The organism is Leptospira ellinghausenii (assembly GCF_003114815.1).
GTDB classification, from domain to species: Bacteria; Spirochaetota; Leptospiria; order Leptospirales; family Leptospiraceae; genus Leptospira_A; species Leptospira_A ellinghausenii.
Genome location: NZ_BFAZ01000002.1, coordinates 287,677 through 343,983 on the forward strand (window position 1 = coordinate 287,677; position 56,307 = coordinate 343,983).

A 56,307-nucleotide genomic window follows, 5' to 3' on the forward strand; every position below is an offset into this window, starting at 1 on the left:
AAAGTATGATGTCGTAAACAACAACATTATCAAAACCCAAGACATCATCACAGAATTACTTTTGTCACTCAATATGGAAGAGGGGAAAGAAGTAGCAAATAACCTTTTGTCTTTGTACATTTATCTCAAAAAAAGATTACTCGAAGCGAATATGCGTAAGGACAAAGCGATCATTGACGAATGCATAAAAATCTTAGGAGAATTAAAAGTTTCCTGGGAAGAGTTGGAGAAAAAGGAACCACAATCTCCACAACAAAATTTAGGCCAAAGAACAACTGGAATCTCAATTACTGGTTAAATTTTCTTTTTTCAAAACTTATGAAGCAAATATCTTACAAACACTTACTGCAAAAAAAAATCCAACTCCTTAATTCCCTGATCACGAATCTAAAACGAGAAGAAGAATTATTATCCTACAGAGATGCAGATACAGCAGTTAAGATTGAGTTTAAAAATGAAACTCTTGTTCGTAAATTGGAAGAGTTGGATGCAGAAATTTCGGAACACCAAGAATTAGATGTTCATACAGAAGAGGAAATTGCCCTTTCCGAAACCGTTTTTTCTAAATTAGATGAAGCACGAAGCCTTCAACAAAAAGTCCAAGAATTGCTTGTTTTCGAAATGAATGAAAGTAAAAAAGAATATTGGGAGTTCAGTATCAAACGAAGGTTAAAATCTCATTTGGTATTTTCCTCTGGTCTTTCATGGACAAAAAATTACTGTTAAATGATTCGTTACATTTTTTAGGATTAAGTTCTGGATTTACCGAGTCTGATTTAAAAGATTCTTATCACAAACTAGCAAAAAAATACCACCCTGATAGCGGTGAATTTACAAGTGATGTGATGTTTGTGGAGCTAAACAAACATTACGAAAACTTAAAAGAATTCCTACTCATCCACCCTGAAGAAACGAATGCAGAAACTAACATAAACAGTGAAGTCTCCCATCCTAAAAACACAAATCAAAGTACAAAAGAAACTTTGGAAAATAAACCCTCCAAAGATCCTATTTTCCAAGAATATAAATTAGCCAAAGAAAAGGAAACGGAAGTTATCCTTCGTTATTATGAAAAACGAAACCTACATCCCATTGAACTTTCAACTGCGTTAAATAAAGAACTAGTACAATTACAGAAAGAATTGGAACCAGTTTTGCAGGTGTATGCCAACATTCTAAAACAACATCCCTCAAGTTTATGGGCTAATGATGCCAAAAATTCCTTAGATCGGCTTCGTGTTTGGTGGTCAAAAGAATAAAAAAGCCGAAGTTTTACCTACGGCTTTTTCATTTCCATCTTACGATTCCCGTTTCAATTGCTTAAGAAACAAAAGAATCGGGAAGGTAAACCTTGTGATGAAATGTCTTATGGACTAGGTGTAGTTGCTTCTCCACCAAGAAGTCCAAGAGAAATTTCTGGGATCCAACTGATAAGGATGAGTCCAATGAGAAACATTCCTACAATTGGAGCAACAGATTGGATTACTTTTCCTAACGGTTGTTTGAAGATCCCTGATGCCACAAATAAATTCACACCAACTGGAGGAGTTAAATAACCGATTTCCAAATTGACAATCATAATGATACCAAAGTGAACTGGGTTGATTCCATAATTGACTGCCATTGGAGCAAGTAGTGGTGCAAGTACTAGAATCGCACTCATGATATCCATGAACATACCCACAATGAGGAGTAAAATGTTCACACCAATGAGAAAGGTGACAGGACTTGAAATGAGTTCTGACATTTTTGCCACTAGGTTCTGCGGGATTTCATTTTCGATCATGAACTTATTCAAACTCACCGCAAGGATTAGGATGAGAAATAAGATCCCGAGCATCTCAGCACTTTCTGCCATGATTTTCGGAATTTTCGGAAAACTTAATTCTTTGTGAATGAACACTTCTACAAGGATTGCATAAAATACGGCAATGGCTGCGGATTCAGTCGCTGTGAAAAATCCAGAATAAATTCCACCAAGGATCACAACTGGCATCATTAGAGCAAGAATCCCTTCTTTCCAAGCGATTCGAATTTCTGCCCAGTCCCATTTCCCACGACCAACATTGCCTGCACGGAAGACGGAATAAATCATGAGTAAACTCATGAGTAAAATTCCAGGGCCAATCCCTGCTATGAAAAGATCCGTCACTGATACTCCCACCATGATGGCATAAACAATCATCGGAATACTAGGTGGAATGATGATACCGAGTGTCCCTCCAGAGGCAAGTAATCCCATGGAAAACTGAGTTGGGTAACCTGCTTTGGTAAGAGATGGATACATGAGTCCACCAATCGCAATGAGGGTCACTGGGGACGATCCAGAAATCGCAGCAAAAATCCCACAGGAGAAAACACCTGCGATGGCAAGCCCTGCTGGAATGGGTGCTGTCATTGCTTGTGCAATTCGGATGAGTCGTCTGGCAATACTACCGTGAGTCATTAAATTTCCCGCAATGATGAAAAGTGGAATCGCAAGAAGGATTTCCTTATCACCTGCAAAAAATAAATCCCCAATGATACTATTGAGTTCATGAAAAGACTCAAGAGGCGGATCTGGTAAAAAGTAATAACAGTACACAGTGATCGCACCCATGAGTACAATCAATGGTTGCCTGAGTAATATTAAGGCAAGTAAGAGTATGAGTATTCCCCAAGAACCCATTAACGTTTCCCTCCTGAATTTGATTCGGAAAGTTCTTTTTCCGCAAGTTCCAAAGCCTCAGTGGCTTCATTGATGTCGGAAGGGATAAGTGAAGGAAAAATTCCATAACACAAATGTCTAAATCCCATAGAAAGGAAAATGTAAGGAAAAATCAATTGGACTTTCCATAAATGGATTTCTGTCACTGGATTGACTTCATCTAAACTGATACTTTCTAAAACATAAATGACTGATAAGTAAGCTAAGAATAAAAAGAAAATCGAAATCACCCATTGTTCGATGATTTTTACATAATGCAATACGGCTTTTGGTAATGCCTTGTCTGCAATTTCTGGGCGTAAGTGTGAGCCTTTGGCACTTGCCAATGCAGATCCGAACAAACCACCCCATAACATAAAATAAAGGGATAATTTTTGTGCCCAAATGATTCCACCAAGGCCCATCCACTCTAAGAAGCTGGAAGTTCCACTGTGAATGGATTCTGCAATGTAAATACTCCAATCACCAATGAGTCCTGCGACACCGGTATTTGGGTATGCTTCTGTGGCTTCTAATGTCCAACCTAACACTTTATCGATGACTTCCCTTTTGGAAACGTCAGCAATCATGAGAAGAGTGAGCAGAAGGAAACAAATTCCCCCTGCCCATTTCTCGCCGAAACTCAAAGTATTTAGAATTCGTTCGACGAATTTCATTTATCTATATCCTACCTTACTCTAACCACCACAAGCTGCTTTCGCTTTTTGGATTTTATCGTAAATTTGTTTCGATTGACCACCAATTTTTCCGACAACTTGTCCTGCGACTGCATTTCCAGCTGCTTTGAAACTTGCTAGTTCTGCACTAGAAGGTTCATAAACTTGTACGTCTGCTTTTTTCAAAGTAGCAATCATGTTCTTTTCGATGGATCGAACAGCTTGTCTTGCACCTGGAGCGAGTTTGTTTCCTTCACCCATCAGTGTCTTTTTTTGTTCGTCGTTGAGTGTATCCCAATACTTTTTTGAGTATAGAATCGCTGCAGGTTGGTAAATATGGCGAGTCAATGTAAAATACTTAATCGCTGTTTGCCATTCTGCTGCAAGAGTGAATAGAGGAGTGTTGTCGAATCCTTCTACCACACCAGTTTGTAACGATGGTAAAACTTCTGGGATTGCAATGGGAATTCCACTCACACCTAATTGTTTCCAATATGCAATGTGAACAGGAGATTCCTGGATTCTGATTTTGATCCCTTTTAGGTCTTCCGGTTTTTTCACGAGAGTGGATTTTGTTCCAATGGACCTGTATCCATTTTCTGCCCAAGTGACAAAAATAAGTCCTTTTGATTCAAAAAGTTTTCTAAAATCTTCTAACAGATGTTCGTCGAGAACGCAATCCGCTTGCGCATAAGAATTAAAGAGGTATGGAATTTCGAGTACGTTTAATTCTTTGACTGTGTTTGCAAGAGCTCCAGCTGTTAAACCTGCCCCTTGCAGTTTTCCACGAATCACTTGTTGGAGGATTTCATTTTCTCCACCCATTTGCCCACCAGGATAAATTTTAAATTTAATTTGTCCTTGAGATTCACTTTCGATTTTCTTTTTGATTTTAGCTAATTCGTTGGCCCAAGGTGATCCTTCGGGTGCAACTGTCGCTAGTTTAACGGTTGTTTGGGCAAAAAGACCCCCACTGATTGTGAGGGCCATAGTTACACAAACTAAATATTTTAACTGCTTTAAAAACATCTAGTTCTCCTAGTGATCGATTATAATTCGTCGAGTAATTTTTTAGCTTTTCGTTGTTCAACGATTTGATCAGGTTCAATTTCTGGTAAAGAAGCTGCTTTCCCTTTGATCACGTAATCTAATTGTTTTTTGAATTTCTCTTCGTTACCCTTTAAACGGCTTTCTGCGTAAAGCACGCGAACTGCAAAGTAATTAGGGTGTTTTGCAATCGCTTCTTCAAAGTATTTATCAGCTAATTTTTTATCACCTGTTGGTGAGAGAGCGTTACTTGCTGCATCATATCTGAGTGTTGCAGAATAAAAATATTCTTTACCCATTGCTTTTTCAATTTCTTTAACTCGGTTTACCATAGCAGTAAATTTAGATCGGTTGTTGAGAAGGGTAGTGAAACCAACCAACCTTGACCATTTTCCGAGAGATGCATATCTCCAATAGAGAGCATCAATGTCTTCTGGTCCAAGTACATCAAGAGACTTTTCGATTTCTAAACCTTCTTTTACTACTTTGTCTCTGAATTTTGGATTCATGGCAAGTGCTGCTTCACACCAAGTCACGGCAGCATCATAAAATGCGATTGATTCTTCTTTTACCTTTGCATCTTCATCTGCATCGCCAGTTAGTTTTAGCCATAAATGGCCATCACCCATCAAATAATTACCACGGCACAATAATACTTTTACATCCGCATATTGTGGGTTCTCAGTTGCAAATTTCTCTAAACTAACAAGTGCTTGTCTAAGGTCTTGTTCGTTATGACGGTTCTTCCAAAGTTTTTCTATGTCAGCTGGAAGTTTTGCTGGTGTGGTTGCTCGAGTCACATCCGAAGCCGTTATTTTCAATTGTCTTGATTTTCCGCATGCAACGACTGAAGCGAGTACCAGAGTTGCGAGCGCGATTTTTGACCAATGTTTCGTTTGGTTCATTTTTTCATCATCCTCCAAAAATGTTTGGGATTTCTCCCTTTCTATTTGTATCACGAACGGGACAATTTGGGGCAAAAATTTAGAAAAATTCTAAAAAAAGCACAAAGAAATCCCATGATTCCGGAAAAAAATACACGCATTTGACTTAAATGCAAGAAAGTTTTATTTTATGGGACAATAAGCGCGTTAGATGGGAGAGAAACTCGGTAGGAACTTGTGCTATTTTGTAGGTTTACGGCAAGTCCAAGAGTTCTCATCGAAATATACGATCCAGGGGATAATGTGGCAAAAATGCGGCAAGAAACCCCTGCTGTATTTGCCTTGGTGGTCGGATCGACCTCAAAGGTGTATTCAATCGGTTGGACAATCGTTGCTTGGGCTAAAATGCAGTCGGTTCCCAGGTTTGTATCGGTTGGATTTTGGGCTAAACTTTCTGTCGCAGCTTGGTACAACCGATACCCTTGGAAGATGAACTCGGGGTTTTGGGCTCTCACTTTGATGGTAAAGTTGGAATTCCCATTATTTGTAATGGAAATGAGAGTGGGTGGTGCTTGGACAGAAGCAGTTGTGGAATAATTGGTGCAATTCCAGACCCAAACTAAGGTTAGAATCAGGGAAAAAGCAAACATCGCCTGTTTTAGGTTCATTTGTCTCCTTTTCCCTCTTGGCGTTTCCTCCGCCACCAGTAGAAAAATAGAATGCCAATGAGGATTGCAACCAATGCTAAAATGATGGTTTGGCCCCCGCGAACCCAACTCATGAGTTCATCAAAATTATGAGCAAAATAATACCCGAGGTAAACCCAAATCGGTACAGAGATGAGTGCAGCAAATCCATCCGTTAAGAGGAATAAGAAAAAACTAATTTGTTTGGAGGTTCCAGCGGTAAAAAATATAGGCATTCTAAGTCCAGGCATAAACCTTCCCACAAATACAACCCAACGACCATATTTTTTAAATTGTTCTCTGACTTTATCAAATCGTTCTGGATGGAGGACTGTCCTTAAAACAGGTAGGGTCAGAGCCCTTTCTCCATAATGGCTTCCCAACCAAAAAACAAAACTATCACCTATGAGAACCCCAGCCATACCCACAAAAAACATAATATGAACATTGGCATAACCAAGCCCCGATATCACACCACCCGCCGTAAGTGAAATGTCTTCTGGAACTGGAAGACCGAATCCGCAAAGGATGAGAATTCCAAAAACGGCAAAATAACCGTATTGCATAAAAATCGTAACTAGGGTTTGTAGAAAGTCCATGAGGGATTTATACTGATTTTATGGTTTCGCCGAAAAAGGAAAGAGATTTATGAAGAAAGGGAGAAATGAACTCCTTCTTGAAGAAGAAAAAATCCTTGCACCCTATGCCGTGAAAAGTCGTCATTCCGGCACTCGCGCGTATGTGGAACCGGAACATCCGTATCGATTGCCTTTCCAAAGAGATAAGGATCGGATCATCCATTCACATGCGTTCAAACGCTTAGAATACAAAACACAAGTCTTTGTATACTCAGAGGGAGATCATTTTCGAAATCGATTGACTCATACCTTAGAAGTAGCAGGGATTTCAAAAACGATTTCCAAGGTCCTCGGGCTCAATGAAGATTTAAGTGAGTCCATCGCACTTGCCCATGACTTGGGTCATTCTCCTTTTGGGCATGCAGGCCAAGATGCTCTCGCAGAACTCATGAAAGAAAAAGGTGGTTTTGAACATAATAAACAATCACTTAGGGTCGTACAAAAGTTGGAGAGGAGGTATCCTGAATTTCCAGGTCTCAATTTATGCGAAGAAACTTTACTAGGCATTATGAAACATGGTGGTGGGTACGAACCAACTAACTTACTTGTGGTGAGGCGGGAAAAAGGTCCCTCTTTAGAAGCAATGATTGTCGATTCTTCAGATGAAATTACCTATTCTGCACATGACTTAGAAGATGGATTAGAAAGTGGTTTATTACAATTGGAAGAAGTGAAAACACTTTCCATTTGGAAACGAATCCAAGACAGTCTGCCTAAAACTGAAAAAAAATCCGGGTCTGAAATCCATTCCATATCTAGGTCGATTGGGCGAGTTTTACTGAATCTAATGGTTTCTGATTTGATTGAAACCATTCACCAAACATTGATTCAATATGATGTAAATACGAGAGAATCCATTTCTGAATTATACTCAAAAAAAATCAAAATCGTACAATTTTCAGAAGAGTTTCAAAAAGAATTCGTCGAACTCAAACATTTTTTATTCCAAAATTTGTATAGGCATTCTGAAGTTTCTAGGATGAGTGAAAGGGGTAAGGAAATCATTTATTTACTTTTTAAACATTTTGAATCACATCCTGATTCCATCCCTGAATCCTACCGAAACAGAGAAGCGGAAGATGGCAGGATGAGAATTATCTGCGATTATATCGCTGGTATGACAGATCGTTATGCTATTGAAAAATTAAAACGAGAAGGGATCTTTTGGTTTCCTTATTGAAAATATTTTTTTCTAGCGTAAAACATTTAAAACGAAACCATTGAGGTAGATATGTATAGTCTGTATTCCCATCCGAATTCCACTTATAGCAAACGAGTTCATATTTATATGAAGTATCGAAAATTGGAATATGAAACCATCCACGTGGCTCTTGACAAATTGGAAAATCGGAAAAAACCATTTCTCCAAATCAATCCTTATGGAAAGGTTCCTGTTTTAAAAGATGGTGAGTTTTTACTTTCTGAATCCTCGGCTATTATACGTTACTTAGAAGAGAAACATCAGTTTTCGAATCCACTTTTCCCTCTTGGTTTACATAAAAGAGCCCTGCTAAACCAGATGGTAAACCAATGTGAATCCGAATATTGTTTTCCAAATAGCGTTGTTTACTTCTCTAAAAAATTTGTCCCGGAAGAAAAATGGGAACCAAAACGGATGAAGGATTCTTCCAAACGGATTGGAAGGCATTTGGAGATCATTGATTCCATCCTTTCCAAAGACCAATATTTGTTTTCGAATGAATTTGGACTTTTGGAAATCCTTTATGCTCCTTTTATTGAACACAACCAAATGATGGATACAAATACTCCTGATTCGGTAGAAAATTGGATCAAACGAGTGATGGAAGAACCAGCTGTGAAAGCGATACTTGGTATGTAACCTGTGTTATTTGGGGCTCATTAAGCAGAAAGGAAGTAACCTTGTAATTTGTTTGAGAGATCTCGCCATTGATTGGCCCATTCGGTAGAACCTTTGGGGCCTACTGTGTTTGTCACAGCTAAGTAGGCGGTGACAGGGATTTTGAATTCGTTTGCTACTTTTGTAAGTCCAAACAACTCTAGGTTTTCAAACGAAAGTGTTTTCCAATTTTCCTCAGGTGGAGAATCCATTGTATGGAGTGTGATACAGGTGGGGGCATTACAAATGCCACTGGCAAACATGGGATCTCGTAGGAGAGGAAAGGTTTCTGGTGTGTTCGGAAGTTGTTTGGCAAAACCTAAACTTGCTCCGAGTTCCCACGAACAAACAGAGTTTGGAGAAACAATTGTATTTGGTTTGGTTTCAGACCACGGGTAAACACCACAGGATCCTAAGAACACAATCTTTCGAATCTGTGGGTTTAGGTTTAAGTAAGCAAACAATTGGACAGCCTGTTCTAAATTTCCAATTCCCATCACCTTTACATTTGGAAATTGGGGATGGTTTTTTAATAGATTTACCTCTCCCTCAAAGGCTCCAGTAACAAGTGTTTGTTCTGGATTAAATGGTAACAAGGCCCAAGGTTTCCGAATAACCAAACATTAAATTCAGGTTTTGTAATGCTTGTCCTGCAGCTCCTTTGACTAAATTATCAAGTGCCGTTACAAGTACTAACGTATTCCCTTTTGTGGTGAATCCAATGTCTAAGAAGTTTGTGTTTTGCACCTTTCTGATTTCAATTTCTTCTGGAGTTTCGTAAAAACGAATGAAGGTTTCTTTTTCTGCTACCGATTGGATTTTTTCTTTTACTTCTTTGGGATCAACTGGGTTTTCGAATGTGATATAAATTGTTGCCAATATTCCTCGGTAAACAGGGAGTAGGTGAGGAGTGAAATGGATTTTTTTAGGATCTGATCCAACAAAAGAATATTCTTCCATTTCTGGTTCATGTTGGTGGCTTAATACTTTATAGGCTCTGAAATTTTCATAAACATGAGTGTATGCATATTTAATTTCTTCAGTCCTTCCTCCAGCACCACTCACACCAGACTTTGCGTCAACAATGACAGGACCTTGGATTTTTTTTCTAAGATTTCCTAAAATCGCAATGGGAAGTATGGCTGAAGTAGCGAAACAACCTGGGTTGGAAATAAAGTTGGCATTTTTAATTTTCTCACGGAATAATTCGGGAAGTCCAAATACAACCTTGTCCATCCATTCAAACTTTGTGTGTTTGAATTTGTATGCTGATTCAAATTGGTTTTGGTCGTGGAGTCGAAATGTTCCCGATAAGTCGATAACCTTCTTTCCTTGCATTAAAAACTCAGGTGCCTTTTCTAAAGAAACTTCATTGGGAGTTGCAAGGACAATATGAGCATCCTCAGGAATGGTTGCCTCATGTTTTTGGAACCTTAAGTCAGGTAAGTGGGAAAGGTCTGGAAACACCTCACGGATGTGTTTCCCATCCACTTGGTTGGAAGTAATATGAACGACTTGGAAATGTGGGTGGTGAGCTAGTAATCCAACCAACTCTTTGCCTGTAAGCCCACCTGCACCTATGATTGCAATTTTTGTTTGTTTCATATATGGGAACCTAATCCAAGATTTTAGGACAATCCTCATGTGTCAAACGGCTCTGCAAGAGAAATGCTTGATTTTATTTAATCAATCTTTCCAATGATCAGACCAAAAACTTATGGTCACCTCATCCAACTTACTTGCGCAGTTTGCGAGCCAAATGAAGTCAAAGAGTCTTTTGATTTTGATTTCAATACGAATGGTGATCGCCTGGCTTGGTGTGTTTGCCTCCTTTTTGAATTTTGGAAAACCTCCATTTCCAATCACAATCGCATTTACATTTTATTTTTTTAGCAGTTCCTATCTAGGGAAAAAATTCATACAAAAAGATTTGTCCAATAAAATTTCCAATTCACTTGTAATGTTCTTTTTGCTTGTGGATTACTTAGTTTTGCTTTTAGGTTTTTATGTTTCGATATCAATGCATCCTCAGGGTTTAAAGGCATTACCCATCCAAAACTCAATATTTTTTACATTGTTTTTCATCTACCAACTCTACATCGCTTTTTTTTTACACAGAACCTTTTCTGCCGTGATGGGTGGAGTTGTGATAGTAGGTTACCTTGGGGGAATGTACATAGCAAATTTAGGAGGAGCTGAAATTGATTTTGGTTACCAACTCACTCCACAAGGACCCAATCGAATCATTTTCCTTTTAGAGATACTCAAAGTTGTTTTACTTCTTGCGAAAACAATATGTATTGTAAAACTCGTTTCCTTTTTGTTAGATATATTAGAAAATAATAACCAAAGATTATCAGAAGAATTAAACGAAAGAGAAACCAGTTTGATACAGAATGATAGGCTTGTCACTCTTGGGTCTCTTGCATCTAATGTTGCTCACGAAATCAAAAATCCACTTGCTGGGATCAAATCTATGGTTTCTTATTTGTTGAGCGAAGAACAAAATTATCTAACAAACAAAGATCCTCTATGGTATGAAAAGGAAAAACAAATTCGTTGGAAATACCGAACAAAAAAAGAAAAAAGGGAGGAATTGGATTTAATCCTCGAACTCTTTGCTTTTCTGGAACGCCATGATCGATTTTATTTTGCAGATCGTTGTATTGAACTTGGTATTGATTACAAAAGTTTTGAAGGGATTTCTGTAGATGACAAATCCACATGGGATTTTATCTTTTTATGGTTAAAATATAAAACGATGGAAAATGCGAGTTTACTGATTTCAAACGCAATTGATCGGACGGAAAAAGTAATCTCAACTTTCCAACAATTTTCAAAACCATTTGCAGACAAAGAAAAATCAATTGTTAGAATTGGGAGTGGAATTCGTGACATTCTCATTTTATACAACCAGTATTGGGAAATCAACCGGTCACTTGTCACAGAAATTGATGACCAACTTTCTACGTACGTAAATGAAACATCGCTAAAATTAGTTTGGTCCCATTTGATTTTTAATGCCATTCAAGCCACAGAACCAAAAACGGGGGAAATTAAAGTGAAAGTATCCTCTGATAATTCGGAAAGGATTGAAATCAAAATCATCGATAATGGGATCGGAATTCCAATCGACTTACAAAAACATATCTTCCAACCATTTTTTACAACCAAGGAGAAGGGGGAAGGCATTGGACTTGGTTTATATATTTGTAAAACAATTATTACGGAACAAAATGGAACCATATCATTTGTGTCCCATCCAGGGAAAACGGAATTCATTGTGAACTTACCAATCTTCAAATCGAATTAAATACCTAAGGAAATGCCGATGAATCAGATCAAATGGAAAGTGTTAGTTTTTCTTCTCTTCTCAATTCCTATTTACTATTGCCAAAAAGAAACTATCAATTATGAATCATTGGCAATTCAAATTACGAACAAAGCAAAATCCAATTTACAAAAAAAACTTTCGGCTGCTATGTCTGAAGGAGGGACTACATCTGCCATTCCTTTTTGCCAACAAAATGCTTTGGGTTTCACCGCTAAAATGGGACAGGCAAACAATGTAACCTTAAAACGTGTGACGGATAAACCTCGTAATGAGAATAACCTTCTTTCCCCCGAAGAGATGATGGTGTTTCAGGAAATCCAAAAGCAGAAATCAAGTGAAGGTGTATTTCCAAATCGAGTTTTTTCGTCTGATGATAATGTGACAGTGTATGTTCCCATTCCATTTATGGGACACTGTGTTCCCTGCCATGGAAAAAAAGAAGAAATGACAACCGAAACCAAAACGACCCTAAACAAACTTTACCCAAAAGATTTGGCAACCAATTACCAAATAGGTGATCTGCGTGGACTCTTTATTGTCATTTTTAAGAAATGAAGTTCTATAGATAAATTATGATCAATCCAGTCAAATTCATCGCAAACAAACCCGAGTTATGTGAATTTGTATTTGAGAAAGCTTCGTTCGGATATTTAGTATGGGATACAAGTGTAGGCATTGTGTACCCAAGTCCAGTGGCAACAAAATCCATGGGGCTCACCATCGACCAACCATTCCCGGAAGAATGTATTTTAACCCACTCTGGTAGTAAGATACAATCCGAAAAAACAACTACCGATTCCATTTTAGGTAGAATTTGTTTTGATCCCAGTAATAGTGCTGGTTTTCCATTTCGATTCCATACAAAAGAATTCAATGAATTGGGTAGAAAATTTATCTTACTGGCCTTGGATTCTTTTTCAGAAGGAAAAGAAAAAGTATTACCTCCCATTTTGCAATCCTTAGAAATTTCTAGAGATTTATTTATATCTTCCTTTCGGTATTCGAATATTGGAATGGATATCTCAAATCCGCACGGAGAGATGATTGAAGTGAATCCTATTTTTTGCGAATGGCTTGGTTACCAAGCGGAGGAGTTAAAAGAAAAAACTTTATCGGAATTCACACATCCCGATGATCTTGAATTGGAATTAGCATACTTAGAAAAATTAAATAGAGGGCTCATACCAAGTTTCCAAATTAAAAAACGTTACCTAACGAAAGACAACCAAACCATTTGGGCAATACTTAATAAATCCATCATTCGTGATCATTTAGGAAATCCTATCTATTATTTGGCACAAATTTTAAACATCACAGATTCTATCCAATCCGAAATGGAACTTCGATCCATCTCACGTTTGTTAGACCAGATGGCAAATTTAGCAAAAATTGGAGGTTGGGATTTAGATTTAAAAACTAACCAAGCCAATTGGACCAATGTAACAAAACGAATCCACGAAGTCAGTGATGACTATATACCAAGTGTTGAAACAGGATTACAATTTTATCATAGCGAAGAAAGTCGAAATAAAATCACAAATGCTGTACAAGAACTTTTGGAAACAGGTAAAGAATATGATTTAGAGTTGGAAATGGTGACGGCTAAAGGTAACCAAACATGGGTTAGAACCATTGGTCGAGCAGAATATGAAGATAACCGAGTTGTAAAAATCTATGGTATCATCCAAGACATCAACGAAAGAAAAAAATGGGAAATGGCTCTGGCATCACAAGCAGCAATTCTATGGTCATTTGTCGAACACGCTCCTGCAGCCGTTGCAATGCTCGACCAAGAGATGCGTTATGTTGCTCTCAGCCAAAGATGGATTGATGATTATAAAATCCCTTTCTCAAAAGAAGAGATCATTGGTAAATGCCATTATGAAATTTTTCCCAATATTGGAGAAGAATGGAAAAATATCCATTCTCGCGGTTTAAAAGGTGAGATTTTAAAAAGGGATGAAGATATTTGGCGGCCACCTGGTTGGGAAAAAGACCAAGTGATCCAATGGGAAATTCGGCCTTGGAGTTTACTTTCGGGTGGAATTGGTGGTATTTTGATGTTCACAAGAGATATTACTGAATCCTATGAAACCAAACTTGAGTTAAAACATGCAAAGGAATTGGCTGAAAATGCTTACAACGCCAAATCTGAATTTTTGGCGAATATGAGCCATGAGATTCGCACGCCTCTGAATGGAATTATAGGTTATTCGGATTTACTTGCAGAAACTTTGGTTGATACTTCATTCAATGAATACGCACAAATCGTAAAACAATCAGCACATACTCTTTTGAATATCGTAAATGATATATTAGATTTTTCAAAGGCTGAAGCAGGGAAATTACAATTAGCTGAAGAGGCCAATGACTTAAAAAAGTTAGTTTTAGAAGCGATCAAAATTATGGATATCCAAGCAATTATAAAAGGTTTGGATATCCGATTGTTTATTGATGAAAATATTCCGCAAACTTTAATGTTTGATTCCAATCGATTGCGGCAGGTTCTTTTGAATTTAATTGGAAATGCAATTAAATTTACCGAAAAAGGTTTTATCGAATGTAGGCTTGTACATTTGGATACAAGTGAAGAAAATGAAGTTAAAATTAGAATTTCTGTAAAAGATACAGGGATTGGAATCGCAAAAGAAAACCAAAAGAAAATTTTTGATTCGTTTACACAAGAAGATTTTTCCACAACACGAAAGTTTGGTGGGACTGGTCTTGGTCTTGCAATTTGTAGGCAACTTTTAAGTTTGATGAAATCAAATTTAAAGTTGAAAAGTGAAGTCGGAGAAGGTAGTGAATTTTATTTTGAGATCCCTTTTCGTATTCCAGAACATGATCCAATTTTACAAACTGAATCGATTGTAACAACAATTGAATCGAAAGGATTTTCAGATTCCAATACAAAGGAACGTACCATAAAAATTTTGGTGGTAGAAGATAATGCAGTGAATATGGGTTTGATGAAAAATTTCATCAAACGGATCATAGACGATGCTGTAATTCTCGAAGCAGAAAATGGAGAGGAAGCAATCAATGTCTTTCAAAAAGAATCTCCCAATTTGATCCTAATGGACATCCAAATGCCGATTAAAAATGGTTATGATGCTACAATCGAAATTCGGAAAATGCATAAGGGGAAAGAAATACCTATCATTGCCGTAACAGCGGGAATCATTGCCGGTGAAAAAGAAAAATGTTTTGAAGTGGGAATGAATGATTATTTGAGTAAACCAATTCATAAGGAAAATTTAAAACAAATGCTTTTCAAATGGTTAGATCACAAAAACTCAAGTATCAAATCGAAATAATCCACCTAAGCGGATCATGATTGATTCTGAAACAGCACTAGGTCTGCTAGACTGGTTCCCTGGGTCCCGTAGTTCTCCTGTTTGCGAAATGGGATCATAACTACCGATATGAGCAGAGACACCTGAATAACGATCTATATCTTTGTAGTAGGTGCGAAATACATCAGTTTGTAAGAAAAAACGAATCCTTTCTTCTGGATCATAATTCATTCGAAATCCATAATTCAAATTTTCCCGGATGGAACCCATAATTTTGGGATTAGAGGTCCATTGAAACTGATCGGATCGACTTGTTGGTAGGGAATTAAAATCAGCACCCACAAGCATTTCTGTATTTGTAATTTTAGAAATACCCGCATGGAGACCAAAACAAAACTGTTTTGTGAAATCATAATTCAAACTGAGAAATCCACTGACTTCTTTGGGTGATTCAAATTTTCTTTTGGTATTTGATTTGGCATCATTGGCAACTCCACCTGATAAAAAGCCAAGGTTACTGTCCGAAAAGGTTTCACCATACGTGGTGGATTGGAACGGTGCAATTCCACCTGATGTAATCGATGTTATGTTAGTCCCGTAAGTGATTTCACCTCGAGATTCAAATTTCCCTTGTTTCCAAACAAATCCAAAGGATACTCCTCCGGAATCAAGTGTAGTTCTTTGGTTAGAATTCTGATTGGCGATGGTTTTGGTGAGAGAAGGGTTCGGATCAAATGTTTGGTCTGGATAAAGTGGCAAACCATCTCTTGACGAATCTGTTTTGGGATCACTTACTTTCAGTTTGGTGCCAATCGCAGATGTAGTGAAAAGTAAATTGGTGGAGGGAATCCAATCCAATCGAACCGTTATGGTTGGCATTGTATTCCTTTCAATATTGGTTTTTACATTTGGATCATTATGAAAACCTGTTGTCCCAATGGCAGAACCTAACTTGAATTCACCAAATTTGTACCAAAGTCCAATTTGTTCTCTTTGCCAACCAATATTACCAGAGGCTGACATAAACGCACTTGCATTAAATGATTGAGGGAAAACTCCTGCAAACATATCCCATGTTCTCCCTAAAAAAAATTGTAAGTTGGAACTGGGATTGTATTGGAAATACATTTGTCTGACCCTAGGTTTTGTTTCTGCACCAACACTGCTTTTAGATACATCCACAAAATCGGCTTCAAAGATTGCTTTTGCTTTTGCGCCATAACTAATCTCCGTGCCGAGTAAAGAACTGGTAGGGTAAATCCCCGAACGTGGCTCATTGTCTCTTGCTTGCACTTGTCTTTTGGCAACTGTGGGACCAACTAAATTATCGAAACCAAATGATAAAACAGAATGATTGGCATAGGCAAAATCTGTTTTTAACATCCCAGTCAATCGGAAACTGATTTCACCTGGCGCTGTTTGTTGGCCTTGTGTCGTTTCCAATGTTTTTGCGGGATACAGAGAGGTTGGATCCTTAGAAACGGTCTCTTCCTTTTCTTTTGTTTCCGCAATGATACTTGATTGCGTTGTTATGATCAATCCCAAGAAAAGAATATAAAAAAGAGACTTCATGTTTTATTTTTTCCTTGTGGCTTTGAATGCTAAAATGTTAGAACACTTTAAACTAGAAGCTTTGTTTTAGCAAGAAAACATTCTAAAAATATTGGGAAAGGATTCACAATTTATGAAATTCAAATGGGAACCAAATTCACTTCGTACAAAACTCATTAGTTTTACCATCCTTTCCGTCACTCTTGCTTGTGGTCTGACTGGTTTACTGAGTTATTATGTTGGGAGAAGTACGATCATTTCTAAATTAGAAAGTTTTGATATGGTGAAGATTTTAGAATCCAAATCCGCAACCATAGATTCTATTTTGGAACGTGCTAAAGAAACTGCTGTGATCATTGTATCCGATCAGAATACCATTCGTTGGGCCAAAGCGGGAGAACCAACTGGTGATGCATCAGAACAAGTGTTTAAGAATTTATCATCCTATAAAGAAAAATTAAGTTACATAACGTATTTGGGAATCATAAATCCCAAGACAAAAAATTATTGGAATGAATCTGCTAAAAAAATTGATACATTAAGTGATAAAGACCCTGATGATAGTTGGTTTTTTGATCTCGTACAATCCAAAAAAGATTTAGTGATCAATATGGATTACACAGCAGAATACAAATCATATGCTATTTTTGTAAATGGTGTAACCATTGAAAATGGAAATCCTGTTCTCATCAGTTCTCTTGGCATTGATGTATCGGTTGCTTCCAAACAATTCACAAAACAAGACCAATTTGGAGGAGAAAGTTGGCTCGTGGATGGAAAGGGCATCATCCAACTTGCACTTGATAATCAACTTTTAGACAAAGATGTAAGCCAGGCATTCCCCGAAGAAGTTGTATCCGAATTAAAAGCTACAAAGGAACCTATCCTTATTTTTGCAGGGAAAGATTCAAAAGGCAAACATTGTTTGTATGGTAGTTTCCAATTACATTCTGTTCCTTGGCGAGTGATCTACCGTGTTCCTGTTTCTTCCATGACAAAGTCATTGGATTCCATCGCACTTTTAACTTCTTTAAGTATCTTGTTTTCGGTGATTGTTGTATCCATTGGTATGGGATATGTGTTAACAAAAGTGACACATGCGATTCGCGAAGCTTCTATGTTGATGAATCGAATTTCTCAGAATGAATTGTCTTTCGAAGTTCCTAAAATCCAATTAGAACGAAAAGATGAAATTGGAGGAATGGCAAAAAGTTTAGAAAAAATGCGCCATAACTTAATTTCGATTGTACAAAAAATCCAAGGTTTATCAGAATCCATTACTGGTAAAAGTTCCCATTTATCTTCTTTAGCTTCTGATTCTTCTGCTACTATCGAAGAAATTGCTTCCTCGGTCCAAGAACTTTCTGCAAGTGCGGAAAATGTATCAGCTTCTGCCGAAGAAATTTCTTCTCAATCCAATTCTATGATTGAAACCCTCAGTTTATTAGGAAACGAAATGGAATTGGTTTCGAAAGGCGCAGAAAAAATTGAAGGGAAAGCAAGCGAATTGGAATCTTTTGTTGGGAAATCATTAATCGATGCCAAATCCTTATTTGAAACCATCAATATTAAAATTCAAAGTGCAGTAAAAGATGCGGAAGCGATAAAAGAGATTCGTGAGTTGGCAAGTATGATTGCTGAGATTGGTGACCAGACAAATTTACTTTCTCTCAATGCTGCCATTGAAGCAGCAAGAGCAGGGGAACACGGACGGGGATTTGCGGTGGTTGCTACTGAAGTTTCGAATTTAGCAGGTAAATCACAAGACACCGTCAAAAAGATTGTGGAATTAAATCACAAACTAGAAAAAGCAATGATGGAAATGGTAGATTCAGTGAAAGAATTATTGAATATGATCACAGGGAAAGTGATTCCTGATTACGAAACCGTTGTTGCTTCTGGAAAGGAATACAAAACTCAATCGGAAGAGATTAATGCATTAGCAAAACGAACATTTATGTTGGCAAAAGAAATCAGTGGTAGTATTAGCGAAGTACACCATGCAATTATTTCTGTTTCGGAAGCGATGAACCAAAACGCATTGGCATTAGGGGAAATCAGTTCTGGAACCAATCAAATGAGTGAAGTTTCGATGCAAACAGCAGATAGTTCTGCTGAGTTAAACCAGACTGCAATTGATATGAAAGACATCGCTTACCAATTTAAAATCGATTCAAATTCGTAAGGAACAATTTAGAATGTATTAGACCTAAATTGTGAAAGACGATTTATTTTAAATTAAATTCATTATTTGTGCTTAAATACGTTTTATAGTATTCAATGGATTGGGTGAGCACTAGGTCTAAGTCCGTAGGGTTTTCTTCAGCAAACAAACCTTTATTTGTTTGGTTCACCCCCATTTTTTCATCCAGTTTGGTTTGGATGTTTTTAGGAATGTATGGATTTTTGGCATTGGTAGGTTTGATCCAGTTCCAAAATTTTGTTTCGTGTGGGGTACTCGATTCTTTGTTTGGATCCTCAATGATGATATCAGGTAAAATTCCAAATCCCTGTATCTCTTCTCCTGAAGGTAACACCATCCTTGAATTCGTAATCGCATAAAAGTATCCAGTTTTTTTACCAACTTCGTAAAACAATTGAAAAGTGCCTTGTCCAAAGGTCCGTGAACCTAAAATGATTGCCTTTTTATTTTCTCGTAAACTTCCAGCTACTAATTCTCCTCCCGCAGTTGTTTTGGGACCAACTAAAATTCCTATTGGACCATCCCAAAGGATCGGATCCCCTTTAAGAGAAGGATAAATATTGGCTTCATACCTGTTGCGAATGCTAAATAAGTTTTGAGAAGATGTAAATAATGAGAGAAATTTTCGAAGTTCGATGAGATTTGATTGTTCACTTTCTCTAAGGTCAATGAGTAGAGCACCAATTGTATTCTGATTGTTCTTTTTTTCGCTTAATTCATGTTCAATGATTTTCTTTGTCGCACTGGCAATCGTGAATTGGTCATTAAATTGGAGGAAATTTTTGATTTTGATATAAAGAACATCAGGGTATCCAGTGATGATTCGATGTGAAATATTATTTAGTACATTAAATGATGTATCAGTTTTAATTTCTTTGGCATCGTAAACCCTGGTGTGTGGATCAATCTCCTCCGTATAACCTAACATTGCCAAAAAGATTATTTTTTCAAGGGTTTCATTTGGATTTTGCATTCGAATGGGATCATTTTTGGCTATAGAATGAACTTTATCTAAATGTGTTTCTAAATCATGGATGTCCAAGTTTAAGGAAATAAAATGTTGGTGTAATTCGATTCGTTTTTTGAAATCCCAATCTTGTGATTCTTTTTTGTAAGAGGGATTTTTTTTAATGAGTATAATATTCGGATCCTCTGTAGGCAGGATGGTTCCTTGTGGGATGATTTCAGGATTTTTTAGATTCAATTCATAAAAACTTTTGGGAGTAAAATCAATGGAAACAAATTCGTAAACCTTTCGGATAGCTCCCGCAATTGAGGCATTGGATTTTAGTTTATCGTTGGTTAGGTGTAGTATGGCGATATCATTTTTTAATTTGATAAAATGTTCTAAATTAATTTTTCCCGTATAGAGGTAGGGGTATTTGGTTTCCTTTTTGTAAGTTTCAATGGAATCAATCTTTGGGCCAGAAAGGTTTGTGGTTTTTGTTTGACCAGGTTTGCAAGTAAAAAGAGAAAAAATAAGGAGAATTAGAAAAACAGGAAAATGAAACAAAATCTTCATGGATAATGGTTTAGCAGTTCCTAGGTGAATGGAAAAGCAAATGAATTTCTTTGGAAATTCTACTTTTTTTCCATTTGCATAAATTTCCTAGAGAAATGGATTGAATTCTTTCCGATCAAATTCCAAATCTTGTAAATACATTGGTAAAAATGGAAACTCATTCCTCCTTTTACCTTTGAATATAACACTACAGATTTAGAGGTTTTTGTGAGATTTTTTGTTTCATCCCTTTTATTTTTTTCATTATTTTTTAGTTTGGTCGCTCAGTCTACCAAAGGAAAGGAAACAGAATTAGCCTCTAAATCTGTCACCTTACATTACAAAGTCGAAAAGAATTTACTCAAAAAACTTTTGGTAGAATTAGGTTATAAGATAATCAGTGATGAAGATAAACTTTTGATTGTTTCCTACCAAGATTATAAGGTAGGACTTGTTTCAGGTAACGACTCATCCATTCAATTTTATTCTTCGTTTAACACAGATAAAAAAAAATAAAATCGAATTAGCCAATAAATGGAATCAGAAAATGCGGTATTCAAGAAGTTATATGGATGCTGATGGCCGTCTCATTTTGGAGAGTGATTTTGATTATTCTGGTGGTGTGAGTGAAGAAGGGATCAAAGAATTTTTACAAAAATTCCAAATCTTAAACTCTCAGTTTAGTACGTTACTGATTTTAGCGGAATAAACAGTAATTCTAAAACGATACGGAAATGGGAAACATTTTCCCATTTTGATTTCTCTCGCTTTCCATCCCTTATTTATCATTTTTCTCTTTAACGTTAATTTTTGATTATTCCTGTCTAAGAGATACATTTGCAGATTCTGATTTCAGTTTTAATGAAAATGCATTCTCTAATGTGCGAACATCATTGGTAATTAATCTATATCTAAGTTCTGTAGCTGACGCAGATTCTGGGGAAGTAATTGCAGTTGTAGATGGTATTGTATTACAGAATCGATTTGCTTTGAATTCAATGGTAGTAGTTGGATCTTTTGTTACGATTAAAAAGTATTCACGAATTTGATTGGGAGGTGGCAAATTATTCACAGATGATAAATTGATTAATTATTCTGTTCCCGTGCTAAGAGTAATCGGGTAATTAATTCCTTTTTCTAATGTTTGATTTACAGTCGGACATCGATTGGAAGTAGAGAAGAGATATTCAAATATTATATAATGAGTATATTTATCGTCATCAACATCTTTCTTAAGCGCTTCATCGACAAACCCACGACAATTTTCCATTAATAGAAAATATACAAATGTTAAAAAAAGATTTTTTTCATTTTGACCTCTACTCCTGACGGATGGAAATGGATGCATTGCCAGAAATTAATTTTAAATAAAAGGCATTCTGAAGTGTTCTTACATCATTCATTTCCAACCGATATCGCAATTCAGTTGAAGTCGCAGATTCAGGCGAAGTAACCGAGGGACCTCTCCGATTCACATCACATAATCTTAAAGTTGAGAACTCAATATTAGCTGAAGCATCTTTTGTCACCACTAGAAAGTAATCTCTACTTTGGTTTGGAGGAGGTAAGTTGTTTGTTGAGGAAATATTAAAGATAACAGTATTTGTATTGATTAGTGTGAATGGATAGTTGACACCTTTCTCTAAAGTTAGATCGACTGCAGGGCAATTTCCTGGAGCAGATAGCAGATAGAGGTAATAACCAAACGCTACATAGGGTTCAGTATTATTATCGCCGGTATCTAAAAGTCTACTTAGACCTGTGCAGGAATGTGTGTTTATTGTAAATAAAATCATGACTAAAATCTTTTTCATTTTGAAATCTCCTCTACTTTAAAGTTATTAATGGATCTCATTTTAAGTTATTAATCAACATTTGTTTGTTAGTTTTTTGTTTTGATAGATGTGTAATTTGTTTGCCATTGCGTTCGGTATGAACAAAAGACATTATATAGCGTTTTACTACTTTCATTGGTATTTTTTTAACGTATCGAGGAATTTGGTTCATAAATTATTGATTTAAAAATTAAACATAGTCGACATTTTTTTATTTGATGAATTTGAATGTTCATAGAATATTTGTTAGATGATACTGTGCATACAGTGGAAATATTGTAAACCAGAAAATCGAAAAAAATCTGTCGATGTTGTTTCGGATTCGAGAGGAAACGTGAAAAAAGGAACTATCTTACTATTATTGAATGAAAGTTTGTCTTTCTCCTGTACATCAATGGCAACAAATATTGGTTATATTGAGCCAGGGGTAATGAAGTCAGAGAAAAAAAAGGGAAGAATTTGAATTTTGTAATATCAAATATCCTGGATTATTGGATCGAGCAATTTCGGAATTAAAGATTAAAGCCAAAAGAACAATATTTCAAAATGTAAGTATGTCTACTTTTCAGGTTATTTAATTTTTAATTGTGTGAGGATCGAATATGAATAAGAAAATATTAGTATTTTTGATATGTTTTTTATACCTTTCTTGTGTTCATTGGGGAGACTATAAGCAAGTCAATTTAGAACCTCAAAAGATTACAGATCAGGATATTCTAGTTACAGGTAGGAGTTGTTCAATTTTATTTATACCACTTGTACCGAAGTTTGATGTTGCCATAAAAGCTGCTTTAGAAAAAGCTCAAGGGAAGCGGGGTTTAAAAAATCCGTTGATAAAGGATGAGTATTTTTTTATTTTTAGGTGTATGTCGGTAGAAGGATATGCTACTGACTCAATTTAAATTGGCAACTGCTGATAACATGAAATCCCTCTTAACAGTGAAAAAATAGTATTCGGAGGAAGTTCTCGCGAAGACATTGATGGAAACGAAATAGTCGATTACTGTTCAAAGAATATAGGAGAGGAATTTACATGTCACGTCCATTTAAAGTGTTAGGTATCCAACAAGTTGCCATTGGTGGAGAATCCAAAGAAAAATTATCGAAATTTTGGGTTGAAGTGATGGGACTTACAAAAGTTTCCGATTACAAAAGTGAAAAAGAGAATGTCGACGAGGACATCCTATCCATGGGAAATGGACCTTACAAGGTTGAAATTGATTTGATGCAACCGATTGATCCAAACAAAAGTCCGAAAGTGCACGATCCGAAACTCAACCACATTGGCCTTTGGATTGACAATTTAGAAGCCTGTGTGGAATACCTCACCAAACAAGGTGTAAGGTTCACACCGGGTGGAATTCGAAAAGGTGCAGCTGGTTATAACGTTTGTTTTATCCACCCGAAAGGAAACGAAGAGTTTCCACTTTGTAGTGAAGGGGTTCTTGTTGAATTAGTGCAAGCACCTGAGGATGTGATCAAAGCACTCGGTTAAACATTAGAATTTTTGCAAACGGTTGGTATCATAACCAATCGTTTGTGCATACAAAATATATTCAGTTTCGATTGATTGCGAAATTGTTTTCTCCCTGGAAAAGACCCACAAAAAATTTGATTCTGGGCCACCTATAAGGGCTGATTGGTATCCTTGGCGGTCAATTTTAAGAATCAAATAATCACCAAAAAAAATTGGGTATAAAAAACTAACCTTCAATTTTCCGAAATTTGGATCTGGTAATAGGGCAATCCCTTCAATCGTAGTTGGGCCATTTGAGGATATTCCTTGGTTTTTCACTCGGATATTTCCATCTTCCCGCAGTGAGTATTCTGCTGAGACATTGGTGAGTCCGGATTGGAATGGATTGTCAATGCGTTTGATCTCAATCCATGTTCCCAAAAATCGATTCCAATCTATATTTTTTTCTGCATAGGCATCAAATCGAGAGGGGGATAGGTAAGATCCTAAACTAACAGAAATTAGTGGGAGAGAGGGGTTTTCCAAATTAGAAGAGTTCTTTTCATTTGGAAAAAAAGACGGAGAACATTGGAAGAATGTTATGACTAAAGTATAGAAACACAATTGTTTCCATTTTTGATTGATTGGTAAAATCCCTTCCATCTCCATTTAGAGTGGAAGAGATATGGGCTTTGTTAAAAAAAATTATTGATTTAGTATTATTTTTTTATGCAAAAAACGCCAATGAAGGTAAGCAAAACAAGCTAAAATGGTTGTGATGAGAAACTGTGTTAGATGGACAACGGTTGCATACACAAGTCCTTCGCCTGGGTCCCTTCCTAAAATGATAAAACCTGAAATGATTGCCGCGTGAAATACTCCGATCCCAGAAGGAGCAGAGGGGATTGCCACTCCCATTCCCCCTAAAAACATAAAAAGTAAGGCTTCAGGAAACCGTATCGGCATACCGATGAGCATACCAGCTAAGTAATAAGAGATCGCATAACCAAAAATCCATGTTGGAAGTGAATAGGCCAAAGGTTTGATCAGTTTGTCACCTTGCAAAAATTCTGAAAACTCAACAAGGTGGTGGTCTAGTTTTGTTTCATAAAAGGATTGTTTCCCAATCAGAGAAAAACATTTGCATAAGAGTTTTTGTAGATTGATTAGGAAGTATTTGACTAAAATCAATCCAACTAACATAGCCAAGATAACGAGTACCGATATGAGTAATAGGCTAAGGTTTTTTGATTGGCCAAGTCCCATATAAAAAAGAGCACCCGCACCAATGACCACAACGGCCCCCAAATCCATCACTTTCTCTAAAAAAATTCGACTTAAGAGATGAGTGAGAGGTAAATCCGAATCACGTTTGTTCATAAGTAGTCTTACCAAATCCCCACCGCGAGCTGGTAATACCATATTCAATCCAACTCCAATGATTGCAGTAGTGAAGGATTGAGTGAAGGTGATTTTTTCTTCTAAAAGATGGAACCAACGAATCGAAAATGGAATGAAGGCCCAAAGGTTGGAAAGGATGAGGAGTGGGAAAATCCACCAATTGACTTTCCCTTCTAACCGTTTGAATTCACTGATATCAAAGTTTTTTTGTAAAAAATAAATGGCAATGCCCGAAACGATGATTCCAAAAATTAATTTTCTCATTTTGTAATTACCCCGGTGGCCATTGTAAATGCCTTCCACCTAATAGATGGAAGTGGAGGTGTCCAACCGTTTGGCCACCATAACTTCCACAGTTATTGACAAGACGGTATCCCTTTTCATGGATTCCATTTTTTTCGGCAAGTTTTGGAATCACTTGGAAGATTTCATTAGTCACCTTTGGATCCAATGATGCAATGTCATTCATACTATTGATATGAACTTTGGGAATGATGAGTAAATGAATCGGAGCTTGGGGAGTGATGTCGTGAAATACAAAGATAGAATCGGATTCATATTCTTTTTTGGCAGGGATTTCACCCTTAATGATTTTACAAAAAATACAGTTTTCCATCTTAATTTTTCTCCTTTGCGAATACTAGAGACGCTGCACCTAACGTACCCGATAAATTGCCACCAGGTCCTAATTGTAATCTATCATTTAACACAGGGAAGATGGTGGAGCGGATTTCTGTTTCCAATGCACTTCCAAAAATTTCATAAGACTTGGTAATACCACCCACAAAAACTACCGCTTCTGGATTGAGTAGATGGACTGCTCCGCGAACTGCGTGCGCAAGTGCCTTGGTTCCAAATTCTAAAATATCCTTTGCTACTAAGTCACCATTTTTGACCAAATTGAAAAAAACTTCTGCATTGGTGAGTTTCGTATTTGTTTTTTCAAAATATCGATTGAGTAAACCGATTGTGGAAAAATAACTTTCAACACAACCGTTCACTCCACATCCACATAAAGCTCCACCAATGACGGATGTGGTATGGCCAATTTCAATTCCATTGCCTAAATACCCTGAATACAATTTGCCCTTGGAAACAAATCCTCCACCAATTCCCGTACCTAAGGTTAGGATCAGTTGGGACTCACAATCTTTGTAATTACCAAAAATTGCTTCTCCTAATGCTGCACAGTTTGCATCATTTTCGTAGAATACGGGGAGAGAAAACTTAGCTTCTAAGGATGATTTGATGGGTAGGTTATTAAGGCCAATCATATTGGCACTTTTCAGTAAAACACCTGTTTCATTATTCAGTGGGCCAGGGGAACCAACACCGATTCCTATACTTTCTTTTGCCAAAGGTTCGATGGCTTCGTTTAAAACAGATAAAAAGGAATCATTGTCTAAGTGCTCAGGTGTTTTTTTGTGATTAGACTTCAGTTCTTCCCCTTTTTCATTAAAGAGGGAAACTCGGATACTCCCACCACCAATATCAACACCAATTGCCTGTTTCAAAACTTCACTCGCCCTTGATCACTTGTTCGAACCTTCCGTTTTTCATTTCATAAACGGTTTGGGCATCAAAAGCAAGTTTCATATCATGTGTGACAAGTATGATCGAATGATTTCGTTTATTGTATTCATTGAGTAATAATTGGACTAAATAACTATTTTCCGGATCCAAATCTCCAGATGGTTCGTCCGCAAAGAGGATCGCAGGATCGTTGATGAGAGAACGTGCAATGGCCGCCTTTTGGATTTGGCCACCTGACAAAGTCCTAGGCAATGAATTTTGGATGTCACCTAATTTTAGGTGTTCGATGAGGTAATCACATTTACGGATGTAATCATCATTCGAAAATTTTTTAGTAAACAAAGCAGGGAGTAGGATATTTTCTTTGATCGTTAAGTTTCCAACTAACTCTGAAAATTGAAACACAAGTCCCAAATCACGTGCTCTAATTTCCGCTAGTTCCTGTTTGGAAATTTGAGAGAGTTTGATTTGGTCGTACAAAATGTCCCCTTCCGTCGGAGACAACATTCCCGTTAACATAGAAAGTAGAGTGGTTTTTCCAGAACCAGATGGACCGATGATGGCCACATAATCTCCTTGGTTCACATCGAAACTGACCGAACTTACGGCTTCTTCGTTTCCAAACCGTTTGGTGAGATTGTGAACACGGAGTAACATTATTTTTGCCTCCGTATGGACTGGTAAGGATCAATGAAGGTACTGATGCCAACAGTGGGAAAGGAGACAAGGATTCCTAAAAAGAGAAAAAGCACCAAACAAGTGAAAATGGATTTAACTTCTGCAAAAAGACCAAAGTCGGGAGGTGGGGAAAGAAGTCCTAAATTCAGGATGACCGCCAGTAGGAAACTTGGTAAAAATAGGAAAAATAAGGACAAAGAATGGAGTAGGATACAGCCAAAACGATTGCCTCCGACAGCCATCATCACACCGATATCACCGAGGGAATGAAGGCAATGGAAGAAAAATAAAGTCATGAGTGCAAAGCTAGTAGCGTAAAAAAGAATCTGAGGAGACTTGTCAAAGGAAACGATACTAGTAAGAGACACTCCCGCATACAAATGGAAGTGGATCCTGACTGCTAGGACGAGGAAAGTAAAAACAAGAGTTCCTACAAGGCCATAGGCCAAGGAATAGAGACGATCTCTGACGAGAAGTCGAAGAGCAAACGAAATGTAGGTGAGTTGTATCACTTCCAGGACAGAATTGGCGTAAGACTCTTTTTTACCAACCAAAATAGGAAAATAGGAAGTATTCGAAATTGGCATTTTTTATCTTTGTAGGAGCCGCAGTGATTTTACTTGGGTTTCTTTTGACCTTTGTCATTGGACAGAGGCGAGATAGTTATGCAAAAGCCTTAAGCCTTGCCACTTTAGGGAATTTTCTAGATGCAAGGGCCCTTGTTAGGGAAAAACTAGAAGAAGACCACCAAAATCCCTACGGTCATTACGTGATGGCAAAAATTTATGCCATGGAGAATGACCCACTCAACGAAGCAAAACACCTCGAAATCATCAAAAAAAATAACCGTTACACCAAGGAAATTGATCCTGTCACGGTTTCCAACCGGATTGCTGAGATTTATTATAACAAAGATTTTTTTGAAGAAGCGTTTTTCCATTACCTAGACACACTCCAGGTGGACAGATCCAATCCGATCGCTTGTATTCGTTTAGGTTTTATGGCACTTGGACAAAAAGAATTCAAAATTGCTGAGCATTTTTTTGCAAGGATCCCCGAAGAGAAGGTCAACCTCACATCGTATTATATTGCCAAAGGTGTGATCTCTGGTGTGACCGGGGGTGGAAAAGAAAGAGAATACTTTGAAAAAGCGTATAAAATTGAAAAAACTCCAGTTTCAGGATTTTTATACGCTCTATCACTTTCGAGGGAAAACAAACACAAAGATGCAGTCAAAACTGCCATCGCCATCAGCGAACAAATTGAAGATGAATTTGTGAGATTCACATTATTCCAATTTCTGATGACTGAAGCCATTCTCATGCAAAATTTTCCAGAAGCTTTAAAGTATGGGAGGTTATGTCTGGAAATGGCAAAACTCAATGCTTGGCAAAGCGAAATTATAGAGTGTAGCATACATTTTGCGATGATCACAACATACATGGGTCGGTATGAAGATGGAGCTGAATACTTAATTGAAGCTGAAGCAGAACGAATGGATGATCCCGATGTGATTGCATTAGCAAATTTAAAATACCGATTAGAACGAGGAACAGGAACGGTTGAATCCTTAACTCATGAATATGACCTAACACGTGAATTGAATTTATTATCTGTGAATCTATTTCCTAACTCTCGTTATTTTGAGTTAAGTGGGATGCGTTCCTCCAAACCTTTTAATATCAAAGGGATGGTGGATGAAAATGGAAAAAAACTTACATCCAAATTGGATATGTTGGGTCTCGATAAATTTGAAAAATTCATTGGTTTGCCAGGAACCAATTTTAAAAACCAAGCCACTCGGATGGTGATGAGTCTTGGTTACCGAGTCACTAAAGAAATTGCAAACCCCGAAGCTGATGGAGTCAATTTACTTGCTTCTTCCAAAGAAGATGTGAACAAACGAGCTCTCTTCCGAGTTCGTAAGTGGAAGGATGCAAAGGTTTCCGATGTTTTTTTAAGAGAGATGACAAACCAAATGGAAGAGATGGGTGCAACCAAAGGGTATGTGATTGGGAATTTTGATGTGACAGAAGCTGGTAAAAAAATCATCGCAGCTAGTAATGGAGCACTTGAGATGTATTCGGGGGATATGTTTGAGGATCTTCTCAACAAGACAATGTAATGTGGTCACTTTTCCCCAAACAAATCTATTTATTGTATATAAACTTCTTACTCGTCATATTTTTTTCCTCTTGTATTAGTAAAAACACCTCTAGTAAAACACAAAATTCACAATCACGAAATATTGGAATCCTTAGCTGTCCTTTTCCTGTCAAACAAGGGATTGTGTATGGAAAAGGAATTTCTCAATTTGATACAACTCTGATATTATATATAACAAAACAATTGTTACTTGATTTGTGTGAGGGGCATTTTTCCCATCTTTTAGAGTTTGTTGATTCGAAAACAGGTTTATTTGTTGATGCCAAAGGGTATTGGTCCAAACAAGAAGTGGCTTTGGACTTAAAGGATCCAAATGGTTATTTTTCTTTGTATTATTTTGATCAGAAAAAACTAGACCTAAAAAAAGGAAACCAAGGGAATCTTACCATCCGAGATGTATTTTACCAAGCGGGCCTTGTGGTAATTGATGTTTACATCGGATCAAAAGAAGAGGTAGAACTCAAATTCCGTTTTGATTCAAATCCCAAACTAGAACGTTATTTGATCAACCCAAGTTTCATCAAAATAGGAAACAATTGGTACTTACATAGAATGTTTTGATCTATTTGGTCCCAGTGATCACTTGTTTTACGATATCGGATGCCGACAAACCAGGGTTTGTTTTTTTCGCATCGGTCACTTGTTTGGTTGCTGTTTTTTCATCAAAACCAAGTTGGATGAGGGCAAGCGTTGCTAAATCTGTTTCTCGGTCTACGATACTAAATTCAGGGGTTCCTTCATTTAAAAACATCTCAAATTTTTTTAGATTTTGTTTGATTTCGAATAAAATCTTTTCAGAAGTTTTCCCTTTTACTTTTGGAATTTTTTCCAAAGTTTTTTTGTCATCGGCTTTTGCGATTTGGTAAAGGTCATCTGCTTGGAAAAAAGATAATATTTTTAATGCGGTAAGTTCTCCAATCCCGTGTAAGGATTTAATGAGTTCAAATAATTCGCGGTCTTTTTTTGAGGAAAATCCAAATAACCTTTGTCCACGGTCTGTGATGGAATGGAAGGTATGTAAAAAAATTTCAGAAGAAATTTTATCCTTACATTCTAAGTGCAGAGGAAAAGGGATCATTACTTCATAACCCACACCAGACACTTCCACCACCAAACGATCAATTTCTAATTGGAGTAATTTTCCACGTAAACTTGCGATCATAAGCCTCTTCTCCTTTCCCATTGTATGGACGGAAGAATTATGACTACTCTTCTTTTTTCTGTCGAATCCGTTCAAGGTTTTAAATACAGAGAAAAGGTTGCTTGAAATTTGTTTAAAACATACTAAAACCTTTGTTGTGAAACGAATCCGAAAATCTAAAATTCCCTCTCTTGCGCAGTATTTGACATTGGCGGATTTGTTTAAAAACCTCCCTCATTCCGTATTACGCGAAATGATGGCACATACAGTTCGTGAATTTTTAAAAGGGGGAGAGATTCTCTTTTTGGAACATTCAGATGGAAACGATCTGTACATTTTGGCTGCAGGAAAACTTCGTTACGAAAAACGAAGTGCCGATGGCAGTATCCGAGATCTAGGTGAATTCAAACGTCTCGATATCATTGGAGAGTTGAGTTTATTTACGGGAGAAAAACGATCTGCCACAGTGAAGGCAGTGAGAGACTCTGAACTCATCCGAGTTCCAAGAGAAGTGGCATTGTCCATTCTTGTAAAATACCCCGAAAGTTTACTTCAAATTACGAAAATCATCGCAGAACGATTGGCTCAAGCCAAAACGGAAACGAAAGGATTTGTCCCACAGGCAAAAACCTTCACCTTACTTTCTTCCCTTCCCGAGAAGGTGATTTTGGATATGATTCATTATCTGGGAATCGTATTCCTTCGGTATGGAACTTTTTACGTTGTCGATGAATCTATGTTCAACGATCGAATGAAAGAATTGGAAAAATTAGAGGAAGCAGATAAAGAACCTTGGATCATTCGATTTTTCACTCAAATTGAAGCTGAATACGATTATATTTTTTATTTAGTGAAGGACGAAGGCAAATTAAGTCCTTATGTCGAACGGACACTGCGCCAGTCTGATACCTTTGTTTATATCAAAGATGCAAATGAGGACCCAAATTGTATCCAAATGGAATCACTCATCGATAAACGTAAGTTTAGTGATCGTAATCATGTTCTTGTCCTCCTGCAATCAAATCGAAACTTTGTTCGACCAGGTACAATCAAACACCTAGAAAAAAGGAGATTCCATCGTCATTTTCATGTCCATTTAGAACGAATGGACACCTGGGAAAGGTTGGGAAGGGGTTTACTTGGAAAATCCATAGGCCTGGCGTTAGGTGGTGGTGGTGCCAAAGGATTTGCCCATTTAGGTGTATTAAAAGCATTAGAAGAAAATTCGATTCCAATTGATATGGTTTCGGGTACAAGTGCTGGTTCCATTTTTGCTGCTCTCATTGCCATGGGTGAATCAAGTGAAGGGAGTAAAGTGAAAGCCAAGGAATTTTGGGTATCCAAAGATCTTTTAAATGAATATACAATTCCCATTTTATCTTTAACAACTGGGAAAAAATACACGGAAGCCATTCGGAATTTTTTTGGTGAGATCCAAATTGAAGATTTGTGGATCCCATATTTTTCAATCGCGACAAACCTTTCCCATTCCGAAATCCATGTACAAGAAGTAGGAAGTTTATGGAAAGCAATCCGTGTCAGTACTTCCATTCCCGGAATTGTACCTCCTTTTATAGATGATGGCATCGTTTATGTGGATGGGGGAGTTCTTGACAATGTTCCAGGGATCACTCTAAAGGAGAAAGGTGTGGGAAAAGTGATTTCGGTGGATGTATTTGGTGATATTTATCCTGACCAAGACCGCGAACTTTGTGAATACTTCGATGTGAACAAACCAGGTGTGATGACAAACCCAATCTTTCAAATGACTAATCTTATCAATTTCCAAGACATCTTAAAACCAAAATTTCCTCCCATAGGAGATATCATCATCCGTTCGATTTTAGCATCGAGCCGAGAACGAATCCGCCAAACAGAAAAAATCTCAGATTTGTTCTTACAAATCCCTACCAATAATTTTGGATTACTTGATTGGTTTGCGTATGAACGTTTGATTGAGCTTGGATATATTTCGTCATTTGAGAAAATCAAAATGAACCGAGAAAAATTTTTAAATCCTTCTTTACAATAAGTGTAGATTCCTTTACTCCTTGGTTCATGTTTTCAAAAGAGTATCATCTATCTATTTTTCTATTGGTTTTCCTTTTCCCATGTTTTTTACATTCACAAAATTTAGACACACTTTTAGAATCAGGTTATAACAAACAAGAGACCTTACTCATTCGAAGTGAAATTCGAAAAAAACTAGGCGACAGAGCAAACCATAAAGAAATCCAAAACATCATCCAATCCTTACGGGTGTGGGCTGTGTTTGAATCGATGTCCCCTTCGGAATTTGCATTGGAAGTAGAACGTTTTGTCATTCTACGTGACCACGGATATGAATGGGAGGAAACGGAAGAACTAATACCTTATCTGATCACAGCCAAACCTAACAAAAAAGAGATACCGTTTTTAGGTAAGTTTTATCGGGAGATGAAATTAAGCCAAGTGCCTGAAGATGAAATGTTAAATCTTTTTTTATCTGCAAAAAACAAATCTTGGACGGGTGAAACATTGTTTGTGGTTGGTCGATTGTATGTTCTGTTGCGAAAACAAGAATCCAATCCAAATGTAATTCTCAAACAATTAGAAAAAAAAATGCCTAAAAATATCCTAACACTCAATTCAGAAAAACAAAAAAAACTGATGGTAGAGATGAAACCAGAATCAAAGAATTCTGATTTTGCCAAGCGTTGGAGTACGGTCATGGAAGATACAATCTCTGTTCTTTCAGGGAAAAACACGATTGATGATTTTAAAGTTTCAGATCGTAGAACCGAAATCATTTGGAATGAAGAAGGAGAATGGATCACAAAAGAAAGACCAAAATTGGATCCGAATCTCATTTTTATGGAAGAACAGGTTACTTCCCAACCTACACAAATAGAGAATTCCTCCAAACGTAAATTAGTGGATCCAGTTGGAAGGTTATGGATTGGAACTCCCTATTTGTATGGTGGTTATTCCAAACGTGGTGTTGATTGTTCTGGGTTGACAAAATCCATCCTAACCGATCCAAAAATCGGAATGAAGGAAAAGGCAATTCCTAGATCGGCAAAAGACCAATCGCAGATTGGAAAATTTGTCTCAAGGGAAAAACAGGAAATTGGAAATTTGGTTTTTTTCTCTGCGTCTCCCAATACCAAAAAGATCACACATGTGGGAATGGTATTAGAGAATGGAAATTTTATCCATGCGTCAACGAGCAGAGGTGTTGTCATCCAATCCCTAAATGAAAAATGGTGGAAGGAAAGATATGTAACTGGAAGAGATATCTTTCTTTAGTGGTAATTACTATGTCAAAAAAGAAAGCATTAGTTTTATCTGGAGGTGGTGCAAGAGGTGCCTACCAAGCAGGAGTATTACGATATTTAGAAGAAATCAATTGGAAACCAGATATAATCTGTGGAACGTCTGTTGGAGCGATCAATGCATGTGCCATTGGTTCTGGAATGGATTCAAAAAAATTATCCGAACTATGGTTAAAATTGAATCAAAAACATATTATGCGTTATTCGGTATGGAATATGTTGAAAGGTTTGTTCCGAAGAAAATACTATCCTTTGGTGGAAACCTACCCATTAAAAAAATTCATCCATGAACATTTAGACTTTAGTCACTTAAACGAGTCAAAAATAAAAGTCATCATTTCAGCCGTTAATATTTTAACATCGGAACTTAGATTTTTTGAAAATCCAACACTACAGATTGAACATTTACTTGCTTCTTCAGCCATTCCAATGATTTTTCCATGGCAAATGATTGATGGAGAACCTTATTGGGATGGGGGTGTGATGGCAAATACTCCGATTCTTCCCGCATTAACACATGAAGCTTCCGATATCGTAGTAGTATTACTTTCGCCTGTTGGAAGTTCGGCGATTATGGAAACCCCTGTGACAAAGGATGAGGCATTAGAAAGGTTATTTGAACTCTACCTACTTGGTTCCTATAAAAGTGTAGAACAAGGATTAGAATACCGAAAATCTGTGATGAATGGTCTCACTGCAATTGAGAATTTTCTCCTGAACCTCAGGACACAATTTACGAACGCTAAAATCTCAGTCATCGCCCCAAAACAAATGTTAGGTTTTGGTAGTATTCTCAATTTTAAGAAAGAACAAGCTGAAAAGCTCTTAGTGCAAGGTTATGATGACGCTAAAGATTTTTTCCAAACAAAATCCAAGAAAAAATGATCAATTCCTGGAACTCACCATAATGTAAATGGACTGAGCCATATATTCGAAGGATTGGGCTAATGAGTTCGGGTCAATCCTAGAATTTCCATACCCCAATTCACGGATATAGGTTACAGAAACTGACGATTTGGAAGTTACCCATGAAAATCCCAAACTGAAACCTTTGTTCCTTGAATATTCATTTCGAGGATTTGTTCCAGAACGAGCAACTTTGTATATGACACTCGCGTCGCCAGAAGTTGCAGCAACTTGGTTACCAAAGGTATTTTGAAGGTATAAATCAACTGCCGATTCAGTCCATGAGATTGGTTTTGTATTGGGTTCGTTTGTGTAAATTCCACCTAATACAGAGAATGTGTCAGCCAAATAGTATTCCATTCCAGCTGCAAAATTCGTTGTGGAATAACGAGTTAGTTCTCTCACCTCTGTATCATTGATTGTATAAGTGACACGTCGACCAATCGTACTAATCTCATCTTGGTTCCTTCTGACTTTATAACCAGAAGTGTGAATCATATCAAAGGAAGCTAAAAATCTTGCCGTCGGGAAAAAAGCCACACCAAATCGCATTTCTTGTGTTTGCGGAATGGAGGTGACAAGTTTTGGCTTTTGTGTTAAGACTCCTTGTTCAATGGAGGAGGCACCATCCCCTGTCCCTTCAATGAAGTCAACAGCTGAAGAACCCGGTCTACGTGTAGAATCAACATAAACTTCATTGTACAAACGATCCCCACCAGTAACAAAAATACGACGGTAACTAAATCCTAGAGATAGTTTGGGATTTGGTTGGTATTGGATGCCAAGGACTGGCATAAGTCCTGATGTGCGACGATTGTCTACATAAGAGCGCATCACATAACTAAGATCCGAGAATTGTTGGAATTGGGTTCGCGAAACTTCCTTCGTATCATTCATATAATAAAGAGTGGCACCAAGAGAAAGTTTATCATTGAGTAGGTATGCCAAACTGGGACCAACTAATAGTTGGTTATAACGTTCTTTTGTATAATTTCGTGTGGAATTGATGGAAGGAGAAACAAGTGGGTAGTTCACCTGATCCACTCGATTGTAGGAATAGTTATACGTATTCACAATCGAAAAGGCAAACTTCCATCGATCAAAGTTTTTGAGTAGTCCAATGAAATTGGGATCAAATCCTTGGTGGGTTTGGTTGTATCTTTGGCCTGGTGTGTCTATATTGATATAACTGCGTTTAACATCTTTGAAATTACTCGCAGAGATAGATATCCCATCATTATGAGTAAAACCGAGTCCTGCAGGATTGTAATAAGCTCCCGATGGATCGTCAGCGATGGCAGTGAAAGCGCCTGCAAGTCCAGCCGCTCTTTCTCCGTAAAACCCTTGTATGTTGTTAAATGGTTCTGACGGAAACAATGAAACTGGAAATATATATAAGCTTGAAAATAGAATGAGTCGTTTGATGAATTTCTTTTTTGAGTTTAAGTTGTGTTGAGAATTATTTTTAATGATTAACATATAGGTTTCTTTTTGTTTGGTTTCAAATATAAGAATATCAATTAGATTTGAACAACTGTATTTGCTCGAACAGTATATACTTCGTTTCCGTTTGTATCAATTGCATACCGCCAGACAACAGCTGTTGGAATTTGATTGGCTGTTCCATAAAAGTCGACGTAATAAACGGGACCACCACTATTGACATTATTATAAAATTCTCCCCAGCCTATAAATTCATCCGGAAATACATTGGGATCTACTCCGGCTGGCATGATGACATAAGCATCATATTCAGTAAACCCAGCTCCTTGGCCAATTCCTCCTCCCGGGAGTGCAGTTGTAAAATCAACATAAGCATCCCATTCAAAGGTATAAGTGGTTTCGATGAACTCACCATAAAGGTCTGTATCTAGGACACCTAATTCTTCATAATCATCGTTAGCTGGGGTTCCAATGTCATAATAATCAACGGCAAAATAGGTGATGTCTCCATTCGGATCATAAGTTTCAGTTAAATAGTATTCAAAATTGTCGGCATTGTCTATGTATTCTGTCAGGACATAACCGCCCAGGTCATTAGTTCTACCTTTGACTGATGTTGTGATTTTATTCCCTGCAGCATCATCATAAACATTACTATAATTTAAGGTTACACAATTATTCGCATTGGCACTTGTATCCTTTTCACATTCTTCGAAAGTAAATCGTGTTGTGGATTTGTCAGTATTCCCAGAACCACTTGTAACTTGTTTGATATTGAGGATGGCCTTGTCTTTTTTTCCTTCTTGTGTGATGTAAGTGATGGATGCTTCCACACTTAAGGAAATTCCAAATACTTTTAAAGATCGATTGATAGAACTAAATACTTTTGATTTATCTGTTTTGAATTTGATTGCCTTTTGGAATTTATTATTGGAGGGACAAGGTTGTGGGGTTCCAATCGCATCGGAAAACGAATATTCAATTTCAACATCATATTCGTCATTACTCAAACGTTTGTAAACCATCGCAGGTGTTGGAACAGATTGGCCTGTAAATGGCAAAATCCCTTCGTTCTGTAAACTAACTAGTTCACCTCTTGCTTCTTCGGGGCTCAGACCAAGCCTTTCGATCCCTTCTAGGAACTCTTCTTCCATACTTTGGGTGATACGCACGGTTCCCGTTCCACCTGGGATACAAACGCCTGGACTTGCTTTTGCAATTGCATAGGATCCACTGATGAGTACTAAGTCCTTTTTAGAATCTCTAAGTATCTCTGCGACGATACTTGTACCTTCCGTTAAAAAATTTTGTCCTGTAAATCCATAATCCAAAGTGTCTTGTGCAATTCCTTTGTTTGTAAAAGCCATTTTGGAAGAGCGACTTTGGCGCATAAAACTTGCACCAAGACCACTGGAAGGTTTTCGTATGGAACGAGGCACAGCCACACTTAGATTGGAAGGAAGTTCTGTATTGATATTGGAAGAAAATAAGGAACGAATGAAAAAACGAGTGGCTAATGCACTCAGCGTATTACTTTCATCTTTTTCTTTTTTACAACCTTCGAACGTCATAAACAATACGATGAGAAGTAGAAAAAAATGTTTCATTGCCCGTTCATCACAATGGATGGATAGGAATTGTCAATTCGAAAGTCAAAATTAAAAAAAGAGTTTTCAAAGATTGATGAGACCCAACACTCATTGGTAATGAAGTCGAACACTTTATCCTATTTATTCCTTTTTGTCAGTGTTTCACTACTTGCAAAAGGAAATGTTTATGTGCAAAGCAACAAAGCAAAGTTACTTTCACAGCCTAAGTTAAATGCAGAAGGAAGTCTTTTAAAAATAGGAGAAGTACTAACGCCTATCACCGAACAAGGGCTCTTTGTCCAAGTGCGAGTCGAAGAGAAAACAGGTTGGGTATCGAAATTATTTGTATCTCCACTCCCACCTGGAACCCAAATGAAATTAGGCATCACTTCTAATTCCTCGGAAGCTGTTGTAGCAAGACAACGTGCCTCCGATTTTACGAAGACCGCTGCTGCAAGAGGGCTTTCGGAAACCCAAAAGATGAGAGTGCGCGGAGAAGGTGAGATGTATGATTTTGAATCTTTACGTTGGCTCGAATCCGTACCTTTGGCGTTTGAAGAAACAACTCCTAAGGAAGAAAAAAAGAATGGGATCACACAAAGTTCGAGTTTTTTTTCATTCTCATCTAATCCTGGGTTACCTGTCCTTGGAGAAACTAAAGCGGAAGTGAAGATGGGTCGTTCGCTTGCCGCTAGACTTTTAAAAAAATACAATTTAGTTCGCGATTTAGAATTCACGAGGTATCTCAATTCCATAGCATCAAAGTTAGGTTCTGTTTCTTCCCGTAAAGATTTGGAATTTCGAGTTGGGATCATCGATTCTCAAGAGGTAAATGCATTTTCCTGTCCTGGTGGTTATTTGTTTATCACTACAGGCACTCTAAAAAAAATCCAAACAGAAGCTGAGTTAGCCGGTATCATTGCGCATGAAATGGGCCATGTGATCTTATTTCACAATGGTGAATTCAAAGAATCAAATGTGTTTGTTGATATCCTCTCAGGATTGTTATCTCCTCCTGGCAGTGAGGTTGTCAATACAGCGATGGCAACTGCGATCACCGAAATGGAAAAACAATTTTTTGAAACAGGCCGAGATGCTAAAGTGGAATTAGAAGCAGATGAGGCAGCTGTTGGTCTTGTTTCCCAAGTGGGTTATTCTCCACTTGGATTGTCTAGTTACCTGAATACAATGGCAAAATCAGAAGGTACAGATCTTTTGAAAAAAACACATCCTGAAACAAATTTAAGGATCGCAAAACTTGTGTATATTGAATCTTCGGTTTCAATGGAAGGTACTCCTGTCATCATTGACCGTTGGAGTGATTACAAAAAACGATTAACTGCAAATGAAACAAAATAAAATACTCTTCCCGATTTTTTTAATGGTAGTGATTCCGACATTACTCACTACATTCATTTCCTTCTTTCGATTTTCTACTACATTAGATCGCAAACTATCAGATGCTTTGTTTCATTTTTTGCCTTCCCATCACACTTTTTCAAAAGACATTGTGATTATAGATATAGATGAGCAGAGTATTGCTAAATATGCAGACCATCCTGAACTTGGGCAATGGCCTTGGAAACGTCATATTTATCCCACTCTTATCGGATACACAAAACTTCTTACCCCTCCTAAATTTACAATCATCGATATCATGTTCACTGAAAGGTCGGATTATGATGATGCACTGGTGGTAGCAAACGAAACATTGGGGGAGATATCTCATGCTGCCAATTTCCGAAATGGTGGGATTGTGATTCCAAGAAAAAGTATCGATACAATTAGTCAAAAATTCAGTGTACCTTTGACTACAAGTATTCCTTTTCCAAAATATGAGAATGCTTCTTTTCCCATTGGTCAAATTGCGGAAACGGCTCCCAATGTCCATGTGGTGAATGTGATTTCAGATAGTGATGGAATTTTAAGGAGATTTTCTCCCTTTGTAAGATGGAATGGAATGTATTTCCCAACTCTTGCGACGCAAGCATTTGCGTTAGGTGAAACTTACAAAATAGAAACAAAAGATTTGAATGTATACCTGGAAAAAGAAGGAACAAAACGAATCATTCCTATTGGAAAAGATGGTCTTGTAAGGGCTTATTTTTATACAGAAGAAGAGTTGAGAAATATTCCGAGGTATTCGGCAGCAGGGATCATTGAATCCTTAGAAAAGTTAAACACTGGTGAGGTGGAAGATCCAAATACACTCCTCGTACCTCCCAAACTCTTTGAAAATAAAATTGTCCTGATCGGTACATCCGCTGCAGCCACACATGATGACGTTGTTACCCCGCACGGATTGTTTCCTGGTGTGATTGCACAGGCAGTGTTTGCTTCGAATTTAACAGAAGGGCATTTATTAAAAGAATTACCTGTGACGTATGGGTTTGTATTTACAATCTTAGTTTTATTTGTTGGTGTTCTTGTTTTATTTATTAACCAATGGCATATATTGAAGAATATTTATCCAATATTTGCAATCTCGTTGTTTATCGGATTGTTTTATTTCCTTTATCGGATGGATTATGTTTTGTCTACTAATTCGTTTGTGTTTGGATTCCCAGTTTCTTACTTACTTGGATTTGCCTATTTAACTTACACAGAAGGAAAGGAAAAAAGAAAATTCAATCACATCTTACGGAACTTAGTCGATCCAGAAGTTGTGAGTGTTGCTCTCGAGAATATGGAATCCTTAAAACAAGGAGGGGAATGGGAAATCACGGCATTTTTTTCAGACGTAGCTGGGTTTTCATCCATTAGTGAAGAGTTAAGTGCAACAGATTTAGCAAAGTTATTAAATGAATACCTTTCTGCTATGACCAATGTTTTAAAAACAAATTCTGGAACTTTGGATAAATACATTGGAGATGCAATTGTAGGAATTTTTGGTGCTCCCATACAAAACAAGGAACACCCAAAACTTGCTTGTAAAACAGCTCTTGAAATGCTGAAAGAGTTGGAAGGTTTGAGAAAAGAATGGAATGAAAGAGGGGATTACACACCACTCGCACGTGCTATGGTATTTCGTATCGGTCTTAACTGTGGTTTGGCTAAGGTTGGATTTATGGGAACTGATAGTTTGGCATCGTACACAATGATGGGTGATACAGTGAACTTAGCTGCTAGGTTAGAAGCTGCGGCTAAAGATTATGGTGTGTCGATTTTAGTTTCCGAAAACATTGAGTTAGCTTGTCGGGATACATTTTCCTTTCGATTTTTAGATTGGATCCGTGTGAAGGGAAAAGAAGCACCAGTGAAAATCTATAGTTTAGAATCATTTAAAAATGAAATTTCGCCTGTTTCTGTCAAAGCATTCGAAGAGTATGAATTCGGTTTTTCCGAATACTCAAAACGAAATTGGGAAACTGCTATCGAACATTTTAAGAATGTTTCTAAAATATTAGGAAAAGACGATGTGAGTAGCCACTTGCTCATCAAACGTTGCCAAACTCTATTCCAAAACCCACCACCTGTCGACTGGGATGGCGTTTATACGCGTACTTCAAAATAATACTATACGATTCTCCGCTTTTCCTACACTGTCCTGAAAAAGGAAAAAGCGGAAATGAATGAAGCCAAAATTAAATCTTTATGTTGGCGGTTGACAATCGGATTAGAATTACTGACAGCTGTGCTTGCTGTACCAACTGCAGTCTTATTCATTGTCATTGCAGGTGTATATTCATTTGATAAGTCGGTACTAGTTGTGTTAGGTGCAACCATTGCACTCTTTACCTCTTATGTTATCCCTATCATTCGTTTCCTAAGACTTAAAAAATTACTCACAAAAACAATTCCTGCTTCATTTCAAGCTTTATCACTCGAAGAAAAGCAGAAGATTAAATTAACACTTTTGAAATTTCCAAAACATAATTTGGGTTATTTTTTGATTCAATGGAGTTTCGGAATTCCATTCGCTGCTTTTGTCACATTTCAATTTTTTACTCCAACACTCGCAGAATACCTTCCTTATATCATTTTGCCAATTCTCATATATCCAGTATTAGGTGTTTCACACTTTTTTTTAAGTGAACTCGTGATCTCAGAGGTTTTGGTTACGCCAGAGTTAAAAGACTTACCGTTAAATTCTGAAAAAATTCCGAAGGTTGGGATTTATGCGCGAATCTTTTTTACAATGTCTGCTGTGTTTAGTATGACACTCACTGCATTAGGATACCTACTTTTAGCGGAAGTGACTAAATTTGTACAAATCCAAAATGCAGAAGTGACTTTGGTGTTGATGGCAGCATTTATCACCATCAATATATTTGTGCTCACTTCTCTTTTTGTAAAAGCAATGAAATTTAATACGATCCAAATGGCAAATCGTTATAAATCTTTAGCAGCTGGGGATTTAAGTGAATCCGTTCCCATCATTTCTACGGATGAACTAGGACATGGATCCATTTCTCTCAATTCTTTTATCACAAGCATCCGAAAAATTACATCCACTGTCATTGAAGAATCCGATAAAGTAAATTCAGATGCGAAGGTAATTGCAACACAAACGCAAGGATTAACCCAGGCAATGATGGAACAAGCTTCTTCTTCTGAAGAGATGTCAGCAGGTGTTGAGGAGATGTCAGCAAGCATTCGTTCTACGGCTTTTGGAGCAAAAAAACAACATGATATTACAAAAGAAGCAAAAGACTTAGTAATTGGTATGGAGTCTTCGATCGTATCCATCCATGATATGATGAACTTAACAGAAACTGAAACCAAACAAATGGAAGAGGAAACGAAGTTGGGTCAATCTGCACTTCACTCTACTTTGGTTGCGATGTCTGATATAGAATCGAGTGTTGAAAACACATCAAATGTAATCCAGGTGATAGGCGAAATTTCAGATAAAATTGGTTTATTATCTCTCAATGCTTCCATTGAAGCTGCAAGAGCAGGGGATGCAGGAAGAGGATTTGCAGTCGTTGCCAGTGAGATTTCTAAATTAGGAGAACAGACTCTTTCCAATACAAAAAGAATTTTGGAAGCAGTATCAAAAGCTTCCTCCTCGACAAAATCAGGAAGACTTGCTGTATCGAATACTGAAAAAACCTTCACTCAAATTGGGAAGTCTGTCCACACAACAATTGAACTCATCAAACAATCTAGTGACATGACAAAACAACAATTAGAACTAGTGAAAAATGTAAAAGAGAATATTGAAAAATTGACAATGTCTGCAATGGAAATTGAACAAAACACCAATGAGCAGGCAAGTACTTCGGAAGAACTTGCAAAAAGTATTGCAACCATTACTGAAGGTACTGAATATTTAAATCAGTTTGTGAATGATATTGATAAGTTGTGTTCAGCGTTGTCCGATAAAGCTTCTAACTTAAGACAAACGATCGATTTTTTCAAAATCTAAAAGACGTGACTAAAGTTTACGAATAATTGTTCGTCTTCTCTTGATTTGGCATAATCAATCATAATGATGGTTGCTTGGTTCCATGCGATACGTAATCCAATCCCTTTGGAATAAAAATAATTTTTTAAATTAATTTTATGTTCATCATCCCAAACCCTTCCATAGTCAAAAAACGGTACGATATTAAAGGCAAAAAACTCTGAACCTAATTTTGCTTCGGCAAATTTCCATCGAATTTCCGAATTTCCCCATCCCATCGCTCGCCCAACAAAACGATCTTGTTTGAATCCACGTAACGTACGAAGTCCACCAAGTCCTCCCACTAGACCTTCCGTTCCCCACATATTTCTGTATTCAAAAAAGGGAGCATCTCCTTCTGTCACACCAAGTCCAAATCGATTTGCCACAACTAATTTATCAACTAACTTGGGGAAGGGGCTCCAAAACATTTTTGTTTGGGCGAAATACTTTTGGAATTGGAAGTCCGAACCCATTGCTTTGCTATGTTTTTCGTAAGTTACTTCCGCAAAAATACCTGAATTAGGATCTGGTTCAAAATCGCGTGTATCGTACACAATTCCCAGTCGTAATGCGTTTACATACCCACCTTGGTAACCGATTATTTTTTTCCCTTCGTGGTCTTCTGTAAGTCTTGTTTTTCCATTCGGAACATCTGCTGCTAATTGGTCAAACGTTGGATCTACACCTCGTACCATTTTTCCATCATAAGTGCGAATGATATTGTTTGAAAATTTTAATCCAGATACTAATCGAACCGTCCCACCAAAGAATGATCTTTCTCCACTTACGGCTGCCATTGGAGTTTCAATGGTATACCGATTGTACATTCTGTCTGTCACCACATAACCAGGCATTTGTGGGATTCCTGAAAATGTTTTTCCACCGACAGAAAAAGGATCAGAACTAGTCCCTGGCCGATAAAAAGTCAAATTGGTTTCTTGGTCGACGAAACTTGCATGATTCACCTGACGATTATAAGGTTGGTTCCTCTCTAAATAGGATAAGGACCTCATACTCGATTCACCAATACCAAAGTACAAAGTAGTTGGAGTGATGGTTAAAAATGCATCTGCACGTAGTCTCCATTGTGTATCCGCTATAAATGGCATATCCAAACTGATTTGGTGGTACTGTGCATTTTTATTCGTATTAAAATACTGTGCGAAGAGTCTCATTCGGTAAGGTGTGTAATGAAAAAGCGGATCAGTTTTGGGTCCATTATTATAGATATATGCTCTTGCACCATAACCGATGCCTTCATTTGGATCGGAATTGATGAGTGGTAGACCTGTTGGATACCAACCATCCTTTTTGTCTTCAATGTCCTTTTTGCAAAGTTGTTTGGAAACATCCATTGGAAAGGGAAGATTTTTAGGAGGAGGGTCTTTGATGCACCCAGGTTCTGGGATGGCTTCTTGTCCTTGGAGACCAAAAGTGAGCCCCAAAGAAACAATAACGAACACAAAGAATCCTTTTTTTGCCAAACGAAGTTCCAAACCAAAACCCATAAGAGGAGGAAACTGGACGAAATGTACAACTTGTCAATATAAAAAGTGAGTGTTCACTCATTTTTTGGAGAGGGAAAGGAAAATGGCGGAATTGAGTGCTCAAAATATTGAAGTGATTGCAATGGTGAAACTCAATTTTTCAAATTTGAAAATGCGAATGAAGTAGATAAAGAAAGGTTCGTTAAAAAAACTAACTGAAATTTGGTCACTTTAGCATTCAATCAGATGTAAAGCTCTTTTAAGGATAATCAACTCAATGATAGAAAATGCCCAACCAATCATAAGGCTGGGCAAATTAGATTATTCGATCGTCGCAGCAGTACTATAAGAAGTTGTGGAAGTGATTGTTCGAACCATTCCATTTCCTACACTAAGGAATACAGATGAGCATGTAGTTCCACCATCATAACTTACCGCAAAACTACCTTCTGGAATTGAGAAATAACTAGAAGTAACACCATTGGCAACGTTACCGATTGTAGCTGCTAAAGTTCCACCACCACAAGTTGCAGATGTATGAAGCGTATAATTTTCAGTTGAACCACTATTATTGATGAATCGTAACCTGGGCAGCGATGATGATTTTGTGTAGGTCATAGTGCTTCCGGATGAAGTACAAGAACTTTGATTTGATGAATGGCTTGAAGAAGTCGTACTATTCGTAAAAAAATCATAAAATCTAATTGTAGTATTAGTATTGAGTCGAGTGTATAATCCGGAACACGTTCCTACTACAGAAGATGTAGAGCATCTTGCAGTTTGTGAAAAAGTACCAAATAGACTTGTACAAGTTGACCTTGCACTCGCTATAGACACAGTAGTACCCGACCATTCATGGCAAAGACTTTGGAAGCTACCACTTAAACTACAAGAACATACACCTGCTGCACATGTTGCAGGATTTGCTAATACGAGAAGAAATGTTGTTTCGGGATCAAGCTCCAATCCCTTTTCCTTCGATTGACAGTTAGTGAGAGATAAAATTAAAAAAAACAAAAGATAAAAATTCATAATTAACGAATATTTGTTTATAACCATGTTTCCACCTAACTCAATAGGATATTATAGCACCTGTTTCGTCAATATATTTTAAATTGGTTTATACGAATTTCTATGTATACTTACTAGGCAAATTTTTTCTGTTAGTTTCATATGAGCATCTTGTTTTAAGGGTGGTGCCTAAAGGAGGGAATCGCCCTCTCCGCTGCCAACACATCCTGTGTTGGCAACGCTCCGAGGCACGGTTTTGTTCGTCGCCTCCCATCCAGGTCGGCTTAACCAAATCATTGCTCCCTATGGGTCGCAAAGATTTGGCTCACAAAACTGTTCGATTCCCAGCTTTATTTTGTTAGTTGGATTTGATTACGAAGTATTGAAATCTGGTGCCCCAGGAGGGAATCGAACCCCCACTGTCGGTTCCGAAGACCGATGTTCTATCCGTTGAACTACCAGGGCATATGATTGGGATGTATTGTCAGAATAGGTGGACCCTGTCTTCGGGCAATTGATTTTTTGGAAAAGAAAAACTCATTCGAACAATGTAGAGAAAGAGTAAGATGGTCCATACCACAAGTAGGATTCGTAAGAATAAAAAGACAAAGTAAATCGGTCTTGGTTTCCCTGGAACAAGAAAGATGGTTAAGTCATTTGCTTGGAACAAGAGGGAACCTGGGATTTTTTTGCGGATGGCATCAAAGTTCTTCCTAAATTCACCTAAACGTTCAGAAGGGTCCAAAGCAAAATCGTTGGTATACCGTAAGGAACCTTCATCACCAAATGCATAAAAGGAAGTTTCCCAACCTATAAAATCAAAGTGAATTGGAAAAGTACCAGGTGGGTTTCGAATGAAAAAATAAATGGTTCCGCCTTCATAAGGGAAGGAGGGGATTTGGCCTTCTAGTCTGATTTTGTTTTTGCTAAATCCATCTTCATAAAAATCAGACCAATCACCCCATTGGTAAATGGTGCCTCGGTCGTCCTTCCATAACAAACCACCCAAATTTCCCAATTGTTCTAAATCTTTTTCCCATTCCGAGGGAATTCCTTTCTCTAAAACTAGTGATTCTTTTTGGATATTGCGATTGCGTAGAGTATGTTTCAAGCGGATGCGTAGATCACGAATTTCAGATTGGTTTGTTTCCAATAGTCGTTTTCGAATTTCAATTTCTTCTTTTTGGAAAGGATCAGAAAAAACAACTTCTGAAAGAGTGAGTAATGATTCTGTGATTGGGTCTTGTTTCTCCAAATTCCCATCTGCAGTGATAGGAGATAAAATGGAGAAAAGAAAGATGAAGAGCACAAAAAAATAGATTCTCATCTTCCTTAGTATCGGCAAAATAGGGACCAATGATGAACTGTCCAATCTGCCAAGCCCATAAAAATCCAGAGGAGATCCTATTTGAAAATGAATTTTGGATCCTACGAAAAGCAAACCAAAACCTCGAAGGTTATCTTTATTTAGAATTAAAAGGCCATGGTGAATCTTGGAGTGGACTCAGTTTACAACAATTGGAAGCTTATGGACGGGCTCTCCACAAAGGAATCGAAATCATAGGTTCCTATTATCCAGAGAAAGTATATATGACCGCCATTGCAGAAAGAGTTCCTCATTTGCATGTCCATTTGATCCCACGTTTCAAAGGCCAAACACCAGGAATTGACCACATCGCTCAGGCAACTGGTCCTGGATTTCCGAAACCAATGTAAAAAAAGGTTGGAGGTTTTTTAAAAATCACCTTAGACTTTTTGTTTGTGATTTTAGAAAGACATCCCACAAACCAAATCCCTCATACTTCGCTTGATGGTATCGAGAGTTTACAAGAACGTTTTTTTCTTTTACAAAGAGAAAGTGCGAACCAAAAAATCGCACATATCTTTATATTAGAAGGCTATGCCTCCACGGGAAAAGGTTCCATCTTACAATCATTAACCATTCGACTTGACCCACGAAAATTCAAAGTTTATTCTCCGTATGTAGACCAATCGGAAGACAGGGGATATCCTTTTTTGTGGAATTTTTGGAAGGTGTTACCTAGGTATGGTGAATTTTTATTTTATTTAAATACATATTACAGTCGTTTGGCGTATCTTAGGTCACAGAAAAAAATCAGTATTTCTGAATATGATCACCGACTCTTATCAATTCTGAATACAGAACGAATTCTATCAAAAGATAAAATCATTGTTCATAAATTCTTTTTGCATCTTTCGAAAAAAGAACAAAAAAAGAGATTTGAGGATGCTAAAAAAAAGAAAAAAGTTTGGGAACTTTCTAGATATGACAAAGACCAAGGAGAACATTGCAAACGTTACTTTGAGATATTCGATTCTATCTTAAGTTCTTCACGTACGGTTGACTCTCCTTGGCTTATCATCTCGACTGATCAAAAAGAGAATACAAAACTTTTAGTTTTCGAAGCGATTTTGGAACGTCTGGAACGTACTTTAAATTTTGATTCCAAAGCAAACTTACAATTGATCAACCACGGAATGGAACTCATCCCATGAAAGAAAATCTTACAAAACCACGGATATTAAATTTGGATCAATTGGATCTTGGTTTGTCACTTACACGTGATGAATACCAAATCCAAATGAAGGAATTAAAAGATAAAATCCGAGAATTAACCTATTTGGCCAAAACGAAAGATACACCAGTTCTGATCGTTTTTGAAGGTTGGGATGCAGCAGGGAAAGGTGGTGCCATTCGTCGGCTAACATCTGAAATTGATCCTCGTTTATTTGAAGTGCACAATATTTCTGCTCCAAACCAAGAAGAAATCCAACACCATTACCTTTGGCGTTTTTGGAACCGGATTCCTAAAATTGGTCAAATAGGAATTTTCGATCGTTCCTACTATGGGCGTGTGTTGGTGGAACGTGTAGAACGTTTTGCTAAGGATTTTGAATGGGAAAGGGCTTACGAAGAAATTTTTTTATTTGAAGAACAACTACAGAGTTTTGGAACCATCATCATTAAGTTCTGGTTACATATCAGTTCGGAAGAACAACTCAAACGATTTGAAGAAAGAAAAAATGATCCTCTAAGGCGTTGGAAATTAACAGAAGAAGACTGGCGTAACCGAGACAAATGGCATTTATATGAAGATGCTGCAAACGAAATGTTTCAAAAAACAGACACTCCAAAAGCCCCTTGGCACCTAGTACCTGCAAACGATAAATACCACGCGCGAGTTATGGTTTTGGATGTTGTCAAAAGAAGGTTAGAAAAAGAATTGGAATGATGTTGGATTTTGTTTTTTATCTTGATTCACCAAGCATTTGTTCTATGATAAGTGAATGAGAAATAAGTATTTGATATTGATTTTATTCTTCGGCTGTTTTTTCCATTGTGGTTTATTCCAAACAAATAACGATTCTGCTAAAAATGGACTTATGGCAGTTTTGGGATTGTCTGCATTTATGGGAATTGGTGCCGGAGGAGACGTAGCAATTGGTGCTACTTATGTTGCATGGGGCACAACCTCATGTGCAACTGGGTGGAACATCGCTTACACAGGTTATATGCAATTACCATATATCCGGTCAGCGACAAGTCCAACCGCACCTTCTTCCAGCGTATCAAATTTAATCTGTTCTGCTTCTACGATCAGTGGATTAACATCTACCCAATTGAGTTTTTATACTAGAGCGAGTGGATCAAATTATGGCCCTCAAGGAGAGATTTATATGACTCAATTTGCCGACAATGTTCAAAACTGTGTTGTTTGTGTAAAATAATCCTTTCCTTAGGAAGAAAACAATCGGTCAAATCAACGATCCGTTTTCTTCCTACAATCTTCTCTAACATTAATCACTATTTTCTTCCTCTTTCAAATATATGAATGAATTCAATTGAAATCAAAAATTCCGAGAATCTACTTCATTCTATATAAAATGACTCTATAATTGCCTTGATAATAGTTTCTTAGGAAACTATGTATTGTTTGTGCAGAAAGGAAATTCAGTGGAACCAAGCCATCTAAAATCCCATTTGGGTTACCATTTACGAGTGGTTTCGAATGCAGTATCACATTCCTTTGCCAAAAAACTAACCAATTTGAATGTAACCGTAGCGGAATGGGTGATCCTTCGAGAGATGTATTCTCATGAAAAGAATACTTCCCCGAGTATCGTTGCAGAGATCACGGGCCTCAGTCGAGGTGCAGTCTCAAAACTCATCGATCGACTGTTACACAAAGGACTTGTGAGTCGTGAAGAAGATACAAGTGACCGTCGCTACCAGGAGATCAAAGTCACTAGACAGGGAAAAACACTGGTCCCAAAACTTGCAAAGATAGCTGACGAAAATGATGAGGCCTTTTTTTCACATTTGACTCCATTGGAAAAAAAGGAACTGCGTAATATTTTGAAGAAACTCACGAACTTACTCAATTTAAATACAAACCCAATCGAATGAGGAAACAACGAATGTCAAACCTAGTGACTAAACTTACAGAAGCTCAAAAGTATGCCATGTCCATCCGACCAAAGGTCGGTGGATTTCCTGTCTTTGCTGAAGTCTTAAGGCAAGCTGGTGTGATTATGAACCGATGGACCTTACCGTCTTGTCAGTCCGTTTATCAGATGCAAGGTGGTTCTGTTCTCCAACAGGGAACTCCAATTGTATCAGGTGTTCATGAAATACCTGTGTTTCAAAAAGAGAAATTGATTAAGGCACTCCGCAAAGACCAAAATGGTGAAAGTTATACTGAGGAGTACATGGAAGTTCATTTATAAGGTTTTTGTTTGATTTGAAAAGTAAATGTCCTATCATTTGTATGGATCACCACTTGCGCATAAAACCCTAAATCAAGGGAACGAAACTTTGAACGAAAGATAGAAGCATCTTCATCAAAAATTTCCTTTCGGCAATCAGGCACAAGTGACTTCCATTTTTCTTTGGAAACAGAATGGTATAAAAATCCATTTGCCTCGGAAGGAATGGTCCTATTTTCCCATTCAATGGGTTCCGAAAAACACAAAATACCATTTTTGGTTTTGATCCTAAACTCGGATTTCCATGTGGCAAATGGAACTTTGGTTTCTGATTTAGTATGATTTTCAATGAATAAAAAATAACCTTGGTATGTTGGGTCTTCTTCTCTTGATAAACTCAAATAAATAGGATACCCATCTACCACTTGTTTGTCGGATTTTGTGCTATTTTGAAAACTTCCTGGGTTCAGAGCTTTAAAGCCAATGTAAAAAATAAGAATAACTAAAACCAAATCGATAAAAAGGACAATTTGCCTCCATCTCGTTTTTTTATGTTTCTCATTGATTTGTTTTAGATAGTCACGGAATTCTTCCGGTGAACGTGAGTGGTATCCTTTTCCCATTACAATGTCTCCACAAGTGATGTTAAGATTTGGTTTGCAGTAGGATAGGGTTCCTCTAATAGTTTGGATTGGTCTAAAAACGATAAAGCGAGTAAAACCACTTCTGGTACTGACAAATCCAAATCCAAACTAAAATAACGTGCTAGGATTCCTGATAATAAATCACCTGTTCCCATGGTTGCCAGTTTCGGATTCGGAGATTCCCAAACGTAACTGGTCCCATCTGGGCATACAAGAAGGCTTACAAATGATTTTAAGAGCACATACACCTGGTGTTCTTTTGTGAAACTGATCAGTGTATCATAGGCTTCCTGCACGGAGTTGTGTATTTTACCCGTCATGCGGTTGAGTTCGCCTACATGTGGAGTGAGGATCACTCGTTCCCCTATGGGAAGTTTGGTTCCCTTACTAGGAATGGCACCAGCATCCAAAAGCAATGTTTTACCAGGTTCCAATTTCCATCCATCTAGGCCTTTTGGGTAAGAAGTGAGTCCTGGCCCAACTACGATAGTTTTGGTTTTGGCAAAAAAAGGATCACTCACCATTGACAAAAAATCAGATGTCAATGCCATCTTCGATAAGTCTTCTTTTAAAACTAAATTTTTGATGGATTTTGAAGGTGAAAATACTTTAGAGATTCCGCCACCTAACCTGGAAAAGGCAGATTCTGAAAGTAGGATGGCACCTTCCATTCCTTCTCCACCTCCATAAAACATCGCAGACCCTGCACTGTATTTATGTGCTTTGTGTTTTCGTTTGAGGACTTGGGTCGCTTGTTCTAGATCTGGTTCTAAATAATATCGTTTGGAAAAATTGGTGTCTGTTAAATGAGTGCGGATGGGAAACCCAATGGATTCATAATACCTTGAGATAAGGTTATCTTTTTCATAAATATACCCAACATTTTCCCATTTACGAGTACCAAGTTCCTCAATGGAATCGGAATACACAAATATTGGATTTTCTTTGGACCACTTGCCTAAGTGGTACGGATCCCATCCACTCGGAGTATCGAGTGATAGTCTGTAAAAAATAACATCAGAATCATTGATTGCTGCTATTGTGGATTTTAATTCGGATGTGATAGGGGATTGGAATCCGGTTCCTAGGAGTGCATCTACGAGTAGGACAGAATCTGCTTTCTCAATGTCTAAATCTGCTTCAAATTTTTGTAAATCACCAATAGAACCTAATGTAGATTTTACGAGTGATTCATAAAATTTTCCCGCAATGTTTTTGTTTGGTGAGGTTTGGTATACCTTAACATCATATCCTTCTTGGAAAAGAGTGTGAGCAAGTGCATACCCATCACCACCGTTTCCACCACTCCCACAAACAATCCATATGGATTCTGCTGTTTTCCAAAGGTCTTCATTGGCATGAAATACTGATAAGGCGGCCATACCCATAAGAGTTTGTTCAGAAAACCCGAGAGAGGAAATTGCCAATGAATCTAAATTTTTTGATTCTTTGTTCGTAAAAAGAGGGATCCGTTTCATTTAAATCCAGCGGTACACTTCTAAAGCACCCGCACGAATGCGCACAGAATAAATGGTATCAAAGGCATCCGTATATGTTTCTCTCCACTGTCCGCGTGGACTGGAAAAAGGAATTCGTTTGTTATTGATGTGGTTTCCTTCTTTGTCATGGACTTGGAGGCGGACTGAGTTTCCTCCATCTTCTGTTTCCCAAATATAAAATTCTCCGTTGTTGCGGATGGAAAATAAAATTTCAGAAGGGTCTTGGATTTCTTTTAAAAGTTCTGATTGTTTGGAATCAAATTGGAACCTGTAAATACGGCGAAATTTAAACCGTTTGTCTTTTTTGGAATCATAACTAAAAGAACCGAGGACATACTCACCTTCTGGGTGGGGGAGAAGTTTATCTAAGGTGATGTCATATTCTTTTGCATCGTTACTATTGAATACGTCCAAAGTAGATTCTTTTAAGTTCCCTTTGAGTTCTCCTTCTTCAAAATAGGAGAGGCGCATCTCTTCTGCAATCCGATGGTATACGAATAATTTGTCCCCTTCACCTGGTAAAATGGATTCAATGTAACGGAATGGTTCTGAGTTTTTTCCAGAAGCACCTAACATAAATTTCACAACACCTTTTTGGGTGATTTGCACAAGAAAGGAAGGAAGCACCGTTGTCCCTTGTGTGGAAAAAGCCCCACTATAGGTTTTGTATAAATTCTCTTGTCCGGGTGGGAGTTCCATCCCTTTGGAAGAAATTCGGTTTTGGACCACGAGGTCACCGTCTTCATTCATGGCCACAATCCCGATCCCACCAAAACGGAACGGGTAGTGGGGGATCCCTGCCACAGATTTGAAATCTGGGTTTCCGATGGTGGCATCTAGCCTTCCATTCCGATCAAAGAGTTTGATGACTGACTGTTTGTTGTCGGCAAGGGCCGAAATATTCGAGGAAGTAGGGATGGTTAAGGGAACATTGGTCAATACCTGGTTTACCACCACACCTTCAAAGGTTTCATTTGTGACCCCAAGAGGGATTCGGAAGAGGATTTCTTCTTTTAGGTTCTCAACACGGAAACGTAAGCAGGAAACAGAAACAAAAAGAAGGAGGCTAAAGTAAAGGGGTCTCATGGTGCAACATCCATTCCCTAATTTTTTATTTACAGGACAACTCGCTTTTCCTAGCCTGTCATGAGACGTGCTAAATTTTAGCATGAGCTTTGGTCTCTTATACGGATTCCTATTGGAATCTTTGGATATGGTTTGGTATATACCGAGGAAAACATCAGAGAACTGATTTTACGAGTTCTCGCTCCACCTCTAGCGCTTTTTTCGCTCCAAGTACAGAATCGGAAAAACCACGCCCTCATTGAGATAGAACTTGATCATCTCACAGACAAAACTGGCTCTGCTAGTTTGGAAGATTGTGAGACTGTGTCTAGGAGACTCAAAGAGGAGCTGGACCAATGGGGAGAGGAATTTGATTTCACTCTCCAAGTCTCCTCCGCGGGAGCAGAACGTGTTTTACGTTTGCCGGAGGATTTAATTCGTTTCCAAGGACTTTTAGCAAAACTAGAAGTGCCGCTGGAATCAGGGAAATGGGACAAACGATTATTTCGTTTGGGACCGGTTTCGGGGGATTCCGTTGAGCTTACGCTTTACGATCGTAAAACTCGACACAAAAAGAACCAAAAATCGGTATCTATGCCCATCGCAGAAATACGAAAGGGAAATTTGTATTTAGAAATTTAAGACTATGGCGACAAAACAAGCAACGAAAGAAACTGGGCTATTCGAAGCCATCCAACAATTCTGTCAGGATAAATCTCTTGATAAAGATCTCGTATACGGTGTCATCCGCGACTCACTCCTTGCCGCCTATCGCAAAAAAGTCGGTTTAGAAGCGGAAACCGATGACCGTTGCCAAGTTGAATTTGGCTCCGACAATAAAAATGAAATCATTATCTCTGTATTACGCGATGTCGTAGAAGGGAAAACAACAAACCCACTCGAAATTTCTTTGGAAGATGCTGTTAAAATCGATCCAAAAATTGAAGTGGGAAACCAAATCCGAGTGTTTGAAAAACCACAGGACTTGTCTCGGGTTCTTTCGAGCCAAGCCAAACAAATGGTATTCCAACGCCTTCGCGATATGGAAAAAGAATTACTCTACCAAGAATACAAATCCAAAGAAGGGGAACTCACACACGGGTACTTCCAACGTTGGAAAAAAGACATCATGTCCATCGACCTGGGAAAGGTAGAAGGCATCATGCTGAAAAAAGACCAAAACCCTGGTGAAAAATACCGCCAAGGGGACCGTCTCAAAGCCATTATTTCTCGCGTGGAACTAAGGCCCCGTGAACCAATGCCAGTGATCACACTTTCACGTGCTTCTGGTGACTTTGTGAAAAAACTCTTTGAAATGGAAATTCCTGAAGTGTATGATGGAATTGTCGAAATCAGAGATGTTGCTCGCATTCCATCTTACAGAACAAAAGTGGTTGTGACCACAAGTAAGTCCGATGTAGACCCAGTGGGTGCTTGTGTGGGAATGAAAGGGGTTCGGATCCAGGCGATTGTTCGGGAACTGGGAAATGAGAGGATTGATATTGTCCTCCATTCGGATGAGCCAAGTGTTTTTATCGCCAATGCCATTTCTCCTGCAAAACCAGTGGAAGTGCATGTGGACAGAAAACGTGGAGATGCACTTGTGATTGTTCCAGATGAATCTTTATCGCTTGCGATTGGGATCAACGGGTCCAATGTCAAACTAGTGTCTCAACTTTCTGGATTCAAAATCGACATCAAAACTGTATCACAATACAACCAAGAACTCGCGTCGCCTGAAGCACGCGAAAAACTCGACCGACTTTTCAATGCACAACAAGAAGCAATGGAAGAATCGGAAGACAATTACAACCAATCGGGACAAGAAGAAGAGGAAGAAGATTCTGGTTACACACCTCTTTCGGAAATCCCTGGTCTCACTCCAAGAATCGTCGGTCTACTAGAGGCCGGTGGGATCAAAAATGTGGAAACCCTTCTCGAGTTCAGCCAGGAAGAACTTTCGAAAATTTCCGGAATCGGAAAAACTACGGCAGAACAAATTTTACGTCTGTTACGTGAGTCAATCGAATGGGTAGAAGAGGGTTAAGTTTTAAGGCATAATATGGAAGAGCAAAAATCGATAAAAGAAACCCTCCAGCAGGGAGCCAGTGGTGACAAAACCAAGAAAAAACTTGTCATCAAAAAGAAAGCGGCCCCTTCTGATGAGAAAAAAGAATCCGGTTCCCAAAGCCAACAACAAGCGGCGGAAGTGAAACAACCTTCCACTTCTGGTGGGGACAAAAAAAAGGATTTAAACGAACTCATTCGCGAAGAAGCAAAACGACAAGGTCTTGGATCCGGTCCGCAAGCTCCTTCCCAAGCCTCTCCGATTGTATCTCGACCTGACAGAAAACCGGACCCTCTTCCGCAAGCCGAAAGAGAAAAACCGCAGATGGACCGCAAACCGGAATCCATTCTTTCAGGGGACACATCCTCGCCAAACTACCGTTCCGGTGGTGGCCAAGGTGGTGGAAACCAAGGTTATTTTAGAAAAGAAGACCGTAATCCAATTGTTAGCCGACCAACAACTCCACGTCCGCAAAGACCAGAAGGGCAAGGTGGTGGGTACCAAGGGAACCGTGGTCCAGGACAAGGTGGTGGTTACCAAGGAAACAGAGGCCCAGGCCAAGGTGGTCCAGGTGGTGGTTACCAAGGGAA

General features: G+C 37.9%; 56 protein-coding genes, 1 tRNA gene and 1 pseudogene (1 of these 58 only partly in view). 30 read left to right on the forward strand and 28 right to left on the reverse strand.

The genetic code is table 11. From position 1 onward, the window contains the following. The 3 genes in view from fliS to DI076_RS01935 are tightly spaced (at most 20 nt apart) and all read left to right on the forward strand, a layout consistent with a single transcriptional unit that may run on beyond the window. Positions 1 to 298: the 3' portion of a flagellar export chaperone FliS gene (gene fliS / locus DI076_RS01925; RefSeq protein ID WP_108958335.1), read on the forward strand. It extends 149 nt beyond the left edge of the window; 298 of the gene's 447 nt are visible here — the last part of the coding sequence; its start codon lies beyond the left edge, outside the window; its stop codon occupies positions 296 to 298. A gap of 20 nt (positions 299 to 318) precedes the next feature. Then, positions 319 to 726 (forward strand): flagellar protein FlgN, encoded by a 408-nt coding sequence (locus DI076_RS01930; protein WP_108958336.1) that lies wholly within the window; start codon positions 319 to 321, stop codon positions 724 to 726. Then, positions 705 to 1,259: a DnaJ domain-containing protein gene (locus tag DI076_RS01935; protein WP_108958337.1), complete on the forward strand. Its 555-nt coding sequence runs from the start codon at positions 705 to 707 to the stop codon at positions 1,257 to 1,259. Before DI076_RS01930 ends, DI076_RS01935 begins: the two co-directional genes overlap by 22 nt. 107 nt (positions 1,260 to 1,366) lie before the next feature. Here DI076_RS01935 and DI076_RS01940 read toward each other — a convergent pair whose 3' ends face one another. The 6 genes from DI076_RS01940 to DI076_RS01965 all read right to left on the reverse strand — a co-directional run bounded on the left by DI076_RS01940 (position 1,367) and on the right by DI076_RS01965 (position 6,579). Further along, positions 1,367 to 2,668, reverse strand: coding sequence for a TRAP transporter large permease (locus DI076_RS01940; RefSeq protein WP_108958338.1), 1,302 nt, complete (start codon positions 2,666 to 2,668; stop codon positions 1,367 to 1,369). After that, positions 2,668 to 3,363: a TRAP transporter small permease gene (locus tag DI076_RS01945; protein WP_108958339.1), complete on the reverse strand. Its 696-nt coding sequence runs from the start codon at positions 3,361 to 3,363 to the stop codon at positions 2,668 to 2,670. Before DI076_RS01945 ends, DI076_RS01940 begins: the two co-directional genes overlap by 1 nt. A gap of 21 nt (positions 3,364 to 3,384) precedes the next feature. After that, the gene (gene dctP / locus DI076_RS01950) at positions 3,385 to 4,392 is read right to left on the reverse strand and encodes a TRAP transporter substrate-binding protein DctP (RefSeq protein ID WP_108958340.1); all 1,008 of its coding nucleotides are present in this window, start codon (positions 4,390 to 4,392) and stop codon (positions 3,385 to 3,387) included. 20 nt (positions 4,393 to 4,412) lie between these two features. Next, positions 4,413 to 5,315, reverse strand: a complete 903-nt coding sequence (locus DI076_RS01955) for a TRAP transporter TatT component family protein (RefSeq protein ID WP_108958418.1) — start codon at positions 5,313 to 5,315, stop codon at positions 4,413 to 4,415. A 167-nt stretch (positions 5,316 to 5,482) separates the two neighbouring features. Continuing rightward, positions 5,483 to 5,962 (reverse strand): LIC11661 family lipoprotein, encoded by a 480-nt coding sequence (locus DI076_RS01960; protein WP_108958341.1) that lies wholly within the window; start codon positions 5,960 to 5,962, stop codon positions 5,483 to 5,485. Continuing rightward, complete coding sequence (locus tag DI076_RS01965) at positions 5,959 to 6,579, reverse strand: DedA family protein (protein WP_108958342.1); 621 nt, start codon at positions 6,577 to 6,579, stop codon at positions 5,959 to 5,961. The genes DI076_RS01960 and DI076_RS01965 overlap by 4 nt, the downstream gene beginning before the upstream one ends. Positions 6,580 to 6,628: 49 nt before the next feature. Between DI076_RS01965 and DI076_RS01970 the strand changes: the two genes are divergently transcribed. Next, positions 6,629 to 7,798 carry a deoxyguanosinetriphosphate triphosphohydrolase gene (locus tag DI076_RS01970; RefSeq protein WP_108958343.1) on the forward strand — a complete coding sequence of 390 codons (1,170 nt, stop codon included), beginning with the start codon at positions 6,629 to 6,631 and terminating at the stop codon, positions 7,796 to 7,798. A 51-nt stretch (positions 7,799 to 7,849) separates the two neighbouring features. Beyond that, positions 7,850 to 8,458, forward strand: coding sequence for a glutathione S-transferase family protein (locus DI076_RS01975; protein WP_108958344.1), 609 nt, complete (start codon positions 7,850 to 7,852; stop codon positions 8,456 to 8,458). 20 nt (positions 8,459 to 8,478) lie between these two features. Here DI076_RS01975 and DI076_RS01980 read toward each other — a convergent pair whose 3' ends face one another. Both DI076_RS01980 and argC read right to left on the reverse strand, forming a co-directional pair. Further along, on the reverse strand, positions 8,479 to 9,072 hold the full coding sequence (locus DI076_RS01980) for a nucleoside phosphorylase-I family protein (RefSeq protein WP_108958345.1): 594 nt from the start codon (positions 9,070 to 9,072) through the stop codon (positions 8,479 to 8,481). Then, entirely contained in the window at positions 9,059 to 10,081 is a 1,023-nt protein-coding gene (argC, locus tag DI076_RS01985; protein ID WP_108958346.1) for an N-acetyl-gamma-glutamyl-phosphate reductase, read from the reverse strand. The genes DI076_RS01980 and argC overlap by 14 nt, the downstream gene beginning before the upstream one ends. Before the next feature lie 112 nt (positions 10,082 to 10,193). Between argC and DI076_RS01990 the strand changes: the two genes are divergently transcribed. The 3 genes from DI076_RS01990 to DI076_RS02000 are packed head-to-tail and all read left to right on the forward strand — an operon-like array spanning position 10,194 to position 15,127. Further along, complete coding sequence (locus tag DI076_RS01990) at positions 10,194 to 11,789, forward strand: sensor histidine kinase (protein ID WP_108958347.1); 1,596 nt, start codon at positions 10,194 to 10,196, stop codon at positions 11,787 to 11,789. Between the two features lie 18 nt (positions 11,790 to 11,807). Beyond that, a complete protein-coding gene (locus DI076_RS01995; protein ID WP_245918205.1) occupies positions 11,808 to 12,365 on the forward strand; it encodes a Tll0287-like domain-containing protein in 558 nt (185 codons plus the stop codon). Positions 12,366 to 12,382: 17 nt separating this feature from the next. Then, a complete protein-coding gene (locus tag DI076_RS02000) occupies positions 12,383 to 15,127 on the forward strand; it encodes a PAS domain S-box protein (protein ID WP_108958349.1) in 2,745 nt (914 codons plus the stop codon). Here DI076_RS02000 and DI076_RS02005 read toward each other — a convergent pair. Next, positions 15,107 to 16,678, reverse strand: a complete 1,572-nt coding sequence (locus tag DI076_RS02005) for a hypothetical protein (protein ID WP_108958350.1) — start codon at positions 16,676 to 16,678, stop codon at positions 15,107 to 15,109. The genes DI076_RS02000 and DI076_RS02005 overlap by 21 nt on opposite strands. 112 nt (positions 16,679 to 16,790) lie before the next feature. Between DI076_RS02005 and DI076_RS02010 the strand changes: the two genes are divergently transcribed. Next, positions 16,791 to 18,842 carry a methyl-accepting chemotaxis protein gene (locus DI076_RS02010; RefSeq protein ID WP_108958351.1) on the forward strand — a complete coding sequence of 684 codons (2,052 nt, stop codon included), beginning with the start codon at positions 16,791 to 16,793 and terminating at the stop codon, positions 18,840 to 18,842. A gap of 43 nt (positions 18,843 to 18,885) precedes the next feature. On the opposite strand, the gene DI076_RS02015 is transcribed toward DI076_RS02010, so the two are convergent. Next, complete coding sequence (locus tag DI076_RS02015) at positions 18,886 to 20,382, reverse strand: S41 family peptidase (RefSeq protein WP_108958352.1); 1,497 nt, start codon at positions 20,380 to 20,382, stop codon at positions 18,886 to 18,888. 207 nt (positions 20,383 to 20,589) lie between these two features. Between DI076_RS02015 and DI076_RS20245 the strand changes: the two genes are divergently transcribed. Both DI076_RS20245 and DI076_RS20250 read left to right on the forward strand, forming a co-directional pair. Beyond that, positions 20,590 to 20,877, forward strand: a complete 288-nt coding sequence (locus tag DI076_RS20245; protein WP_245918206.1) for a hypothetical protein — start codon at positions 20,590 to 20,592, stop codon at positions 20,875 to 20,877. A gap of 31 nt (positions 20,878 to 20,908) precedes the next feature. After that, a complete protein-coding gene (locus DI076_RS20250) occupies positions 20,909 to 21,070 on the forward strand; it encodes a YbjN domain-containing protein (RefSeq protein WP_245918208.1) in 162 nt (53 codons plus the stop codon). A 105-nt stretch (positions 21,071 to 21,175) separates the two neighbouring features. On the opposite strand, the gene DI076_RS02025 is transcribed toward DI076_RS20250, so the two are convergent. Further along, complete coding sequence (locus DI076_RS02025) at positions 21,176 to 21,424, reverse strand: hypothetical protein (RefSeq protein ID WP_135358370.1); 249 nt, start codon at positions 21,422 to 21,424, stop codon at positions 21,176 to 21,178. A 256-nt stretch (positions 21,425 to 21,680) separates the two neighbouring features. Next, entirely contained in the window at positions 21,681 to 22,175 is a 495-nt protein-coding gene (locus DI076_RS02030) for a hypothetical protein (RefSeq protein ID WP_108958354.1), read from the reverse strand. 623 nt (positions 22,176 to 22,798) lie between these two features. On the opposite strand from DI076_RS02030, the gene DI076_RS02040 reads away from it, so the two are divergent. Then, positions 22,799 to 23,098 carry a hypothetical protein gene (locus DI076_RS02040; protein WP_108958356.1) on the forward strand — a complete coding sequence of 100 codons (300 nt, stop codon included), beginning with the start codon at positions 22,799 to 22,801 and terminating at the stop codon, positions 23,096 to 23,098. A 131-nt stretch (positions 23,099 to 23,229) separates the two neighbouring features. Next, positions 23,230 to 23,691 (forward strand): VOC family protein, encoded by a 462-nt coding sequence (locus DI076_RS02045; protein WP_108958357.1) that lies wholly within the window; start codon positions 23,230 to 23,232, stop codon positions 23,689 to 23,691. A gap of 3 nt (positions 23,692 to 23,694) precedes the next feature. On the opposite strand, the gene DI076_RS02050 is transcribed toward DI076_RS02045, so the two are convergent. From DI076_RS02050 to DI076_RS02075, 6 genes are read right to left on the reverse strand one after another with little or no spacing between them, the layout of a single operon-like run. Beyond that, on the reverse strand, positions 23,695 to 24,315 hold the full coding sequence (locus DI076_RS02050) for a lipocalin family protein (RefSeq protein WP_108958419.1): 621 nt from the start codon (positions 24,313 to 24,315) through the stop codon (positions 23,695 to 23,697). Positions 24,316 to 24,357: 42 nt separating this feature from the next. After that, entirely contained in the window at positions 24,358 to 25,317 is a 960-nt protein-coding gene (locus DI076_RS02055) for a lysylphosphatidylglycerol synthase transmembrane domain-containing protein (RefSeq protein ID WP_108958358.1), read from the reverse strand. Positions 25,318 to 25,324: 7 nt separating this feature from the next. Beyond that, the gene (locus tag DI076_RS02060; protein ID WP_108958359.1) at positions 25,325 to 25,669 is read right to left on the reverse strand and encodes a histidine triad nucleotide-binding protein; all 345 of its coding nucleotides are present in this window, start codon (positions 25,667 to 25,669) and stop codon (positions 25,325 to 25,327) included. Position 25,670: 1 nt separating this feature from the next. Next, positions 25,671 to 26,567: an ROK family protein gene (locus DI076_RS02065; RefSeq protein ID WP_108958360.1), complete on the reverse strand. Its 897-nt coding sequence runs from the start codon at positions 26,565 to 26,567 to the stop codon at positions 25,671 to 25,673. Between the two features lie 4 nt (positions 26,568 to 26,571). Then, complete coding sequence (locus tag DI076_RS02070) at positions 26,572 to 27,243, reverse strand: ABC transporter ATP-binding protein (protein ID WP_108958361.1); 672 nt, start codon at positions 27,241 to 27,243, stop codon at positions 26,572 to 26,574. Beyond that, a complete protein-coding gene (locus DI076_RS02075; RefSeq protein WP_108958362.1) occupies positions 27,243 to 27,851 on the reverse strand; it encodes an ABC transporter permease in 609 nt (202 codons plus the stop codon). The genes DI076_RS02070 and DI076_RS02075 overlap by 1 nt, the downstream gene beginning before the upstream one ends. Here DI076_RS02075 and DI076_RS02080 point away from each other — a divergent pair. Both DI076_RS02080 and DI076_RS02085 read left to right on the forward strand, forming a co-directional pair. Next, complete coding sequence (locus DI076_RS02080) at positions 27,845 to 29,389, forward strand: restriction endonuclease (RefSeq protein WP_108958363.1); 1,545 nt, start codon at positions 27,845 to 27,847, stop codon at positions 29,387 to 29,389. The genes DI076_RS02075 and DI076_RS02080 overlap by 7 nt on opposite strands. Next, positions 29,389 to 29,991, forward strand: a complete 603-nt coding sequence (locus tag DI076_RS02085) for a hypothetical protein (RefSeq protein WP_245918209.1) — start codon at positions 29,389 to 29,391, stop codon at positions 29,989 to 29,991. Before DI076_RS02080 ends, DI076_RS02085 begins: the two co-directional genes overlap by 1 nt. Position 29,992: 1 nt before the next feature. Here the strand turns inward: DI076_RS02085 and ruvA are convergent, their stop codons facing one another. Beyond that, positions 29,993 to 30,592, reverse strand: coding sequence for a Holliday junction branch migration protein RuvA (gene ruvA, locus DI076_RS02090; protein ID WP_108958364.1), 600 nt, complete (start codon positions 30,590 to 30,592; stop codon positions 29,993 to 29,995). Positions 30,593 to 30,728: 136 nt separating this feature from the next. Here ruvA and DI076_RS02095 point away from each other — a divergent pair, with 136 nt between their 5' ends. Genes DI076_RS02095 through DI076_RS02105 form a run of 3 tightly spaced genes read left to right on the forward strand, consistent with a single transcriptional unit; the run spans position 30,729 to position 34,770 of the window. After that, positions 30,729 to 32,603, forward strand: coding sequence for a patatin-like phospholipase family protein (locus tag DI076_RS02095; protein WP_108958420.1), 1,875 nt, complete (start codon positions 30,729 to 30,731; stop codon positions 32,601 to 32,603). Between the two features lie 26 nt (positions 32,604 to 32,629). Further along, entirely contained in the window at positions 32,630 to 33,859 is a 1,230-nt protein-coding gene (locus tag DI076_RS02100; RefSeq protein WP_108958365.1) for a C40 family peptidase, read from the forward strand. An 11-nt stretch (positions 33,860 to 33,870) separates the two neighbouring features. Beyond that, positions 33,871 to 34,770 (forward strand): patatin-like phospholipase family protein, encoded by a 900-nt coding sequence (locus DI076_RS02105; protein ID WP_108958366.1) that lies wholly within the window; start codon positions 33,871 to 33,873, stop codon positions 34,768 to 34,770. Here DI076_RS02105 and DI076_RS02110 read toward each other — a convergent pair whose 3' ends face one another. Continuing rightward, complete coding sequence (locus tag DI076_RS02110) at positions 34,771 to 36,270, reverse strand: OmpP1/FadL family transporter (RefSeq protein WP_245918212.1); 1,500 nt, start codon at positions 36,268 to 36,270, stop codon at positions 34,771 to 34,773. A gap of 41 nt (positions 36,271 to 36,311) precedes the next feature. After that, complete coding sequence (locus tag DI076_RS02115; protein ID WP_108958367.1) at positions 36,312 to 37,841, reverse strand: hypothetical protein; 1,530 nt, start codon at positions 37,839 to 37,841, stop codon at positions 36,312 to 36,314. 99 nt (positions 37,842 to 37,940) lie between these two features. Here DI076_RS02115 and DI076_RS02120 point away from each other — a divergent pair, with 99 nt between their 5' ends. From DI076_RS02120 to DI076_RS02130, 3 genes are read left to right on the forward strand one after another with little or no spacing between them, the layout of a single operon-like run. Beyond that, positions 37,941 to 39,182, forward strand: coding sequence for a M48 family metalloprotease (locus DI076_RS02120; protein ID WP_108958422.1), 1,242 nt, complete (start codon positions 37,941 to 37,943; stop codon positions 39,180 to 39,182). Next, positions 39,169 to 41,337, forward strand: coding sequence for an adenylate/guanylate cyclase domain-containing protein (locus DI076_RS02125; protein WP_108958368.1), 2,169 nt, complete (start codon positions 39,169 to 39,171; stop codon positions 41,335 to 41,337). Before DI076_RS02120 ends, DI076_RS02125 begins: the two co-directional genes overlap by 14 nt. A gap of 54 nt (positions 41,338 to 41,391) precedes the next feature. Next, positions 41,392 to 43,194 (forward strand): methyl-accepting chemotaxis protein, encoded by a 1,803-nt coding sequence (locus tag DI076_RS02130; RefSeq protein WP_108958369.1) that lies wholly within the window; start codon positions 41,392 to 41,394, stop codon positions 43,192 to 43,194. Here DI076_RS02130 and omp85 read toward each other — a convergent pair. From omp85 to DI076_RS02155, 4 genes are all read right to left on the reverse strand, one after another. Then, positions 43,191 to 44,723 carry an Omp85 family outer membrane protein gene (gene omp85 / locus DI076_RS02135; RefSeq protein ID WP_245918214.1) on the reverse strand — a complete coding sequence of 511 codons (1,533 nt, stop codon included), beginning with the start codon at positions 44,721 to 44,723 and terminating at the stop codon, positions 43,191 to 43,193. The two genes, DI076_RS02130 and omp85, sit on opposite strands and share 4 nt — an antisense overlap. Positions 44,724 to 45,023: 300 nt before the next feature. Beyond that, positions 45,024 to 45,320 (reverse strand): hypothetical protein, encoded by a 297-nt coding sequence (locus tag DI076_RS02140; RefSeq protein WP_108958370.1) that lies wholly within the window; start codon positions 45,318 to 45,320, stop codon positions 45,024 to 45,026. Between the two features lie 783 nt (positions 45,321 to 46,103). Then, positions 46,104 to 46,178 (reverse strand) — tRNA-Arg (locus DI076_RS02150). A 19-nt stretch (positions 46,179 to 46,197) separates the two neighbouring features. Beyond that, positions 46,198 to 47,040, reverse strand: coding sequence for a hypothetical protein (locus DI076_RS02155; protein WP_108958372.1), 843 nt, complete (start codon positions 47,038 to 47,040; stop codon positions 46,198 to 46,200). 32 nt (positions 47,041 to 47,072) lie between these two features. On the opposite strand from DI076_RS02155, the gene DI076_RS02160 reads away from it, so the two are divergent. The 6 genes from DI076_RS02160 (at position 47,073) to DI076_RS02185 (ending at position 50,462) form a co-directional block, all read left to right on the forward strand. After that, positions 47,073 to 47,429 (forward strand): HIT family protein, encoded by a 357-nt coding sequence (locus tag DI076_RS02160; RefSeq protein WP_108958373.1) that lies wholly within the window; start codon positions 47,073 to 47,075, stop codon positions 47,427 to 47,429. A gap of 39 nt (positions 47,430 to 47,468) precedes the next feature. Then, a complete protein-coding gene (locus DI076_RS02165) occupies positions 47,469 to 48,230 on the forward strand; it encodes a polyphosphate kinase 2 family protein (protein ID WP_108958374.1) in 762 nt (253 codons plus the stop codon). Next, positions 48,227 to 48,967, forward strand: a complete 741-nt coding sequence (locus DI076_RS02170; RefSeq protein ID WP_108958375.1) for a UDP-galactose-lipid carrier transferase — start codon at positions 48,227 to 48,229, stop codon at positions 48,965 to 48,967. The genes DI076_RS02165 and DI076_RS02170 overlap by 4 nt, the downstream gene beginning before the upstream one ends. 55 nt (positions 48,968 to 49,022) lie before the next feature. Beyond that, positions 49,023 to 49,463, forward strand: a complete 441-nt coding sequence (locus DI076_RS02175; RefSeq protein WP_135358371.1) for a hypothetical protein — start codon at positions 49,023 to 49,025, stop codon at positions 49,461 to 49,463. A 208-nt stretch (positions 49,464 to 49,671) separates the two neighbouring features. Further along, positions 49,672 to 50,142 (forward strand): MarR family winged helix-turn-helix transcriptional regulator, encoded by a 471-nt coding sequence (locus DI076_RS02180; RefSeq protein ID WP_108958424.1) that lies wholly within the window; start codon positions 49,672 to 49,674, stop codon positions 50,140 to 50,142. 11 nt (positions 50,143 to 50,153) lie between these two features. Next, positions 50,154 to 50,462, forward strand: a complete 309-nt coding sequence (locus DI076_RS02185; RefSeq protein WP_108958425.1) for a DUF1398 domain-containing protein — start codon at positions 50,154 to 50,156, stop codon at positions 50,460 to 50,462. Here DI076_RS02185 and DI076_RS02190 read toward each other — a convergent pair. Genes DI076_RS02190 through DI076_RS02200 form a run of 3 tightly spaced genes read right to left on the reverse strand, consistent with a single transcriptional unit; the run spans position 50,453 to position 53,670 of the window. Continuing rightward, on the reverse strand, positions 50,453 to 51,064 hold the full coding sequence (locus DI076_RS02190) for a hypothetical protein (RefSeq protein ID WP_108958377.1): 612 nt from the start codon (positions 51,062 to 51,064) through the stop codon (positions 50,453 to 50,455). The genes DI076_RS02185 and DI076_RS02190 overlap by 10 nt on opposite strands. After that, a complete protein-coding gene (locus tag DI076_RS02195) occupies positions 51,064 to 52,563 on the reverse strand; it encodes an NAD(P)H-hydrate epimerase (protein ID WP_108958378.1) in 1,500 nt (499 codons plus the stop codon). The genes DI076_RS02190 and DI076_RS02195 overlap by 1 nt, the downstream gene beginning before the upstream one ends. After that, the gene (locus tag DI076_RS02200) at positions 52,564 to 53,670 is read right to left on the reverse strand and encodes an LIC_12708 family protein (RefSeq protein WP_108958379.1); all 1,107 of its coding nucleotides are present in this window, start codon (positions 53,668 to 53,670) and stop codon (positions 52,564 to 52,566) included. It abuts the gene before it with no gap. A gap of 132 nt (positions 53,671 to 53,802) precedes the next feature. Between DI076_RS02200 and rimP the strand changes: the two genes are divergently transcribed. The 3 genes and pseudogenes from rimP to DI076_RS02215 form a co-directional block, all read left to right on the forward strand. Further along, positions 53,803 to 54,291 (forward strand): ribosome maturation factor RimP, encoded by a 489-nt coding sequence (gene rimP, locus DI076_RS02205; RefSeq protein ID WP_238760995.1) that lies wholly within the window; start codon positions 53,803 to 53,805, stop codon positions 54,289 to 54,291. Between the two features lie 4 nt (positions 54,292 to 54,295). After that, positions 54,296 to 55,696, forward strand: coding sequence for a transcription termination factor NusA (nusA, locus tag DI076_RS02210; RefSeq protein WP_100718894.1), 1,401 nt, complete (start codon positions 54,296 to 54,298; stop codon positions 55,694 to 55,696). A 15-nt stretch (positions 55,697 to 55,711) separates the two neighbouring features. Beyond that, positions 55,712 to 56,307 (forward strand): annotated as a pseudogene (locus DI076_RS02215) (translation initiation factor IF-2); the annotation flags it as partial.

Coding starts and splice junctions, on each gene's coding strand:
- DI076_RS02030 (WP_108958354.1), bottom strand. CDS start 22,175: ATGAAAAAGATTTTAGTCATGATTTTATTTACAATAAACACACATTCC.
- DI076_RS02190 (WP_108958377.1), bottom strand. CDS start 51,064: ATGGGAAAAGGATACCACTCACGTTCACCGGAAGAATTCCGTGACTAT.
- DI076_RS02070 (WP_108958361.1), bottom strand. CDS start 27,243: ATGTTACTCCGTGTTCACAATCTCACCAAACGGTTTGGAAACGAAGAA.
- DI076_RS01930 (WP_108958336.1), top strand. CDS start 319: ATGAAGCAAATATCTTACAAACACTTACTGCAAAAAAAAATCCAACTC.
- DI076_RS02160 (WP_108958373.1), top strand. CDS start 47,073: ATGAACTGTCCAATCTGCCAAGCCCATAAAAATCCAGAGGAGATCCTA.
- DI076_RS01965 (WP_108958342.1), bottom strand. CDS start 6,579: ATGGACTTTCTACAAACCCTAGTTACGATTTTTATGCAATACGGTTAT.
- DI076_RS02185 (WP_108958425.1), top strand. CDS start 50,154: ATGTCAAACCTAGTGACTAAACTTACAGAAGCTCAAAAGTATGCCATG.
- DI076_RS01935 (WP_108958337.1), top strand. CDS start 705: ATGGACAAAAAATTACTGTTAAATGATTCGTTACATTTTTTAGGATTA.
- DI076_RS02045 (WP_108958357.1), top strand. CDS start 23,230: ATGTCACGTCCATTTAAAGTGTTAGGTATCCAACAAGTTGCCATTGGT.
- DI076_RS02155 (WP_108958372.1), bottom strand. CDS start 47,040: ATGAGAATCTATTTTTTTGTGCTCTTCATCTTTCTTTTCTCCATTTTA.
- DI076_RS02050 (WP_108958419.1), bottom strand. CDS start 24,315: ATGGAAGGGATTTTACCAATCAATCAAAAATGGAAACAATTGTGTTTC.
- ruvA (WP_108958364.1), bottom strand. CDS start 30,592: ATGATCGCAAGTTTACGTGGAAAATTACTCCAATTAGAAATTGATCGT.
- DI076_RS02040 (WP_108958356.1), top strand. CDS start 22,799: ATGAATAAGAAAATATTAGTATTTTTGATATGTTTTTTATACCTTTCT.
- DI076_RS02115 (WP_108958367.1), bottom strand. CDS start 37,841: ATGAAACATTTTTTTCTACTTCTCATCGTATTGTTTATGACGTTCGAA.
- DI076_RS01945 (WP_108958339.1), bottom strand. CDS start 3,363: ATGAAATTCGTCGAACGAATTCTAAATACTTTGAGTTTCGGCGAGAAA.
- nusA (WP_100718894.1), top strand. CDS start 54,296: ATGGCGACAAAACAAGCAACGAAAGAAACTGGGCTATTCGAAGCCATC.
- DI076_RS01995 (WP_245918205.1), top strand. CDS start 11,808: ATGAATCAGATCAAATGGAAAGTGTTAGTTTTTCTTCTCTTCTCAATT.
- DI076_RS02000 (WP_108958349.1), top strand. CDS start 12,383: ATGATCAATCCAGTCAAATTCATCGCAAACAAACCCGAGTTATGTGAA.
- DI076_RS02060 (WP_108958359.1), bottom strand. CDS start 25,669: ATGGAAAACTGTATTTTTTGTAAAATCATTAAGGGTGAAATCCCTGCC.
- DI076_RS02140 (WP_108958370.1), bottom strand. CDS start 45,320: ATGACCTACACAAAATCATCATCGCTGCCCAGGTTACGATTCATCAAT.
- DI076_RS02200 (WP_108958379.1), bottom strand. CDS start 53,670: ATGAGACCCCTTTACTTTAGCCTCCTTCTTTTTGTTTCTGTTTCCTGC.
- omp85 (WP_245918214.1), bottom strand. CDS start 44,723: ATGGGTTTTGGTTTGGAACTTCGTTTGGCAAAAAAAGGATTCTTTGTG.
- DI076_RS01940 (WP_108958338.1), bottom strand. CDS start 2,668: ATGGGTTCTTGGGGAATACTCATACTCTTACTTGCCTTAATATTACTC.
- DI076_RS20250 (WP_245918208.1), top strand. CDS start 20,909: ATGCGGTATTCAAGAAGTTATATGGATGCTGATGGCCGTCTCATTTTG.
- DI076_RS02170 (WP_108958375.1), top strand. CDS start 48,227: ATGAAAGAAAATCTTACAAAACCACGGATATTAAATTTGGATCAATTG.
- DI076_RS01970 (WP_108958343.1), top strand. CDS start 6,629: ATGAAGAAAGGGAGAAATGAACTCCTTCTTGAAGAAGAAAAAATCCTT.
- DI076_RS02125 (WP_108958368.1), top strand. CDS start 39,169: ATGAAACAAAATAAAATACTCTTCCCGATTTTTTTAATGGTAGTGATT.
- DI076_RS02175 (WP_135358371.1), top strand. CDS start 49,023: ATGAGAAATAAGTATTTGATATTGATTTTATTCTTCGGCTGTTTTTTC.
- argC (WP_108958346.1), bottom strand. CDS start 10,081: ATGAAACAAACAAAAATTGCAATCATAGGTGCAGGTGGGCTTACAGGC.
- DI076_RS02010 (WP_108958351.1), top strand. CDS start 16,791: ATGAAATTCAAATGGGAACCAAATTCACTTCGTACAAAACTCATTAGT.
- DI076_RS02105 (WP_108958366.1), top strand. CDS start 33,871: ATGTCAAAAAAGAAAGCATTAGTTTTATCTGGAGGTGGTGCAAGAGGT.
- DI076_RS02015 (WP_108958352.1), bottom strand. CDS start 20,382: ATGAAGATTTTGTTTCATTTTCCTGTTTTTCTAATTCTCCTTATTTTT.
- DI076_RS01960 (WP_108958341.1), bottom strand. CDS start 5,962: ATGAACCTAAAACAGGCGATGTTTGCTTTTTCCCTGATTCTAACCTTA.
- DI076_RS01955 (WP_108958418.1), bottom strand. CDS start 5,315: ATGAACCAAACGAAACATTGGTCAAAAATCGCGCTCGCAACTCTGGTA.
- DI076_RS02085 (WP_245918209.1), top strand. CDS start 29,389: ATGTGGTCACTTTTCCCCAAACAAATCTATTTATTGTATATAAACTTC.
- DI076_RS02075 (WP_108958362.1), bottom strand. CDS start 27,851: ATGCCAATTTCGAATACTTCCTATTTTCCTATTTTGGTTGGTAAAAAA.
- DI076_RS02100 (WP_108958365.1), top strand. CDS start 32,630: ATGTTTTCAAAAGAGTATCATCTATCTATTTTTCTATTGGTTTTCCTT.
- dctP (WP_108958340.1), bottom strand. CDS start 4,392: ATGTTTTTAAAGCAGTTAAAATATTTAGTTTGTGTAACTATGGCCCTC.
- DI076_RS02110 (WP_245918212.1), bottom strand. CDS start 36,270: ATGTTAATCATTAAAAATAATTCTCAACACAACTTAAACTCAAAAAAG.
- DI076_RS02195 (WP_108958378.1), bottom strand. CDS start 52,563: ATGAAACGGATCCCTCTTTTTACGAACAAAGAATCAAAAAATTTAGAT.
- DI076_RS02120 (WP_108958422.1), top strand. CDS start 37,941: ATGAAGTCGAACACTTTATCCTATTTATTCCTTTTTGTCAGTGTTTCA.
- DI076_RS02130 (WP_108958369.1), top strand. CDS start 41,392: ATGAATGAAGCCAAAATTAAATCTTTATGTTGGCGGTTGACAATCGGA.
- DI076_RS01975 (WP_108958344.1), top strand. CDS start 7,850: ATGTATAGTCTGTATTCCCATCCGAATTCCACTTATAGCAAACGAGTT.
- DI076_RS01990 (WP_108958347.1), top strand. CDS start 10,194: ATGGTCACCTCATCCAACTTACTTGCGCAGTTTGCGAGCCAAATGAAG.
- DI076_RS02005 (WP_108958350.1), bottom strand. CDS start 16,678: ATGAAGTCTCTTTTTTATATTCTTTTCTTGGGATTGATCATAACAACG.
- DI076_RS02055 (WP_108958358.1), bottom strand. CDS start 25,317: ATGAGAAAATTAATTTTTGGAATCATCGTTTCGGGCATTGCCATTTAT.